The sequence below is a fragment of the Virgibacillus sp. M23 genome, from assembly GCF_034190895.1.
In the GTDB taxonomy this organism is placed as follows: domain Bacteria; phylum Bacillota; class Bacilli; order Bacillales; family Amphibacillaceae; genus Virgibacillus; species Virgibacillus salarius.
The window spans coordinates 1-57,671 of sequence record NZ_JAWDHA010000015.1; the positions used below are offsets into that span (position 1 = coordinate 1).

At 36.1% G+C, this 57,671-nt stretch carries 55 protein-coding genes and 1 other annotated feature (1 of these 56 running past the window's edge); of the genes, 8 read left to right on the plus strand and 47 right to left on the minus strand.

Translation table 11 applies throughout. The annotated features are described in order from the left end of the window. Positions 1 to 185 precede the first annotated feature (185 nt). The 26 genes from ileS to RVS70_RS08245 all read right to left on the minus strand — a co-directional run bounded on the left by ileS (position 186) and on the right by RVS70_RS08245 (position 29,730). Positions 186 to 2,936, minus strand: coding sequence for an isoleucine--tRNA ligase (gene ileS / locus RVS70_RS08120; RefSeq protein ID WP_205388505.1), 2,751 nt, complete (start codon positions 2,934 to 2,936; stop codon positions 186 to 188). 40 nt (positions 2,937 to 2,976) lie between these two features. Beyond that, positions 2,977 to 3,195, minus strand: a binding site (T-box leader). 67 nt (positions 3,196 to 3,262) lie between these two features. Next, positions 3,263 to 3,766 carry a DivIVA domain-containing protein gene (locus tag RVS70_RS08125; protein ID WP_026680818.1) on the minus strand — a complete coding sequence of 168 codons (504 nt, stop codon included), beginning with the start codon at positions 3,764 to 3,766 and terminating at the stop codon, positions 3,263 to 3,265. 99 nt (positions 3,767 to 3,865) lie between these two features. After that, a complete protein-coding gene (locus tag RVS70_RS08130; protein WP_121605056.1) occupies positions 3,866 to 4,642 on the minus strand; it encodes an RNA-binding protein in 777 nt (258 codons plus the stop codon). Between the two features lie 11 nt (positions 4,643 to 4,653). Then, positions 4,654 to 4,920, minus strand: a complete 267-nt coding sequence (locus RVS70_RS08135; RefSeq protein WP_026680816.1) for a YggT family protein — start codon at positions 4,918 to 4,920, stop codon at positions 4,654 to 4,656. Between the two features lie 7 nt (positions 4,921 to 4,927). Beyond that, a complete protein-coding gene (locus RVS70_RS08140; protein ID WP_026680815.1) occupies positions 4,928 to 5,359 on the minus strand; it encodes a cell division protein SepF in 432 nt (143 codons plus the stop codon). Positions 5,360 to 5,368: 9 nt separating this feature from the next. Beyond that, positions 5,369 to 6,037 (minus strand): YggS family pyridoxal phosphate-dependent enzyme, encoded by a 669-nt coding sequence (locus RVS70_RS08145; RefSeq protein WP_026680814.1) that lies wholly within the window; start codon positions 6,035 to 6,037, stop codon positions 5,369 to 5,371. Positions 6,038 to 6,064: 27 nt separating this feature from the next. Further along, the gene (gene pgeF / locus RVS70_RS08150) at positions 6,065 to 6,874 is read right to left on the minus strand and encodes a peptidoglycan editing factor PgeF (protein WP_121605055.1); all 810 of its coding nucleotides are present in this window, start codon (positions 6,872 to 6,874) and stop codon (positions 6,065 to 6,067) included. Positions 6,875 to 6,931: 57 nt separating this feature from the next. Continuing rightward, positions 6,932 to 7,210: a YlmC/YmxH family sporulation protein gene (locus RVS70_RS08155; RefSeq protein ID WP_026680812.1), complete on the minus strand. Its 279-nt coding sequence runs from the start codon at positions 7,208 to 7,210 to the stop codon at positions 6,932 to 6,934. 483 nt (positions 7,211 to 7,693) lie between these two features. Then, complete coding sequence (gene sigG, locus RVS70_RS08160) at positions 7,694 to 8,479, minus strand: RNA polymerase sporulation sigma factor SigG (RefSeq protein ID WP_026680811.1); 786 nt, start codon at positions 8,477 to 8,479, stop codon at positions 7,694 to 7,696. Between the two features lie 124 nt (positions 8,480 to 8,603). Continuing rightward, positions 8,604 to 9,323 carry an RNA polymerase sporulation sigma factor SigE gene (sigE, locus tag RVS70_RS08165; protein WP_026680810.1) on the minus strand — a complete coding sequence of 240 codons (720 nt, stop codon included), beginning with the start codon at positions 9,321 to 9,323 and terminating at the stop codon, positions 8,604 to 8,606. Between the two features lie 13 nt (positions 9,324 to 9,336). Continuing rightward, positions 9,337 to 10,257 (minus strand): sigma-E processing peptidase SpoIIGA, encoded by a 921-nt coding sequence (spoIIGA, locus tag RVS70_RS08170; protein WP_026680809.1) that lies wholly within the window; start codon positions 10,255 to 10,257, stop codon positions 9,337 to 9,339. 644 nt (positions 10,258 to 10,901) lie between these two features. Then, positions 10,902 to 12,056 (minus strand): cell division protein FtsZ, encoded by a 1,155-nt coding sequence (gene ftsZ / locus RVS70_RS08175; RefSeq protein WP_026680808.1) that lies wholly within the window; start codon positions 12,054 to 12,056, stop codon positions 10,902 to 10,904. Positions 12,057 to 12,171: 115 nt separating this feature from the next. Beyond that, positions 12,172 to 13,452: a cell division protein FtsA gene (gene ftsA / locus RVS70_RS08180; RefSeq protein WP_121605054.1), complete on the minus strand. Its 1,281-nt coding sequence runs from the start codon at positions 13,450 to 13,452 to the stop codon at positions 12,172 to 12,174. 301 nt (positions 13,453 to 13,753) lie between these two features. Continuing rightward, positions 13,754 to 14,593, minus strand: a complete 840-nt coding sequence (locus RVS70_RS08185; protein ID WP_121605053.1) for a cell division protein FtsQ/DivIB — start codon at positions 14,591 to 14,593, stop codon at positions 13,754 to 13,756. Positions 14,594 to 14,771: 178 nt separating this feature from the next. Then, the gene (spoVE, locus tag RVS70_RS08190) at positions 14,772 to 15,884 is read right to left on the minus strand and encodes a stage V sporulation protein E (protein WP_026680806.1); all 1,113 of its coding nucleotides are present in this window, start codon (positions 15,882 to 15,884) and stop codon (positions 14,772 to 14,774) included. A gap of 126 nt (positions 15,885 to 16,010) precedes the next feature. Continuing rightward, on the minus strand, positions 16,011 to 17,360 hold the full coding sequence (gene murD, locus RVS70_RS08195) for a UDP-N-acetylmuramoyl-L-alanine--D-glutamate ligase (protein WP_121605052.1): 1,350 nt from the start codon (positions 17,358 to 17,360) through the stop codon (positions 16,011 to 16,013). After that, the gene (gene mraY, locus RVS70_RS08200) at positions 17,357 to 18,343 is read right to left on the minus strand and encodes a phospho-N-acetylmuramoyl-pentapeptide-transferase (RefSeq protein ID WP_026680804.1); all 987 of its coding nucleotides are present in this window, start codon (positions 18,341 to 18,343) and stop codon (positions 17,357 to 17,359) included. Before mraY ends, murD begins: the two co-directional genes overlap by 4 nt. Positions 18,344 to 18,373: 30 nt before the next feature. Further along, a complete protein-coding gene (locus RVS70_RS08205) occupies positions 18,374 to 19,735 on the minus strand; it encodes a UDP-N-acetylmuramoyl-tripeptide--D-alanyl-D-alanine ligase (RefSeq protein ID WP_246484574.1) in 1,362 nt (453 codons plus the stop codon). 5 nt (positions 19,736 to 19,740) lie between these two features. After that, positions 19,741 to 21,207, minus strand: coding sequence for a UDP-N-acetylmuramoyl-L-alanyl-D-glutamate--2,6-diaminopimelate ligase (locus RVS70_RS08210; RefSeq protein WP_321132848.1), 1,467 nt, complete (start codon positions 21,205 to 21,207; stop codon positions 19,741 to 19,743). Between the two features lie 126 nt (positions 21,208 to 21,333). Beyond that, positions 21,334 to 23,265 (minus strand): stage V sporulation protein D, encoded by a 1,932-nt coding sequence (locus RVS70_RS08215; protein WP_026680801.1) that lies wholly within the window; start codon positions 23,263 to 23,265, stop codon positions 21,334 to 21,336. A 100-nt stretch (positions 23,266 to 23,365) separates the two neighbouring features. Next, on the minus strand, positions 23,366 to 25,582 hold the full coding sequence (locus RVS70_RS08220) for a penicillin-binding protein (RefSeq protein WP_121605048.1): 2,217 nt from the start codon (positions 25,580 to 25,582) through the stop codon (positions 23,366 to 23,368). A gap of 19 nt (positions 25,583 to 25,601) precedes the next feature. Continuing rightward, positions 25,602 to 25,976: a cell division protein FtsL gene (gene ftsL, locus RVS70_RS08225; protein ID WP_026680799.1), complete on the minus strand. Its 375-nt coding sequence runs from the start codon at positions 25,974 to 25,976 to the stop codon at positions 25,602 to 25,604. After that, positions 25,976 to 26,953: a 16S rRNA (cytosine(1402)-N(4))-methyltransferase RsmH gene (rsmH, locus tag RVS70_RS08230; protein ID WP_026680798.1), complete on the minus strand. Its 978-nt coding sequence runs from the start codon at positions 26,951 to 26,953 to the stop codon at positions 25,976 to 25,978. The genes ftsL and rsmH overlap by 1 nt, the downstream gene beginning before the upstream one ends. Before the next feature lie 59 nt (positions 26,954 to 27,012). Next, positions 27,013 to 27,444, minus strand: coding sequence for a division/cell wall cluster transcriptional repressor MraZ (gene mraZ, locus RVS70_RS08235; RefSeq protein ID WP_026680797.1), 432 nt, complete (start codon positions 27,442 to 27,444; stop codon positions 27,013 to 27,015). Positions 27,445 to 27,640: 196 nt separating this feature from the next. Then, positions 27,641 to 29,260 (minus strand): bacillithiol biosynthesis cysteine-adding enzyme BshC, encoded by a 1,620-nt coding sequence (bshC, locus tag RVS70_RS08240; RefSeq protein ID WP_321132849.1) that lies wholly within the window; start codon positions 29,258 to 29,260, stop codon positions 27,641 to 27,643. Positions 29,261 to 29,349: 89 nt separating this feature from the next. After that, on the minus strand, positions 29,350 to 29,730 hold the full coding sequence (locus RVS70_RS08245) for a DUF3397 domain-containing protein (RefSeq protein WP_026680795.1): 381 nt from the start codon (positions 29,728 to 29,730) through the stop codon (positions 29,350 to 29,352). Between the two features lie 153 nt (positions 29,731 to 29,883). Between RVS70_RS08245 and RVS70_RS08250 the strand changes: the two genes are divergently transcribed. Continuing rightward, positions 29,884 to 30,366, plus strand: a complete 483-nt coding sequence (locus RVS70_RS08250) for an N-acetyltransferase (protein ID WP_026680794.1) — start codon at positions 29,884 to 29,886, stop codon at positions 30,364 to 30,366. 254 nt (positions 30,367 to 30,620) lie between these two features. On the opposite strand, the gene RVS70_RS08255 is transcribed toward RVS70_RS08250, so the two are convergent. The 3 genes from RVS70_RS08255 to RVS70_RS08265 all read right to left on the minus strand — a co-directional run bounded on the left by RVS70_RS08255 (position 30,621) and on the right by RVS70_RS08265 (position 32,128). Then, positions 30,621 to 31,106, minus strand: a complete 486-nt coding sequence (locus RVS70_RS08255; protein ID WP_026680793.1) for an RsfA family transcriptional regulator — start codon at positions 31,104 to 31,106, stop codon at positions 30,621 to 30,623. A gap of 270 nt (positions 31,107 to 31,376) precedes the next feature. Next, positions 31,377 to 31,550, minus strand: coding sequence for a 50S ribosomal protein L32 (rpmF, locus tag RVS70_RS08260; protein WP_026680792.1), 174 nt, complete (start codon positions 31,548 to 31,550; stop codon positions 31,377 to 31,379). A gap of 47 nt (positions 31,551 to 31,597) precedes the next feature. After that, positions 31,598 to 32,128, minus strand: coding sequence for a YceD family protein (locus RVS70_RS08265; protein WP_026680791.1), 531 nt, complete (start codon positions 32,126 to 32,128; stop codon positions 31,598 to 31,600). Positions 32,129 to 32,477: 349 nt separating this feature from the next. Between RVS70_RS08265 and RVS70_RS08270 the strand changes: the two genes are divergently transcribed. Further along, positions 32,478 to 33,692: a nucleotidyltransferase gene (locus RVS70_RS08270; RefSeq protein WP_166530037.1), complete on the plus strand. Its 1,215-nt coding sequence runs from the start codon at positions 32,478 to 32,480 to the stop codon at positions 33,690 to 33,692. 53 nt (positions 33,693 to 33,745) lie between these two features. Here the strand turns inward: RVS70_RS08270 and RVS70_RS08275 are convergent, their stop codons facing one another. Next, complete coding sequence (locus RVS70_RS08275; protein ID WP_026680789.1) at positions 33,746 to 34,756, minus strand: SepM family pheromone-processing serine protease; 1,011 nt, start codon at positions 34,754 to 34,756, stop codon at positions 33,746 to 33,748. Positions 34,757 to 34,952: 196 nt separating this feature from the next. On the opposite strand from RVS70_RS08275, the gene ylbJ reads away from it, so the two are divergent. Further along, positions 34,953 to 36,170, plus strand: a complete 1,218-nt coding sequence (gene ylbJ, locus RVS70_RS08280) for a sporulation integral membrane protein YlbJ (RefSeq protein ID WP_026680788.1) — start codon at positions 34,953 to 34,955, stop codon at positions 36,168 to 36,170. A 381-nt stretch (positions 36,171 to 36,551) separates the two neighbouring features. On the opposite strand, the gene coaD is transcribed toward ylbJ, so the two are convergent. From coaD to RVS70_RS08315, 7 genes are all read right to left on the minus strand, one after another. Further along, on the minus strand, positions 36,552 to 37,031 hold the full coding sequence (coaD, locus tag RVS70_RS08285; protein ID WP_121605044.1) for a pantetheine-phosphate adenylyltransferase: 480 nt from the start codon (positions 37,029 to 37,031) through the stop codon (positions 36,552 to 36,554). Beyond that, positions 37,024 to 37,602 carry a 16S rRNA (guanine(966)-N(2))-methyltransferase RsmD gene (gene rsmD / locus RVS70_RS08290; protein ID WP_026680786.1) on the minus strand — a complete coding sequence of 193 codons (579 nt, stop codon included), beginning with the start codon at positions 37,600 to 37,602 and terminating at the stop codon, positions 37,024 to 37,026. Before rsmD ends, coaD begins: the two co-directional genes overlap by 8 nt. A 345-nt stretch (positions 37,603 to 37,947) precedes the next feature. Beyond that, positions 37,948 to 38,223 (minus strand): YlbG family protein, encoded by a 276-nt coding sequence (locus tag RVS70_RS08295; protein ID WP_026680785.1) that lies wholly within the window; start codon positions 38,221 to 38,223, stop codon positions 37,948 to 37,950. A 38-nt stretch (positions 38,224 to 38,261) separates the two neighbouring features. Beyond that, positions 38,262 to 38,699 carry a YlbF family regulator gene (locus tag RVS70_RS08300; RefSeq protein WP_026680784.1) on the minus strand — a complete coding sequence of 146 codons (438 nt, stop codon included), beginning with the start codon at positions 38,697 to 38,699 and terminating at the stop codon, positions 38,262 to 38,264. Positions 38,700 to 38,750: 51 nt separating this feature from the next. Then, on the minus strand, positions 38,751 to 38,984 hold the full coding sequence (locus RVS70_RS08305; RefSeq protein ID WP_026680783.1) for a YlbE-like family protein: 234 nt from the start codon (positions 38,982 to 38,984) through the stop codon (positions 38,751 to 38,753). Positions 38,985 to 38,995: 11 nt separating this feature from the next. Further along, positions 38,996 to 39,397 (minus strand): YlbD family protein, encoded by a 402-nt coding sequence (locus tag RVS70_RS08310; protein WP_026680782.1) that lies wholly within the window; start codon positions 39,395 to 39,397, stop codon positions 38,996 to 38,998. Between the two features lie 114 nt (positions 39,398 to 39,511). Beyond that, entirely contained in the window at positions 39,512 to 40,579 is a 1,068-nt protein-coding gene (locus tag RVS70_RS08315) for a CAP domain-containing protein (RefSeq protein ID WP_321132850.1), read from the minus strand. Positions 40,580 to 40,879: 300 nt separating this feature from the next. Between RVS70_RS08315 and RVS70_RS08320 the strand changes: the two genes are divergently transcribed. Continuing rightward, complete coding sequence (locus tag RVS70_RS08320) at positions 40,880 to 41,245, plus strand: YugN family protein (RefSeq protein WP_026680780.1); 366 nt, start codon at positions 40,880 to 40,882, stop codon at positions 41,243 to 41,245. Positions 41,246 to 41,459: 214 nt separating this feature from the next. Further along, on the plus strand, positions 41,460 to 42,518 hold the full coding sequence (ytvI, locus tag RVS70_RS08325; protein WP_205388502.1) for a sporulation integral membrane protein YtvI: 1,059 nt from the start codon (positions 41,460 to 41,462) through the stop codon (positions 42,516 to 42,518). A gap of 33 nt (positions 42,519 to 42,551) precedes the next feature. Here the strand turns inward: ytvI and RVS70_RS08330 are convergent, their stop codons facing one another. The 7 genes from RVS70_RS08330 to cyoE form a co-directional block, all read right to left on the minus strand. Then, positions 42,552 to 43,007: a DUF420 domain-containing protein gene (locus tag RVS70_RS08330; RefSeq protein ID WP_026680778.1), complete on the minus strand. Its 456-nt coding sequence runs from the start codon at positions 43,005 to 43,007 to the stop codon at positions 42,552 to 42,554. 377 nt (positions 43,008 to 43,384) lie between these two features. After that, entirely contained in the window at positions 43,385 to 44,284 is a 900-nt protein-coding gene (gene ctaG, locus RVS70_RS08335) for a cytochrome c oxidase assembly factor CtaG (RefSeq protein WP_121605042.1), read from the minus strand. Between the two features lie 615 nt (positions 44,285 to 44,899). Continuing rightward, a complete protein-coding gene (gene ctaF, locus RVS70_RS08340) occupies positions 44,900 to 45,214 on the minus strand; it encodes a cytochrome c oxidase subunit IVB (protein WP_121605041.1) in 315 nt (104 codons plus the stop codon). Between the two features lie 3 nt (positions 45,215 to 45,217). Then, positions 45,218 to 45,841 carry a cytochrome (ubi)quinol oxidase subunit III gene (locus RVS70_RS08345; RefSeq protein ID WP_026680775.1) on the minus strand — a complete coding sequence of 208 codons (624 nt, stop codon included), beginning with the start codon at positions 45,839 to 45,841 and terminating at the stop codon, positions 45,218 to 45,220. Position 45,842: 1 nt separating this feature from the next. Then, positions 45,843 to 47,696, minus strand: a complete 1,854-nt coding sequence (gene ctaD / locus RVS70_RS08350; protein WP_166530933.1) for a cytochrome c oxidase subunit I — start codon at positions 47,694 to 47,696, stop codon at positions 45,843 to 45,845. Positions 47,697 to 47,737: 41 nt separating this feature from the next. Beyond that, on the minus strand, positions 47,738 to 48,790 hold the full coding sequence (gene coxB / locus RVS70_RS08355) for a cytochrome c oxidase subunit II (protein WP_121605039.1): 1,053 nt from the start codon (positions 48,788 to 48,790) through the stop codon (positions 47,738 to 47,740). Positions 48,791 to 48,851: 61 nt separating this feature from the next. Next, entirely contained in the window at positions 48,852 to 49,796 is a 945-nt protein-coding gene (gene cyoE, locus RVS70_RS08360; RefSeq protein ID WP_026680773.1) for a heme o synthase, read from the minus strand. A gap of 480 nt (positions 49,797 to 50,276) precedes the next feature. On the opposite strand from cyoE, the gene RVS70_RS08365 reads away from it, so the two are divergent. Further along, the gene (locus RVS70_RS08365) at positions 50,277 to 51,224 is read left to right on the plus strand and encodes a COX15/CtaA family protein (protein WP_026680772.1); all 948 of its coding nucleotides are present in this window, start codon (positions 50,277 to 50,279) and stop codon (positions 51,222 to 51,224) included. 163 nt (positions 51,225 to 51,387) lie between these two features. On the opposite strand, the gene pyc is transcribed toward RVS70_RS08365, so the two are convergent. The 3 genes from pyc to RVS70_RS08380 form a co-directional block, all read right to left on the minus strand. Further along, positions 51,388 to 54,834, minus strand: a complete 3,447-nt coding sequence (gene pyc / locus RVS70_RS08370) for a pyruvate carboxylase (protein ID WP_205388501.1) — start codon at positions 54,832 to 54,834, stop codon at positions 51,388 to 51,390. Then, a complete protein-coding gene (ftsW, locus tag RVS70_RS08375; protein ID WP_026680770.1) occupies positions 54,810 to 55,994 on the minus strand; it encodes a putative lipid II flippase FtsW in 1,185 nt (394 codons plus the stop codon). Before ftsW ends, pyc begins: the two co-directional genes overlap by 25 nt. Positions 55,995 to 56,193: 199 nt before the next feature. Next, positions 56,194 to 56,475, minus strand: coding sequence for a YlaN family protein (locus RVS70_RS08380; RefSeq protein WP_026680769.1), 282 nt, complete (start codon positions 56,473 to 56,475; stop codon positions 56,194 to 56,196). Between the two features lie 160 nt (positions 56,476 to 56,635). Here RVS70_RS08380 and RVS70_RS08385 point away from each other — a divergent pair, with 160 nt between their 5' ends. Both RVS70_RS08385 and RVS70_RS08390 read left to right on the plus strand, forming a co-directional pair. Then, positions 56,636 to 57,124 (plus strand): hypothetical protein, encoded by a 489-nt coding sequence (locus RVS70_RS08385; protein ID WP_026680768.1) that lies wholly within the window; start codon positions 56,636 to 56,638, stop codon positions 57,122 to 57,124. A gap of 485 nt (positions 57,125 to 57,609) precedes the next feature. Continuing rightward, positions 57,610 to 57,671, plus strand: the start of a protein-coding gene (locus tag RVS70_RS08390) for a YhcN/YlaJ family sporulation lipoprotein (protein ID WP_026680767.1). 538 nt of this gene lie beyond the right edge of the window; only the first 62 of its 600 coding nucleotides appear in the window; its start codon is at positions 57,610 to 57,612; the stop codon falls past the right edge of the window.

The window sequence follows — 57,671 nt, forward strand, 5'->3', positions numbered from 1 at the left end:
GTTTGGGTGTGATTACTTTAACTTTACCAGAAGGTATCCCTTTTGCGTACATAAATCTCAAAAAAAGTGGTACTTACCAAATTATTGGCGAGTACCACTTTTTATTTTACTGGGTTTTGTCCCAGCCCCGTTTTTGTGTTTCTTATTTACTTTTGTCCAGATTCTTTTTAATGACTAGATTAAATTTATGCGGAATAATGTCTCTTTACGACCTCAGCACAACGTGAACATAAAGCAGGGTGTTCACTATCTTCACCTACTGTTGTAGCAGAAATCCAGCATCGTTCACATTTTTCTCCAGCGTGTTTATCAACTGCAACATGAACATACGAATAAGGCTTAGTTTCTGACGTATCATCACTTACCTCAGCCTCTGAAACAATTAAATATTGATGTAGCTGCTCAATAGACTGTAATACATCTTTCGTTTGCTCATCTTTCGGTACTAACTTTATTTTTGCTTCAAGTGACTTACCAATTATTTTCTCATTTCTAGCTTCTTCTAATGCCTTTAACACATCATCACGAACACGCATGAAGTGATCCCATTTTTCTACAGCAAATTTTGTTATTTCTCTCGACTCAGGAATGTCTGTTAATTGAACACTATCACTTTCTACTCCTGGAATATACTCCCACACTTCTTCAGCTGTATGCGGAATAATCGGTGTTAATAGTTTAACTAGAGACGTTAGAATTTCATAATAGCCTGTTTGAATACTACGTCTTCTATGATTATCCTTTGCTTCAATATATAAAATATCTTTAGCAAAATCCAAATAGAAGGAGCTCAAATCAACTGCACAGAAATTATGAATTTGATGGAATATTGGTGAAAACTCATAGCTTTCATAGCTTACACGCACATCGTTTATTAATCGTTGAAGACGATAGAGCATATATTTGTCGACATCTTCCAATTCTGTATCAGCAACTCGATCTGTTTTCGGATCAAAATCAGCAAGATTAGCAAGCATAAAACGGAATGTGTTACGGATTTTACGATACGCTTCAGAAACCTGTTTTAAGATATCATTTGAAATACGAACATCAGCTTGATAATCTACTGAAGATACCCATAAACGAAGAATATCCGACCCTAGCTGCTTCTGTACTTTCCCAGGTTGAATTACATTGCCCAGCGATTTACTCATCTTTCTACCGTCACCATCAAGTGCAAACCCATGGCTAATAACAGTTTTATAAGGAGCTTTTCCAGTAACAGCTACTGATGTGGATAAGGATGAATTAAACCACCCTCGGTATTGGTCGCTACCTTCTAAATAAATATCTGCTGGACGATAATGATCTTCTCTGCCAAGTAATACCGCTTCATGTGAAGATCCAGAATCAAACCATACATCCATAATATCCGTTTCTTTGGTAAACATATTGTTTGGGCTGTGCTCCGAGGTAAAGCCTTTAGGTAGTAAATCATTTGCTTTCCACTCGAACCAAATATTAGATCCATGCTCCTTAAATAAATCAGACACATGACTAATTGTTTCATCTGTAATGATTGGTGTTTTATCCTCTGCATAAAATACTGGGATTGGCACACCCCATGTTCGCTGACGTGAAATACACCAATCTTCCCTATCTCGCACCATATTATATAATCTTGTTTCTCCCCATTGTGGATACCAATTGATAGCTTTGATTTCATCTAATATCGTATGACGAAAGTCCTTAATCGAAGCAAACCACTGTGACGTTGCACGGAATATCGTTGGTTTCTTCGTACGCCAATCATGTGGATAGGAATGCGTTATAAATGCGAGCTTTAACAATGCACCGGCTTCGTCTAATTTTTCTGTAATTACTTTATTTGCTTTATCATAAAACAGACCTTCAAAGCCAGGAGCTTCATCGGTAAATACACCTTTTTCATCTACTGGGCAAAGTGCATCCATACCGTAACTTCTAGCTACGTAAAAGTCATCTTCACCATGTCCAGGTGCTGTATGAACACAACCTGTACCAGCTTCTGTTGTTACATGTTCTCCAAGCATTACTAATGATTCACGATCATAGAAAGGGTGTTTAGCGACAACCTTATCCGCTTCTTCTCCTTTAAAGGTTTGAATTACTTCTGGATTGTTCCATTCTAACGCCTCTGTCACTGCTTCTAAAAGAGCGTGAGCAATGACAAACTTATCATCATTTACTGCAACTACAGCATATTCTAATTCAGGGTGGATACTTATTCCAAGATTAGCTGGGATCGTCCAAGGTGTTGTCGTCCAGATAATAAATTTGACGTCAGATTCCAATAAGCCTCTACCATCCGTTACTTCAAATGAAACGTAGATGGAAGGAGATCGTTTATCATGGTATTCAATTTCGGCTTCGGCCAAAGCGGATTCTGAAGAAGGAGACCAATACACTGGCTTTAATCCTTTATATATATAGCCTTTCTTCGCCATTTCTCCAAATACTTTTATTTGCGCGGCCTCATAATCCTTTGTCAACGTAATATATGGATTGTCCCAATCGGCACGTACACCTAGCTTTTTAAATTGCTCCCGCTGGTTATCTACTTGTCCAAGTGCGTATTCAGCACAAAGTTTTCGAAATTCAGCAATACTTAATTCTTTACGTTTCACTTTCTTATTTTTTGTCAGTGCTGTTTCAATTGGTAAACCATGTGTATCCCATCCTGGAACATATGGTACATGATATCCTGTCATCGATTTATAACGAGTAATAAAATCCTTTAAAATTTTATTTAATGCGTGACCAATATGCAAATCTCCGTTTGCATATGGAGGGCCATCATGAAGAATAAATAATGGTTTCCCCTTTGTTCTTTCTAAGCTCTTTTTATATAGGTCCTTTTCCTCCCATTCTGACTGGCGAATAGGCTCTTTATTTGGTAAGTTTCCACGCATCGGAAATGCAGTTTTTGGCATTAATAATGTTTCTTTATAGTCCATTTATGCTCCTCCTTCTAAATTAAAAAATCCCCTCTATCCCAAAAGGGACGAGAAGACTCGCGGTACCACCCTTATAAATTTGACTAACTGTCAAATTCACTCGAAATTCGTAACGTGAATGATCCCGTTCATTACTAATTCATTTCATAATGAAAGCTCAAGAGTGATTTTCTAAAAGTATTACTGTGTTGGGCTCCCACCATACCCCAACTCGCTATTCAGTAACTCACCTTTATACTAGCTCTATCCTTGCTTAATTTATTCAACTAATGATTCATAGACCTCTGTGTAAGAATTATATGTAAAATAGCGACTAGCGTCAAGGCTTATGATTCATTCTCTGCTAATTCTAGGTCTTCACCTATTTCCGCATCAAATAACTGTTCCCAATCATCAGTACCTATCATGTCCAACTGAGCTTCAACCAACATTTTTAAACGTGTACGAAAGACTTTGGCCTGTTTTTTTAACTCTTCTACATCCATTGAAATACGACGAGACTTGCTTAGAGCTTCGTTAATAATGCGGTCAGCATTTTTTTCTGCCTCTTTAATTATTAATTTGGATTCTTTTGTAGCATTGCCTTTTAGCTCTTCGGCAGTTTCCTGCGCGATAAGAATTGATTTATTTAGGGTTTCTTCGATATTCGTAAAGTGACCAAGCTTCTCATTTAAGTGATCTACTTGCTCCTTTAAATCCTTTTTCTCACGTATAACCATTTCATAATCTTTAATTACCTGATCAAGAAATTCGTTTACCTCATCTTCATCATATCCGCGAAAACTTCTAGTGAATTCTTTATTATGAATATCCAATGGTGATAATGGCACAACAGCCACCTCCTATTAAAGTTGTTTCACAAAACGTACTATCCCCATCTTACACTTTTATTCGACAAAAGGTAGCTAATTCCTGCATATTTAACAAAATTATTTCAAGATTGCAGTAGTTACCTTAATTTTATCTTTTTTTGTTTTCCCCCTAATTTGTACCACTTTACTCCTTCCCTTACCTCTTAGTGATAATAGATCACCTTCCTGTAAGAGAAACTTTACATCTTCGATGACTTTAAAATTCACCTTGACATGTGACTTATTAATGTAAGATACCGCATCTTTTCTTGAAATCCGGTAGATTTCTTTAACAAGTGTATCAAGTCGTAAGGAGGAGACGGTGCAATCTGATTCCTCCCAGTTCATTTGTTTCCGTTTAAATTCTGATAACGGCATTTCTTCCAACGTTATTTTTGTTGTTTTGATGGATAATAAATTAGTCTTCACATATGAAGCTATTTCATCTGCAACGACGATTTGGATCAGGCCATTGTCCACGTAAATATCTCCAAGCTTTTTTCGTTTAATACCTAAAGATAGAAATGCGCCCATTATGTCGCTGTGTGTCACATTTACAAATTTAGATTGATAACTAGCTTGTAATAATGTTAATTGAAAATCATCAGCTTGTATTGTGTCATAAAAGGGGGCAATTACTACCCGTTTCCGCTCCACATATGGATTTCCTCCATGATAGGCTAGTTTTACTTCATCGCCTTTGGAACCAATAAGCATGTCCATGATCTGCTGTTCACGAGGGTCAAGAAAATCTGTTAACCGTTGCTGAAAGGATCGCTCCACTTGTTCCTTCCATGACATGACCTGATCAATAAAGGGCTCCTCATCTTTCCTAAAATGCTGGTAGATCTCCATTGTTTAACCCTTTAAAAAACAAACATCTGGAAGAATTGTAATAACCCCATTCTTGCTAAATACAAGACAAAAATGGCGACGATTGGTGATAGGTCGATCATGCCGATCGGAGGAATAAACTTACGAAATTGCTCTAAATACGGTTCACATACTTTTGCTAATATTTGTCCGAATGAAGATTCCCTTGCACCTGGAAACCACGACATAAAAATATATATAATTAACGCATAACTGTATATAACAAAAGCAGTATCTAATAATCGATAAAGTCCAAACATTTATTTGCTACCATCCTTTTTCATATTCATCTTCCATAAAAGCGTCTGTAATCGTACCAGACACATTGACATTATCAGGTGTACAGAGGAATGTTTGTGCACCCAGCTTTTGTATATCGCCATTTACAGCATATACTGTCCCACTTAAAAAGTCGACGATGCGTTTCGCCTGATGATTGTCCACGCGTTGTAGATTAATAACGACTGCTCGGCGATTAACGATATTGTCGGCTATTTCCTGGGCTTCATTGTATGTCCTAGGTTCACATAGTACAACTTTAGAAGTTGGATTTTGCATACTAGTAAGATTAACGACATTTTGATTTTTATCTTTCGGTTGTGGTCTAGGATCATTTTCTAGTTCATCAACATCAACATATTCATATTCATACTCATCTTCCATTGTGAAATAGTTTTTAATTTTGTTCTTTAAGCTCATTTTGTCACCTCACCCTACTAATTTTGTACCAATTCGGATATGTGTTGCACCCTCTTCAATTGCTATTTCATAATCATTACTCATGCCCATAGAAAGATACTGACAAGGCGCATGCGTATAATTTTCACGTTGTACGTTTGACCTTATATCAGCTAATCTACGGAAAATCATTCGTAGTTTTTCTTTATCATCAATGTGAGGAGCCATTGTCATCAAACCAACTACATACACGTTAGGATAGTTTGCTAAGTCCTCTATAAATGGAATAACTTGGTCTGGATCAATACCATGTTTCGATTCTTCGCCGCTTACATTTACTTGAATAAAGCAGTTCACTGGATCAGTTGCACGTTTATTTATTTCTTTCGCTAACGATAATCTATCCAGCGAATGCAAAAAATCAACTTGATTAATAATTTCTTTTACTTTCCTAGATTGCAGTGTACCAATAAAGTGCCAGGTCCCTTTGTCTTTTAAAAGATTATACTTCTCTTGGAAGCCCTCAAGTCGATTTTCACCGATATTCGTGATGCCAGCTAGTATCGTTTCCTCTGTTCGCTCTATTGTAACATATTTCGTCACACCAATTATGGTGATGTCCTCCAGATTTCGATTACGCTTCAAACATGCTTGTCTTATTTTTTGCTGTATTGCTGTTAAATTTTGTGCTACATCCATTATTTCCAATTCTCCTCCCTCGTATAATCATGATGAAAAGCCAATAAAGCCTAACATTCTACCAGTTCTCCCATGATCTCTGCGGTGTGAGAAAAATAAGTCATTCTCTCGAAACGTGCAATAATTTGTTACATCTATATTATTACGTAATACCCCAGCTTGTAAAAGAATATCTATATTTAATTGTTTTAAATCAAGTAAATATCGATTTATACCAGTTGGTAGAACTGAACTTTGTCTATGTGATAATGGAATCCTATCGATAACCTTTTGCTCTACTTCGTAAAACTGCTTTGTTATGCAAGGGCCGATAGCCACTAACAAGTCGCTCACATTTACCCCATGATTGGCTAGGGTATTGACCATATCATCAGCTATCCCACTAACAGTACCTTTCCACCCTGCGTGTGCAATACCAATATAAGAAGTAATTGGGTCGAAGAAAAATAATGGAACACAATCTGCAAAAAATCCAGTACATAAAATCCCTGAAGTATTTGTAATTAATCCGTCTGTATCTTTAATTGCCGTATCATATTCGGTTGCACCTTTACCTTTGTCATTTTCAGTGACAGCATGTATGCGTGTTTGATGGATTTGCTCTCCACTAACCCAATTATTTAATGGAATCCTTACATGATTAGCAATTATTTCTCTATTTTTTATTACATTTTCTGTACTATCATTAACATGTAACCCACCATTTAAGGATGCGTATGGTTGCCTACTTACTCCACCATGTTTTGTGGTAAATCCAACTTTTAATTTTTCATTTCGTTTTTGCCATTTTTCGATATGTAATATGGAATCATTGTGCTTGATAAAGGGCTCTGACAATCTAACTACCTCCCACGTTCACTGCTTGTTTCATTTTACCACAAAATCTGCTGTTTTTTATTTTCTTTCCTGAATAAATGGTTCATTATATAATTTCGGCTTTTCGACATCTTTTACGAGGATAACATCCGATCCAATTCGAACAATTTGATTCCAATGGATAACAAGTTCTTCTGCCTTACCAAATAATCCACTTTTCTTATCCCTCGGAATGATTACAATTGCAAGAATTCTACCATTTGTTGTATCAATTTCTAAGTCATTGATATGTCCCAGTTTTCGACCATTGTCAATAATGATTACTTCTTTAATTTGTAGTTCAGATAATTTTATCACTTTTATTCACCTCACCCTTACTCTATATATATGCATAACTTTTGTGATCTTTCATGGAACAATAAATTTACAAGATATCTTTGCGATTAGTTATACAAGAATGCTTGCGTTGGAAGTTATAGATACTTATGACACGAACTCGTCAAAATTTGCAGGAGATTCGTTGTTTACTTCAAACAGGTTCGTAGCGACTAGAGCGAGTCAACGGAGATAAAGGAATCACTGTGAGCTTGTGAGCCGATGATGACTTAGATTAGGGTGATTCATGAAGTCGCATCGTTCCCTGGGCACTGAAGCTGGAAGCGGCTCAACACGCCCATATTTATCCAGATTGGCTAACACTTATAATTTCCTTAAATTACCAGAATAAAAAAGCTTGTAGACATTCTCTACAAGCTGAAAGTGTAGAAACACCTATAGCGTTTCTACACTCTGAGGGAACAGATCCGTAATCTTCCCTTGACTATCTTAATAGCCTTTCATTTATTCAAACATCTGTTTATTCATTTGTTTAATCGCTGCTTTTTCCAAACGAGAAACCTGCGCCTGGGAAATTCCAATTTCATCTGCAACTTCCATCTGTGTTTTTCCTTGGAAGAATCGTTTGTTTAGTATCATTTTTTCACGATCGTTTAATTGATGCATCCCCTCTTTTAAAGATAATTTATCAAGCCAGGTAGAATCCTTATCCTTATCATCACTTATTTGATCCATTACATAGATCGGATCACCGCCATCATTGTAAATTGGTTCGAATAAGGAAACCGGATCCTGTATAGCATCCAATGCAAAAACAATATCTGAATGGGGAATACCCATTTCTTCTGCAATTTCCATTGGGGTTGGTTCCTTTGATGTTTTGTTGATTAATTTTTCTCTTACTTGTAGTGCTTTATAAGCAATATCGCGTAATGATCTAGAAACTCTAATTGGATTATTATCTCGCAAGTATCTTCTGATTTCCCCAATGATCATAGGAACAGCATAGGTAGAAAACCTCACATTATGGGATAAATCAAAATTATCTATGGATTTCATTAATCCGATGCAGCCAACCTGAAACAAGTCATCAACGTATTCTCCACGATTATTAAATCGTTGAATAACACTTAAGACAAGTCGCAGATTTCCGTTAACCAGCTCCTCCCGTGCAGATAAGTCTCCATCTCCTTGTTGCATTCTCTTAAATAATTCTCGCATTTCTTCATTCTTTAGTACAGGTAGCTTCGATGTATCAACACCACATATTTCAACCTTATGTCTTGTCATCTGCGTTCAACCCTCCCAGTTGGTGATGCTGTTCATGGACAGTATCTCCGACTGAGAAGATTTTTATGCAGACACTAGCATGAAGAAATACTCATAAAAACCTTCTTTACTTACAGCGACAAGGCTAGACCATTTTATTAAATTCTTTTTTTAATCGGCGAATAATTTTTTTCTCTAATCGGGAAATATATGACTGAGAAATACCTAACATATCCGCTACATCCTTTTGTGTTTTTTCTTCTTCTCCAATTAAACCAAATCTCAGCTCCATGATTTGTTTTTCACGGGCATTTAACTGTGACAGAGCATTCTTCAATAAGCTTTTATCAACGCTGGACTCTAGATTTCTTGTAATTATATCTTCATCTGTTCCTAAAACATCAGAGAGTAGTAACTCATTTCCATCCCAATCGATATTTAGCGGTTCATCAAAGGATACCTCTGATTTAAGCTTATTATTTCTTCTTAAATACATTAAAATTTCATTTTCTATACAACGAGATGCATATGTGGCAAGTTTAATTTTTTTCTCAGGATTAAAGGTATTCACCGCTTTAATAAGTCCGATTGTTCCAATACTAATTAAATCTTCAATATTTATTCCTGTGTTTTCAAATTTACGAGCAATATAAACAACCAATCGTAAATTTCGTTCGATTAAAATGGCTCTGGCGGATTTATCTCCCTTTGGAAGTAAGACTAATAATTCCTGTTCTTCTTGCTTAGAAAGTGGTGGTGGTAAAGCTTCACTCCCACCAATATAATATATTTCATCTGATTTGAGTCCTAATTTAATTAAAATTTTGTACCACCATAAACGAAGGCGTAATTTTGTTGATCTCAAAGCAATCTCTCCTTTATGCAGAATGAATTGTCGCTAATTTTATAATTTGTGGATGTAATAAACAATGATAGCTTTCATCTTTTGTTAGATTGGAAAACTGAAGCCCTACCAATACTTTACTCGTTACAATCTTTTGTTCACCATAATAGATAACTAATGTATCTGGTCGAATCGTAAAGAGAAATGTACTATTACCTTGAACACCTTGATAAGGTACTAACTGCAAATATTTCTCCCACTCCGTTGGCAAACTATCCAAATCTAGTGATTCACTGCACTTACGAACTCGTTTCCATTCTTCTTCCGTAAACCAATTCTTCAAGAAAGGTTCGTCGCATAAGATTACCGGTTTTTTTGTAAGCGGATCGATTAATTGATTACCACTATCAATGTACCCTGTAGTAGAATAGCTCTTTCCCTTAATTTGTATAGTTACTGGGCACAATTGATCATAGCGTATTTTTTCTGCAGCATGCTTGTCCATACGGGATTTTGTAAATACCCAAACCAATGGAAACCCGATTACAACAAATAGCCAGCTTACTGGATCTCCAAAGCCGCTGTTAAAGGTCAGAAATCCATTGCTGTCTAAACCAAATGGACGCTGAAATAAATAGTGAATACCTATTAATCCACCTCCAATAGAGAAGGTAATAAAATAAAATAGCAGCAATAATTTTATCCAACGGTAAAAATTATGATAACCAAATGTAGTTAAGATAATGAAGCACGAGAACAAGAGTTTTCCTATTACACTGGTAAAAAAAGTATCAGGAAAATAGAGAGAGATAGGAACGAGTAAAGATGCAACAAATCCCCCAATTACTATGCGGATAATCCGTGTACTATCTCTTGCTAAAGCTTGTGTGAGCATTAAAAGCATGATATCTAATAAAAAATTTAATGCCCAAACAGCATCCAGATAAATAGTCACACCTTTCCTTCCTTTCACGTATTCTGTCATATGAAAGATTTTAAATTATTAACTTCATAATGATTAAAGTATATCGAAGAGAAAAGGAAAAGTCTGTCATTTCCTGTATGGTTCGTATGACTAATTTTAACGAGTTGTTGGAATGTTTGTCGGTAATTATAGCCAAGTTAAAAATTGGACTTAAATGACCTATGCATGAAATTGGTTGATCCAATTTAAAAGAAAAGAGGATATACATAATGCTTAAACTTGATAATTTGGCCAATTTTTGTGTGGTGGGTGTAATAGTGAAGAAAATCGAGAGAGGAACTGGAAAACAGAATTTATAGTAATAAAGTACCAGTGACCAGTCCAATTGTTACTCATGTTCTAAATTCATTCATAGGATGGTTCTTTTCCTTATAATGAACAAATTGACAAAGAATAAAAGCGCAATCGCTCGATTAGAAACGTAGCGACTAGAGCGAATCAACAGAGATAAAGGAATAACGGTGAACTTGCGAACTGATGATGACTTATCGTAGGGCGTTTACGCTCGACGCGGCTCAACACGCTCCTATGTATCCACATGGACTAATTTTATAATTTCTTTGACAATAAAAAAGGCCAATGCACGTAATAGTAGCATTGCCTTCTTTTTATCATTAACGATTTCGATTACGGTTTCGATTTCTTAAGAAAGTTGGAATATCTAAACCATCTTCCTCTTGTCTTGGTCTTTGCTGTTGAACAGGTTCACTCTCTCTTTCTCTACTAGGTGGTTCTTCATTTACTCTAGTAGCAGCATGCTGATGATGATTAATTACCGGTCGATGCTGTTTTGGTTGCTGCTCCATTTTCTTAGTAGATTCATCAAAGCCTGTCGCTATAACCGTGACAACAATTTCATCTTTTAAGTTTTCATTAATAACCGATCCAAAGATTACATTGACTTCATTATCGGCAGCAGAAGTAACTAAATCAGCAGCTTCTTGAACTTCATACAGACTTAAGTTAGTACCCCCAGTTATATTCATCAAGATGCCGTGCGCGCCATCTATTGAGGTTTCTAATAGTGGTGAAGAGATTGCTTTTTTAGCAGCCTCAGTAGCCCTTGTTTCACCAGTAGCTACACCAATCCCCATTAGGGCAGAGCCCTTATCAAACATAATGGTTTTAACATCGGCAAAGTCAACATTGATTAGCCCTGGTTTTGCAATTAAATCTGAAATGCCTTGTACACCCTGACGCAATACATTATCAGCTTCGCGGAAAGCTTCTAACATTGGTGTATTTTTATCTACTATCTCTAGAAGACGATCATTTGGTATAACAATTAATGTGTCCACACTACCTTTTAATGACTCAATTCCAGAAATTGCTTGCGTGGATCTTCTTCGGCCTTCAAAAGAGAATGGACGCGTTACTACTCCTACTGTAAGGGCACCAAGATCTTTTGCGATCTGTGCAATAACTGGAGCAGCACCAGTACCAGTACCTCCACCCATTCCAGCAGTTACAAATATCATATCTGCTCCTTGCAGTACTTCCTCAAGCTGTTCTTTACTTTCTTCTGCGGCTTTTTTGCCTACTTCAGGATTAGCTCCAGCACCTAATCCTCTAGTTAATTTTCCACCAATTTGTATTTTCAATTCTGCTTTTGATAGATTTAAAGCTTGAGCATCTGTATTTACAGCGATAAACTCTACACCTTCAACGCCGTGTTCGATCATACGGTTAACAGCATTATTACCGCCACCGCCAACTCCAATTACTTTTATTGTGGCTAATTCTTCCATGTTTGTATCAAACTCCAACATATCTCGTTCCTCCTAATATGCAAAATTACAAGCGTTTCTAGAAGCTAATTAATTAGAGGTCACCTTAAAGTATACAGTAAAAAATACTGCTTTTTAAGTCGATGGAAATAATTGTCTAATCAAAAAAATACTTAAACAAATTAGCTATTCCAGATTCTTTTTTATTATTTTCTTTTGCTTCATTTGATTTTGACTGTTTTTTTACTCGCTTTGGTTGTATTTCTTGTTTCTGTTCGATAACAGATGGAAACAATTCTTTTCCTTGTATTTTCGCATTACGGTAGGCAAATTGCAAGATTCCAACCCCCGCAGTAAACTGTGGTTCTCTGACACCTATATAATCTGGAATCGCTATACGAATATTGGATTGATATATATCCTCCGCAAGCTCCAGAACACCCGGCATAGCCATCGTACCTCCAGTCAGTACATATCCACCAGGTAATCTATGATAGCCCATCTTTCTAATTTCTCTTTCAGCAAACGCAAAAATTTCTTCCATTCTAGCTTCTATCATATCTGAGATTTCCAATTGATTATACGTTTGCTTTGTATTACTTCCTATTATGGAAACATCGAATACTTCTTCCTCTAAAGCATGATCATAAAAGGCATGTCCATAATTTAGTTTAACATCTTCAGCCTCCTCTGTAGACGTTCGTAACCCAATCGACAGATCCTTTGTAATATTGTCACCGCCCAATTGAACGACACTTGTTGAGACAAGATGATCACCTTCAAAAATAGATACAGTTGAGCAACCACCACCAACATCAATCAATGCGACACCCATGTTCTTTTCATCCTTTGATAAGGCGGTCGTACCAGCTGCAAGTGGTTGAAGACAAATATCAGCAACCTGGAGATTTGCTCGCTCCACACATTTTAAGATGTTATGTAAAACCGTCTTAGAGCAAGTGATAATCGTACCTTCCATTTCTAATCGTACGCCAATCATTCCTCGTGGATCATTAATCTCGTCTAACCCATCAACAATAAATTGTTTAGGTATGACATCGATAATCTCACGTTCTGGAGGAATGGACATAACTTGGGCTCCATCAATCACTCTCGTAATATCATCATCACTTATCTCACGGTTTTCACTTTGAACCGCTACTACTCCGTGACAAGGTTGTAATTGAATGTGATTTCCATTCACGCCGACTACAACACTATCAATTTGCATGCCTACCATACGTTCTGCTTGTTCAACAGCATTTCTAATGGACTGGACTGTCTGATCAATGTCTATAATAGCACCTTTCTTCATGCCATTTGATTTAGCAGAACCAACTCCAATGATGTTTAATGAATCGTTTAAAACCTCACCTATTATAACTTTGATTTTTGATGTACCTATATCAAGACTTACTAATACTTCACTGTTGTTCAAGTAAGGCACCCCCCAGTTCAGAAGCTGCATAACTAAGCAAACTTCTTATACCAAATTCTGTAATTATCCTAATAATGTAATAGTTTAAAACATTTCCTAAAAATAAAATATATATAGGTTATTCCACATAAAATATAGGATTCCTTTTATTTTTCGGTAATTTTTTTAAAAAAATTAAGCAGATTTTACAATTAATACAATGTGATCATTAATTATTTAGGAAAAAGAAACCATACCTCTTATATTAAACTATTTCGTAAAGAGAGCTGGAATTATGACTTTCATAAGAAATTAAATTCTTTTACTCACGATTTTCAGATGTTGCCTCCTGATTTATAGTATCTTCTACTGATTCTTCAGATTCAGTGGTTTCATCTTGCTGGCTCTCTTCTTTTTCATTAAAAGACTCAAAATAGGCTCCTACTCCAATATGAACAATTCCTTCACTGTCTGCATCCAATTGAGCAACAATAGATGGGTATACTTCCATTCTAGCTGCAAAATCCCGAATCGTTGCATCAACCGTTAATCCATCATTCATATATAGGCGAATTTTGTTTTTATTATCATCCGTTGGAGCCCAATGAATCTCAGAAATTAACTTCAATATACTTTTGGGAAGTTTTTCTAGTTCTGCTGTCATCCTATGTATATATTCTTTTTCGGTAAAATTGGATATTAATGGAGCATCTCCAGTAAAGGTATGCTGTTCCAAACTATTGAGCACAGTACCGTTCCCTAGAATTGGATAATATTTTGTTTCCTTTTGTACATAACCAACACGCTCATATTCTTCCACTTGAATAGTGATTGTCCACGGTAATTTTCTATCTACACTTGCGGATGAAATAATCGGATTATTCTCTACTGCTTTCACACTCGCTGATTTATCAATTGTCCATATATTCATATCTTCCGCTAAATTACTTATGCTTATTACTTCTTTATCCGATAAAAAGGTATTTCCTTCTACCTCGATATATCGGATATGACTTAATGAAGATTGCAGATAGACGATAATAGAAATTAATAAGAAAAAAATAGAAAGATAAAATATTAACCGTCGATTTGCCTTTTTTTTCCTAGCCTGCTTCAATTTCGGTATCCTATCTTCTATTGAAACAACTTTCTTTTTTGCCATCTCCATTTCTTCCTTTATCATAAATTAACAATAGAAATGGCAAATAAATACCATTTCCTTATGTTAATTTAAAGTATATCACATTATCCCTTTAAAGTTGTAGTGTACATAGATGGAAAATAAAGTTTTTAAGCTCTTTGCAATATCTCTGCAAACTATGGTTTTATAGTAAGTAATTTTAGATTTTCGTATATCTACTAATATTTAGCAAAATACCTACAGAACATAGTATTAATGTTAATGATGATCCTCCATAGCTTAAAAAAGGCAAGGTAATTCCAGTTACAGGAATTAAACCAATAACGACACTAATATTTATCATTGCTTGAATCGCAAGCATGGAAACTATCCCAAGTGCTAAGAAACGAGAGAATAGATCAGGTGCCTCCAGGGATACTTTTATCCCACGCCATAGTAAGAGTAGAAACAGCAATAAAACGATAGTACCTCCAATAAAGCCAAGCTCTTCTCCTAAAATAGCAAAGATAAAATCAGTTTGTGGTTCAGGTAAATAAAAATACTTCTGTAGACTATTCCCAAATCCTAACCCCATTAAACCTCCTGGACCAATTGCATATAGTGATTGTATAATTTGGAATCCATCGCCAAGTGGGTCTTCCCACGGATTTAAGAATGCAGTAATTCTACTAATACGATACGGTGCAGATGCAATCAGACCTACAAAGCCTATCAGCCCAAGTAGAGCTAGTCCAAAAAAATGTGAAAGTCTAGCACCAGCAGCAAATACTAAAATCATACACGTTAATACTAATACCATACCAGTACCTAAATCTGGTTGAAGCATAATTAAGCCAAACGCAGTAAATATCAGCATAATGGATGGAAGAAAACCTTGCTTCAATGAGGTAATATACTTCTGCTTCGTTGCTAAAAATGCAGATAGAAAAATAATTAAACCTAACTTCATAAATTCCGATGGTTGAATACTGAATGCCCCTATTCCAATCCAGCTTTGTGCTCCTCCACGTACCATTCCAATTCCTGGTATTAATACTAAAAATAAAAGTATGAAGCAAGCTAACAAAATCACTCTCGCGTATTTTTTCCACGTACTATAGGGAATTTTCATCACAAAAAGCATTGCTGCTACGCCGACGCCAGCAAATAATACTTGTCTTTTTACATAATACCACGCATCACCAAATTTATATTCTGCCCAAACATAGGAGGAGCTGTAGACCATAATGACTCCAATAAGTAACAAACTTATGATAACGCCCAATAAGATATAATCGGGTGAAGTATGTGATCTCGCTTTATTCTGGAACAAAAATAACACCCCTCTTTAGATTGAAATCGGGGTGTTGTTTAAAGCTATTTACTTCACGATGTTTTTTCTACTCGGTTCAAAAAGAAGGTGAGACATACTTCTTGAACAAGTTCTTTAAACAAGCCCCTATACTATCGTATGCACGGCTTGTATAAACATGTCTCCTCTTTCTTCAAACGTCGCATATTGGTCCCAACTTGCACAAGCTGGAGAAAGCAGAATGGTGTCACCTTCTTCTGAAAAATCAAAAGCAGTTTGTACCGCTGTTTCCACATTATCTGTTAATTTTATCTGGGGAACGCCTGCATGTTCGCCAACTGCCTTCAATTTTTCTGCAGTTTCTCCAAATAACACCATCGCTTTAACATGTTCTAAGTAAGGGATTAGTTCACTAAATTCATTCCCTCGATCTAACCCACCAGCCAACAAGATTACCGGTTTTTCAAAAGCTGATAACGCCTTTTGTGTTGCCAGAATATTCGTTGCCTTTGAATCATTATAAAACATCCTACCAAGATGTTTTCCGACAAATTGTAAACGGTGCTTTACCCCTGTAAAAGCAGATAGGGCAGTTTGAATCCCGTGATTCGTAGCACCGCTAAGCTTAGCAGCAGCTATTGAGGCAAGTATGTTCTCATAATTATGCTCTCCCATTAAGGCGATATTTGATCGATCCATAATCTTTTCATCTCTAAAATAAATCGATGTTTCATCCATCCAAGCACCATCTTCTAAACGCTCCTTAACAGAAAAAGGAACTTTATGAGCTTTGCTGTTTTCTACTGCATCAATCAAGCTACGATCGTTGGCATTATAGACGAGAAAATCTTCTTCCGTTTGATTCTTAAAGATATTAAATTTTGCCTGTTTATAATTATCAAGTGTTTTATGATAATCTAAATGCGCCTCGAAAATATTTAATAAAACTGCAATCCTAGGCTTGAATTTATCTATCCCCATTAACTGAAAAGAAGATAGTTCTAAAACTAAATTCTCGTTATTATCTATTGTTTGTGCTACTTCAGTTGCAACTATTCCAATATTTCCAGCTATCTTAACAGGTTGGTCACTCTGTGTAAGCATTTGAGCAGTCATCGTGGTTGTCGTTGTTTTACCATTTGAACCTGTGATACCAATGATTGTTGCATCTGTTAACTGCGCAGCTATTTCTATTTCAGTAATAATTGGAATTTCTTTTTTTATAGCCTCGGCAACAATTGGATTCTCATAGGAAATTCCTGGGTTTTTTACGATTATGTCGATATCATTTAACACAGAAAGAGGATGGGAACCAACAATTATCTCTGCACCCATCTCCCTTAATCGAATTACCTCTTCATCTGAAGCAGTTGCTTTTTTATCGTTTATACGTACCTTTTTCCCATCTTTCATTAATACCTCAGCAGCAGCTGTACCACTCTTAGCTAAACCTAATACAAGTACATGTGAATAGGGAAAATCATTTAGCTTTCTCAATTTATGCCCACCTCAATGTATATACCTAAAGCTGCAAAAATTAAGCCTACTAACCAGAAGGTTGTTACGACACGCCATTCAGACCAACCTAATAATTCATAATGATGATGTAGTGGGCTCATTTTAAACACCCTTTTTCCAGTTGTTTTAAAAGATATAACCTGAATAATGACAGATAACGTTTCAATAACAAAAACTCCACCGATAATAACTAAAATAATCTCTAATTTAGTTAAAATGGCAATAGCAGCGATGGCTCCACCTAACGCTAATGAGCCTGTGTCACCCATAAATACCTTAGCAGGATGTGCATTAAATACAAGGAAACCAAGCAGTGCACCAACTACAGCTAATGAAAAAATAGTGACTTCATTTTGTGGAATTCCATACCAAGCTAGAATTCCGAATGCACCAAATGCAATAGCAGCGGTACCTGCAAGTAATCCATCCAAGCCATCTGTAAGATTAACGGCGTTAGAAGCACCAACAAGCATAAAAATAATTAAAAGTGCATAACCCCAGCCCAATTCCCATTGAATAGATGTACCTGGAATTGAAATGTAGGTCGGAAAGCCTTGATCTCTCAATATAAAATATACAACAAGTGCAATAATCAGCTGACCAAACATCTTTTGTTTTGAAGTCAAACCAAGGTTCCTCTTCATTGCGACTTTAATAAAATCATCTAAGAATCCTAATAATCCGTACCCTACTAACACAAAAATGAGTAACCAAAGTTCATAGCCAATGCCATCTGAATTTGTTTTCAAGGCCATAATTATTGATGTGATTATAACACTTAGAACAATCATTAATCCACCCATTGTAGGCGTACCTGTTTTCTTTTTATGTGATTTTGGCCCTTCTTCTCTTATGCTTTGTCCAAACTTTAATCGTCTTAAAAATGGAATAATAATAGGAGACATAAGGACGGTGATTAAAAATGCTATAGCAATCGTTATGACTAATACGAATATATTCATTGTTTCTCCTCCTTGTTAGAAACCGTCCATCTATTGTAAATAACTAACTTCTTTTATCATTAATTCAAATTTCAATCCTCTAGATGCTTTAAACAAAATTACAGTGTCTTTATTCAAATAAGGTTGAAGTGCCTCAATGAGCGCTTGTTTATCCCTAAAATGCGTTGAGGGAATTAGAGAATGTTTTTCTTTCATTGCTTTAGTAATGTATTTAGCATCCTCGCCAAATGTGAAAACTTCTGTCACAGGTTCTGATATAACTTCAGCTACAGACCGATGTAACATTTCTGAATGATTTCCTAATTCTAGTATATCACCTAGTACTAGTACTTTATCCTTAAAATCATGTAATTGTTTTACAACTTTTATTGCAGCCTTCATCGATGTCGCAGAAGCATTATAGGCATCATTAATAATGGCTACACCATTATTACCTGTTAGCCATTCAAATCGCATTCCTGTCTTTTCCATTTGCAAAAATGATTGCTGTATTAATGCGCCGCTAATATTTAACAATTCTCCAAGTGCTATTGCAAATGTTGCATTTTTAGCATGATGCTCTCCTAAAAAAGGTATGCTATATTCCTCATCTTTACCTAGCTGAAAAAGTGTCTGTGCATGTTTTAACTCGACCGATATGATTCGTTTATCGTTCGTATGATTAAATCCACATGTACGAACATTAGCTTTTTTATGCATATGATAAAGCAATTCCTCATCACCATCGATAATTAAATAACCATCTGACTTTAGTCCGGAAGTGATCTCAAGTTTAGCTTTGGCAATACCTTCGCGTGAACCTAAATATTCAATATGTGATTCGCCAATATTGGTAATTATGGCATAATCTGGCCTTGCAATTTCGGATAATTGTTCAATTTCTCCAAAGTTGCTCATTCCCATTTCTAAAACCAATGCTTCCGTATCAATCGGCATAGATAAAATAGTTAATGGTAATCCGATATGGTTATTATAATTTCCATCTGTATAATGTGTTCGATATACAGCTTTCAGCATAGCTGCCACGATATCTTTCGTAGAAGTCTTACCATTTGAACCTGTAATACCTACTACGATTGGATCAATCTTTTTCCGATAATGAAAAGCCATTTCCTGTAAGGCAGTAATCGTATTGTCAACAAAGAAAATCGGAAGGTCATCGGGAACCTGCTGTGGTAGAGCCTTCGCCTGATCCCAAAATACAGCAATTGCTCCATTATGAATTGCCTGTTCCACATAAGCATGACCATCAAAGTTCTCCCCAATAATCGGAATAAACAAGGAATTTGGCTTTTGCTGCCTACTGTCTGTATGAACATGTTCTATTGATTTTCCGTGGATATCCCCCGTAAAGTCTGGAAAAAATCCCGAAAGCCAATTTAAACTAAACATAATCTCTACTCCTTAGCTAAAATAGCTTGGCGAGCTATTTCTCGATCATCAAAATCATATTTAACATTGCCGATTTGTTGATATGTTTCATGCCCTTTACCTGCTATTAGAATAACATCACCAGCTTTAGCATGTTCTACAGCATACTGTATTGCCAATCTTCGATCTACGATAACTTGATAATCTTCGTTAGCATGCAAACCATTTGTCATATCATCCAAAATTTCTTGGGGATCCTCCGTTCTCGGATTATCAGATGTGAAAATAGCATGATCTGCATATTTTAATGCAATTTCCGCCATAAGTGGCCGCTTCGTACGATCACGATCACCACCACAGCCTACTACTACAAACACACGATTTTCTGCAAATTCTTTCACCGTCTGTAAAACATTATCTAATGAATCCGGTGTATGTGCATAGTCAACAATAACTGCAAAGGACTGCCCTTCATTCACAGGTTCAAATCGACCATTTACACCCTCCATTTTTTCTAAAGCCGTTTTAATGTGGGCAATCGGAATATCACTCACAATTGCTACAGCACTGGCCGCCAACATATTATATACATTAAACATACCAATAAGCTTGCTTTGGATTGTTAACTCTCCAACAGGTGTCGTTAATTGGAAAGTTGTACCTGCTGCACCAAGTATAATATTACTTGCCATTACTTGAGCAGAATTTTCGATTCCGTACGTAATCACATGTTGAGCTGTACTTTCTTTTAATAGTGTACTTGACGCATCATCTTCATTAATTACGGCATATTTATCTTCACCGCTATAACTATTGCCTAGCTGCGCAAACAAGAGGCTCTTGGCTCTTAGATAGTCATCAATATCTTTATGATAATCTAAGTGATCCTGAGATAGATTTGTAAAAACCGCTATATCATAATCACAACCATAAACCCTTCCCTGCACAAGCGCATGCGAAGAAACTTCCATAATTGCTTGGTCTACATCTTGATCTAGCATCTTTTTGAACGACTTCTGAAGTAGTAACGCATCTGGAGTCGTATTGGCAACCGGATATGTTTCATTTCCTATTTTCATATGAATCGTTCCAATAACACCTGTCTTTTTCTTATATTCATTAAATATCGTTTCAAGCAGATACGTCACCGTAGTCTTACCATTTGTTCCAGTGATACCGATTAAAGGTAGCTTAACAGTAGGGTTATTATAATATTTCACACCAAGCATCGATAATGCTCTGCTTGTATTAGCGACTTTAATTATTGGTACGCTTGAATGTACTTCTTGATCGACAATAACGGCACTGGCTCCATTTTGAACCGCCTGCTCTACGTAGTCATGTCCATCAACTGTAAAGCCTTTGATGCAGACAAAAAGATTACCGGATTCTACTTTTCGCGAATCCATTTCAATACCAGTTACCTCTATATGAGCTATATCATCATTTGTTTCATAAAAAGGTATACATCCTAACAAATCAATTAATTTCATGTTTAACATCCCAATCTAAAATAATGTCCCACATATGTATTCTCGTAGATTACAATTTTTAAGAGGGTGACAGCACCCTCTTTTATTCTTTTTCCACCTAAATCATTATAGCAAATTTATCCCTGTTTAACGATTATTTTCCGATAAATAAATGCGGATTTTTGATCCTTGCTCTACTTTTGTTCCAGGACTAGGTGCTTGATCAATAATATAATCACCCTTTCCACTAGTTTCGATGGATAGGTTTGTCATGTATTCCGTTAATTCTTCTTTATCTAGTCCCACTAAGTCAGGAACTTCTACTTTCGGTTCTTCTGGCCACTGATATTCTTTGTCCAGTCCACCCTTACGAGGTTCGACTTCCATTGCCCTTAGGCTATCACCAATAATTGTACCAACAATTGGTGCTGCTACCACACCACCAAACTGGACCGTATCTTTCGGATTATCAACAGCTACATACACAACGATTTCAGGATCATCTGCTGGAGCAAAACCAATAAAGGATACCACATAGTTATTTTCCATATATCTACCATCTGGTCCAACTTTTTGTGCTGTACCTGTTTTCCCGCCAACTCGATAGCCATCAACATATGCAGGTCGTCCTGTTCCTTGTGCAACAACACTTTCTAAAGCATGACGTATCTCCTTGGAAGTCGATTCGGAAATAACTTTCTTTTTCATGGTAGGTTCCACTTTTTCGGTTGTCTTTTTTGTTTTAGGATCAATCCACTCTTCTGCAATATATGGTTCGTATAAATAGCCACCATTAACTGCAGCTGCTACCGCCATTACTTGCTGAATTGGAGTAACAGATACACCTTGTCCAAAAGCTGTAGTAGCCAATTCAACTGGTCCTACATTTTCTGGTTTAAACAGAATTCCATTCCCTTCTCCCTGCAAGTCAATTCCTGTCTTTTTACCGAATCCAAAACTATTGATATATGAAAATAGCTTCTCCTTTCCTAACATTTGACCAAGGCTTACAAAGCCAGGGTTACAAGAATTCTGGACAACTTCCAAATAACTTTGATGCCCATGACCACCGCTCTTCCAACAATGTAATTCGGTTCCTCCAACAGAGATGTCACCATCATCGTGAAAGTGATCATTTTCTAAATCTACGACTTTTTCCTCAAGAGCAGCAGCTAATGTAATAATTTTGAATGTGGAACCTGGTTCATACGTACTCCAGATCGGCAGGTTTCGATCAAACACATCGGAGTCTACTTCTTGATAATTCTCGGGATGAAAGTTTGGACGTGACGTCATACCAAGAATTCCCCCAGTTTTAGGATTTACGGCAATCGCAACTGCACCATCTGGATGATATTTGGACTCAGCTAGATCAAGTTCACGCTCCATAATAGTTTGTACTTTTGTGTTAATAGTTGTTTTGAGGTCTAGTCCATCCTTGGGAGGGCTGTATTCATCTGCTAATCTATCTAGACGTCTACCTTTCGCATCTGAGTAAAAGGAGAGACTGCCTTTATCTCCACTTAATTTATCATCATAAAATAACTCAAGACCCATTAATCCTTGATTATCAATGCCTGCAAATCCGAGCACGTGGGAAAGGTCATCTCCGTATGGATAATGTCGCTTAGAATCTTTAGATAAATAGACACCATCCATATTCAATGTTCGAATAGCGGTTTCTTGTTTTTCATCTATTTTCCTGCCATCTGGATGTATGTTCACACTCGATGCATTTCGTGTAACATATTCATAAGCCTTATCATATGAAATGTCTAGAATATTGGACAAATTCTTTGCCGTTTCCTCAGGCTTATCAACTTGCCTCGGTACAACTACAACGGATGGAGCTGTTACATTTTCAGCAAGTACTTCACCATTACTGTCCAATATATTTCCTCTTTCAGGTTCAAATTCAATATCCCTTGTCCATAATTCATTGGCTTGTCCCATTAATTTATCGCCTATTACAAATTGCACATACCCTAAACGAATATCAATAACTGTAAATATTAATAAACCAATAAGAAAAACAGCGACTATCCGTTTTTTTGTCGTCACAGCAGATACACGTTTCATACTACATCTCCTTTTTATAGACATGCTTGTATCCACTATATGAACAATAAAATTGGATTAGAACACTGTTTCTCATCGCCACAAAATTATATTACTTGTGTTATTCCCCTGTATCTTCTTGATCTGATGAAGTGTTTTCCTGCTTTTCTTGATTCGGAGGTACTAATTCAATACCTAAATAGTCTTTAGGCTTTACAGGTGTACCTTCCTTTATATTCTGAGTAACAACATAGCCATTACCAAAGGTCTCTGTTTTCAATTCCAATAGATTTGCTAACTGTAATGCATCACGTAGCGACCAGCCCACGATGTTAGGCATCTTTGGTTTTTCAGTTATTAATAAAACATGATCATTTGGTAACACTTTTTCACCTTCTCTGACATTACTAGCTACAATTTCCCCTTGACCAGCTACCGTAACTTTCAACCCATGCTTTTTAAGCTCTTTCTCCATTTTACTAGCATCTTTTCCTACTAAGGTAGGGATGCTTACTTGTTTAACCTTGTTGGTCTTCTCTTTATCAGGATTAATATTCAAATAGTGAAGCCCATTCTCCATTACATTTTTAAAAATAAAAGATACTGGTGTCGAACCTGATTCCGTTGGCTCTAACTTGGGCTGCTTAACAGATACATACATCATTAACTCCGGATCATCGATGGGTGCCATGCCTAAGAAGGAAAAAACATGATTTTCTTTACCAGATAAATATCCTCCTTCAGGATTAGGAATCTGCGCTGTCCCTGTTTTACCTCCAACTGTATAATCATCCAGTTTATACTTTTTACCCGTCCCATCTTCTCCATTTACAACAGATTTCAAAAGCTCTAAAACTTGTTCAGCTGTCGCTTTAGAAATTGGTTTGCCAACTACATTTGGTGACTTCTCTTCGATTATTTCTCCAGAATTAGCGTCAACAATTTTTTTGATCACATAAGGCTGTAGCATTTTTCCATCATTTGCAATAGCTGTTGCAGCTTTCATTTGTTGAATTGGTGTTAGCGTACTACCTTGACCGAAAGAAGTACTTAACTTCTCACGCGGCCAATTATATAAAATTTCACCAGCTACCTCATTGGGTAAATCAATTTCCGTTTTTTTATCAAATTGAAAGGCCTTTAAGTATTCTAGATATTTGTCGGTACCAATTTTTTCCCATACAAGCTTAGAAGCTGCTACATTGGATGATCGTTGGAATCCCTTATCAAATGAGATTTTCCCCCAACCGTTACCTCCATTATGGTCACGCACAGGCTTTATTTGCTCATTGGGTTGGTAGCTACCTGACATATAAGGTTCACTACCATTATATACATTCTCTTCTATCGCTGCTGCCCAAGTAAACATTTTAACCGTTGAACCCGGTTCAAACGGTGTAGAAACAACGTCATTAAACCAATTTTCTACTTTTGGATCATTCGGATTATAGCTTGGTCGATTACTCATCGCCACAATTTCACCCGTTTTAGGATTCATTACAACAGCAGAAATGCGCTCAGGCTCATACTTTTCATCTGCCTGTGTAAGTGTATCCTCCAGTAAGGTTTGAATTTTCTGTTCGATCGTTAAATAAACATCATCTCCATCCTCAGGTTCAGTAACAACTTCTTCTGGATGCAAGAGCTTTTTATTATATTGATCACGCTGATAAGATATGCGCCCATCTTTACCGCTTAATAAATCATTCATTTCATGTTCAATGCCAGCTACACCTTTGATTTCTTGTTTCGTACCAGTTTTGTCTTTCTTATCAACTTCTGTTTCTCTTGCAAACCCAATAATTTGTGAAGCAAACATTCCATTTGGATAATAGCGAATTGCTTCTTCCTTGAAATTAATTCCAGGCAAATCTAAAGCTGCAATTTCATCTTTTTTCTGCTGAGATAATTCTTTACCGTTATTTCCAAACTCAACCTGAAATTTATTTTTTTCGATGCCAGCATTTAACTGTTCAAGCACTTCACTTTCTTTCATATCTAATAAAGGAGCCAGCAATTCCGCAGTTTTCTCCGGATCTTTTACATGCTTTGGCTCCTCTAAATCTTCGGAATAGGATTCATCTACAATGGCGTATAATCTATATGTAGGTCGATCATAAGCCAGCGTCATTCCATTACTATCGTATATTTTTCCTCTTTCTGCGGGTAATGTATAAGATGATGTTCGTTGTTTATCTGCCCATTCCTCCAATGATACTCCGTTTATTTCCTTTGTGGCTTGAATGTAGAGAAACCGTCCTGACAATGTAAGAAATGCACCTACGAAAAGGATTATAAAAATGCCTGCCATGAAGTGAGTCGCTTTATTTTTCCTCATAACCATGTTCCCCTTGATTCTAATTATTCATTTTCTGAGCTTGTTTCACTTTGGTATCTTGAATTTTTAGACCATTCTTTTCAGCTATATTTATAATTCTTTCCGGCCTACTCAACTCTTTCAACTCATAGCTAAGTTGATCATTAACAGCTTGTTGTAACTTGACTTTGCTTTCTAATTGTTGTAATTCTCGATTAACCGTATCCGTTGATGAAGAAAAAGAAACCATATACAATCCTGCTACAATTATACATACCCCAATTATGGAATAAATTAATTTTTCTCCTTTTGTAATCCAACCCTGCTTCTGCACTTTAACAGGTATGGATTGCTCCTTCTTCGGTGTCTGCTGCGGTCTAATTTGTTCCCATGATCTAGCATGATTTACACTCATTATTTTCTCCACCCTTCTTCATACCTAAAATGTGGTTTCCAATCAGATATTTTTTCAATAATACGCAGCTTAGCAGATCGTGATCTTCGGTTAACCTCCAACTCATGCTCATTAGCAATAATTGGTTTTCGGTTAACTAGCCGAAAAGGTGCTTCATTAGCTTCCGGTAAAATAGGCAAGTTTCTTGGTGTAGCCTTTGGTGTACTCCATTTTTTAAAAGCTTGTTTACAAAGTCTATCCTCTAATGAATGGAAGGTAATTACTGCAATTCTTCCACTAATGCCTACAACTCTTGCAGCTTGATGTAAGGCATCGTTAAACACACCTAACTCATCATTTACCGCAATTCGTAAGGCTTGAAATATCCTTTTAGCAGGATGTCCCCCTTTACGTCTAGCGGGTGCAGGAATACCTTCTTTAATAATTCCCACTAATTCATGTGTCGTGTCTATCGTTTTAGTTTTCCGATAGGCTTCTATTTTTCTGGCAATTTGTTTGGCGAATTTTTCTTCACCATATTTAAAGAAAATTTTCACCAAATCATTATACGACCAGTTATTTACGATCTCATAAGCGTTCAGATCTTTTGTTTGATCCATTCTCATATCAAGTATTGCATCATGCTGATAGCTAAAGCCTCTTTCTCCCCTGTCCAATTGAGGAGAAGATACACCTAAATCGAATAAAATCCCATCTACTTGGTCAATTTGATGCTCTTCTAGAGCTTCTTCTAGCCTGCTAAAATTAGAATGAACAAATAATATTCGATCTTTATATTCCGCTAATCGTTCTTTTGCAGCCTGTAATGCATCTAAATCTTGATCAAAAGCTATTAGTAATCCGTTTTCGCTTAATCTTGAGGCAATTTGCTCAGAATGCCCTCCACCCCCTACTGTACAATCAACATACGTACCAGTTGGCTTGATCTCCATTCCTTCAATTGTCTCTGTTCTTAAAACACTATAATGTTCAAACATTGAAACACCCATTTCTATCGTTTGCCGCCTTCATGATGTCAAATGTCCTCTCTAGTTGATTAGATATCGAAGTCCATTAGGTTCTCTGCAATTTCTGCAAAGGATTCTTCTGAGTCTGTCACGTACTCTTCCCAATTCTCATTCGCCCAGATTTCAATGCGATTTGAAACACCAATCACGACACATTCCTTTTCCAATGCAGCGTAACTGCGTAAATTCTGCGGAATATTTATTCTTCCCTGTTTATCAACTTCGCATTCAATTGCACCAGAAAAGAAAAATCGCGTGAATGCTCTGGCGTCCTTCTTAGTAAGTGGGAGTTTTTTTAACTTTTCCTCCAATAGTTTCCATTCGTCCATTGGATAAGCAAATAAACATTTATCTAGTCCACGGGTCACAACAAAGCTTTCCCCAAGCCCCTCACGAAACTTAGATGGAACAATCATTCTTCCTTTAGTATCAATGTTATGTTGGAATTCACCCATGAACATATAGTCCACCCCACCTTTGTATATCCAATATTACCACATTCCCCCACTATTCACCACTCATATTTAAAAAAACATAAAAAAAAAGCTGTTTATACAGCTAAAAGCTAACGGTAATAACAACGGAAAAAGCTGTCATATCAATATATGACAGCTTTTTTATACGATGGTGGTAATTAGTGGGAGAATAATTGCCTTTTTATACATAAATAATATAATGATCAGTTGTAAATTGATAGGAATGATTCATTAATTCACTTATAAAGCCTAAACCATACTTATTAATCCAAGGTAATACATTCCAAACACGCTCTTGTAAACCATTTTCTGGATGTAATACTATATTCATCAAATCAAATGCTTTTAATTCTTCCTCATGTTTTGATCGTAGTGCATTTATTAACTTACTCTCCAAAAAGGATACATCTGCTTTTAAAAATTGCAGATTCTTATTAGCTAAATCACCTAAATCGCTTTGCATATCAATCGCAACTTCCCTCAAAGGCAAATGCGCCCTTTCAACATCTTTTTTTACTTGTTCAGCAATTTCTTCAATAGCTGGCTGATTCTTCTGAGCGAACCAATGTTCTTTAAGGTGAACAGTGCCATGATTTATTGCGTCTTCAGCTGAAATTTGAAACTTGTGCATTGTTTTCTCTATATGACGTTCTACAATCGTTAAAGATAGCCTTGGTAAGACAGGTGGCATCTTTAACTGAACCGAATGAAAGGCAGATTTTAAAGAAGCCCAATAACCTATTTCTCCTGGTCCTCCGATAAATGCCAAGCTAGGAAATAAAAACTCTTGCATTAATGGACGAGTAACTACGTTGTTACTTAATAGATTTGGATTTTGATTAGCAATGTATACTAGCTCGTCAGTAGTAAGCACTACCTCATTTTGTTTCCCTTGCCAGTCACCATTTTCCATACGGCGTAATAAAATTCGCTCTCCATTTCTGTGAAAAAACAAGTGACCATCCGATTCTTCCACATCAAGAGATAGAGAATAATTTAATTCATTCAATTCCTTAATCGTTGCATGTACACCCTTACTGATCTCGGGCTGTTGTTTAATCATTTGCACAAAGTACTCTTTTTCCAGTTCACGTACGCGATCATCACCCGAGTCAATGAGTACGACACCTTCATTTGGAAAAAGGGCAAAAATTATTTGTGCAAAAAAATCAACATAGCTAGCAGAATCATTCAAGCAATGCTTCATTTGCTCATATAATTCTTTTGTATAGTTTGTTTCTTTTAGATCTTTAAATAACTGCTGTAACCAAATTGCACTTTGCTCTTTATTAATCTGCAAATCAGATAATGAAATTTTGTCCCAAACCTTATGTTGCACCTTATATTTTTGTAAATGCTGTTGTTGAGGAAGGTAAATATGATTTACTTCATCAAAATCATGGTCTTCTCCGGCGATCCAAAAAATAGGAATAACTGGAACACCGAGAATTTTTTCTTGTTCCCTAGCAAACTGTATAATTGAAATAATCTTATTTATCGTATACATTGGACCCGTCATTAATCCTGCTTGTTGTCCCCCAATTACAACCACACTGTCATCCGCTACTAACCGTTCTATATTTTCCAATGTAGATGGAGGAGCGTTCCAGCCTTGGTTCAATTCATGCAATACCTCACATAAACTTTCTCGTTGAAAAGAACGTTCCATTAGTTCATCATATCTTTTATCAAAACTGCCAAATGGAGCATAATCAAAAAAAGATTGAATTTGCTCGTCGTTATTTCTATAATCCTGTATTAATTTATTCCGTTTCTTCAAAACGATCGGGTCAATCCGCATAGATCCCATGCTCCTTTATATGTAATGTCCTTTTTGTATTGTACATAAAAAGAGCGTAAATTTCATGCGATCTGTTTTGCAAGGTACAGTTAGAAAAAAATTCGCTGAATAACTCCTAGTAAAACAAGTAAGGCATATAAAAAACCGAAAATCAAAAATGAAATCCGTAACATAATTTTAAAAGCCCTCGCAAAATTAACCTCCGTTTGCATACGCCACTGTAAAACAATAATGGTAGTGATGAGTACAAGCAAAAATGTAATTATAATGCCAATAACATTGAAATTAAAAATAATTGACCCTATTACACATACAGATAGGATGTAAAATATTGTTGTCCAATGAACTGCAACATGTAAAGCCTTTAAGGGGTGTATACCTGAAGAACGAGCAATGTAATACAATATCCCAGTAGCAAATAGTGGAACTGTTACTAACAATGCAATGAAATAGCTAAGTACATTAATCATTTATTACCATTTCCCCCGAACTGTTCATCGTTAAAAACGCTAAATAATTCTTTTATTTTCATATTGTTCCTTTTATATTATAATAAATATATAGAAAATCCAAAATAATTGTAACAAAGTAAATGACAGCAACGATATAGAGGGGGAACTTTTATGGAATCCGTGAAAGTGGAAAAACTCATGATCAATTACAAAACACTTGAAAAATTTAAACATTTCAAGGAATATGGCAATCAAGAATTATCAATGCTGGAAGACCTAGAAAATAATATGATCGAAAATCAAAATGACTCGCCATTCTACGGGATTTATGTTGGGGATAGTTTAATCGCCAGAATGAGCCTTTATAAAGTAAAGAAAAAATACGACTTTTATTTCGAACCACCTCAAGACTATCTAACACTCTGGAAGTTAGAAGTTTTACCTGAATATCAGGGAAAAGGGTATGGTAAAGTACTTGTTAATTTCGCTAAAAGTTATCAATTACCTATTAAAACGAATCCTCGTATTAACTCCCACGGCTTTTGGGAAAAAATGGGATTCCAAAAAGCGCATTATGAAATGGAAAGAGACTTAGGCGAAAATCCTTTAATATGGATGCCTGAAGGGGTAAAAGAGCAAGAAAGTTCAAATTAAATTGAAGCTAAAGACATGAATGTAAAATTGCATTCATGTCTTTTTATCTCGCATATAACTGGCATTAATACCCCCACTTCAAGCAATAAAGTAAAACCAATATGGTAAGTGCGGGATAAACAAAAACCCCCACTGATTGAAGTTTCACTTTATCTGAATTTGGCTTTTGTTTACATTATATAAAACATAAAAAAGGCTTTAAATTATCTACTTATGCGCTAGACAAATCAAGCGCAATGAGTTATCTGTTTTTATTACTTATCCTGTGAATCCGTTTTTACCCAACTCCATAATTTACCCATTTCTTCCCAAGCATTTTCATATCGCGTAAGTTTCTCTTTTAGATGCGCATTTTCCTTCTCTAAATGCTCCGCATATTCTTTATCATTCTTGATATCTTCTGTTTTTTGTGTTGAAAAATTGGATCTCATCTTTTCTAATAGCAGAATCGCAGTTTCTATCGTATCTCTTTCTTGAATTTTAGGCTCAGTAAAGCTCCATATATCCTTTCTATTGCCAAGCTTTCGTTCCTCTTTCGCTGTTTGAATTGCATCCTGATATTGTTTACGAATTGTCGCATTCCAACGAAATCCACATGCAGCTGAAGTTCTTGATAATTTTTTAGCTACCTCTTTAAAAGCTTCTAATTGTGTTTTTCCATCTCGTATATAGCGCAGGACCGTTTCTGCTAACAACACATCCTCATCTTTAGTCCATGCATCTTGTCGAGTTGCATTCATAACATCCCTCCTTATACATTTGCTATCAATGTATGCAAAAAATAGGAGTGATAGAATAAAGTATTATGTATTTTTAACAGTTTTTTTAATTATTGTACAAATAAAAGTAAAAATAGAGGGTGCGCTTATCTAGTGAAATCCTTTCCTATATAACAGGTTCCAGCTAACTTGGAGTGAAAATAGACAACCATAGATTCCATAACTACCTGTTGATTATATAAAAAACAGATCACAATTTGTGATCTGTTTGTAAGCTATGATTATACTTTATTAGTTACTTACTACTTCTTTCCCGTCATAATGTCCGCATGATTTACAAACATAATGTGGTTTTGTTAATTCACCACAATTTGAACATTCTACCATGCCAGGTACGTGTAATTTTTTATGAGTACGACGTTGATTTTTAACTTTTTTAGAAGTTCTTCTTTTAGGTACTGCCATGACTTACACCTCCTTCATAGAAGATAAGAAAACCGAGTAGAATGATGTTAGTCTTTCTTCTCGTCATCTTTCAACAATGATTCCAATTTCTTAAAACGCTTATCTATCGTCTTTTCTTTTTTTTCTTCTGAAATAAACTCCCAACCTTTCCCTTCTGTAGGGGACTTCATTTGGTCATTTGTTTCATCTGAAAATACTCGATACGGAACCTCTAATAGAATATTTTCCTTTATAAGCGGGGTTAAGTCAAGTACTTCCCCATCAATCGGATGTATTTCTTCTTCCGCTTCATCTTCAGTAACGTATGGTGCAGTAGTAAATACTTCATCTGCATGAATATCAAACGGATACGGGACATCTACTAGTGTTCGCGCACAAGGAAGTATCATCTCTCCACTAATCTCCAATGAAAAAATGATTTGGTCTCCTTGAAAAAAACACTGTCCATGAACACGAACTGGTTCAATTTGACGAATATCGTTATTCATTGTCTCCAGTTCAGAAACATTTACTTTTTCATCAAAAGTGAATGGTTCATTATAAGCACTTTTCTTTAATTGAGCTAATGCAAATTTCAATATAATCACCTCAAGGCAACAAGAGTAATTTTAAAAGAAAAAAAGACTTTTGTCAACATATTTTCTTTACAGAATACAAAACTAATTGATTAGCTATATCCTTTATATAGAGTGTTCCCGATCACTCCTATCACTAGTCATCATAACAGTAGACCAAATGCGAAATAATCTATTTTTTGATACAATAAAGTGACACTTTATTCAAAAGTGTACTACTTCTGAATGTTAGTTGAACCAATCGGGCTTCTACGGGCAATTTCCTCTACGTGTTATTACTTTTTCATCTAGATTTACTGCCCAGGTTACCGGTAATAAAGTGAAACTTTATTTGAACTAGGAGATGATGAAAATGGAAGCATGTGGGCTAGTAGTTGAATATAATCCATTTCATAACGGGCATGTATATCATATACAGGAAGCTCGAAAAATAAGTCAGGCAGAATGTATGATAGCCGTGATGAGTGGGTCCTTCCTACAAAGAGGAGAACCAGCAATTATGGATAAATTTTATCGTGCAAGAGCGGCCCTAAGCAAGGGAATTGATTTAGTAGTTGAGTTACCATATCCATTCGCTGTGCAAAGCAGTGATTTATTTGCTAAGGGAGCAGTTTTAACCTTAAGCGAATTAGGTGTATCTAGCTTATGCTTTGGTAGTGAATCAGGCAATATTGACAATTTTATAAACAGTTATCACAGATTAAAAACAAATCAACAAGACTATCAAAACGTTCTTAGAGACCAGTTAAATTCCGGAATATCTTTTCCAGAAGCTAGTAAAGCAGCATACCGTCATATTAGCTTATCTACTGATGAAATGGATTTAACCAAACCAAATAATATTCTAGGGTTTAGTTATGTAAAAACCATTATGGATCATAATCTCCCGATTAGACCATTAACTGTCCAACGCTCCCAAAGTGGTTACCATGATGAAACAATTTCAGGATCAATTGCCAGTGCAACCAGTATACGAAAAACTCTAACAGAAAGAAACACGATCACACATGAAATTAGTAACTCTATTCCTGATACAACAAAAATGGAATTAGAAAATTATAATCAACGCGCTGGAACTTGGCATGTTTGGGAAAATTATTTTCCATTTCTACACTATCGTGTAACAACTATGTCGCTACAGGAACTTTCTATGATTCAAGGTGTAGATGAAGGGCTTGAACATCGATTAAAAAAAGCTGCTAGGAGTGTTCATTCATTTGGAGAATGGATGCAGACGCTAAAAACAAAGCGTTACACATGGACACGATTACAACGTATGTTCGTACATATATTGACGAATACCAAAAAGAAAGAAATCGACATCTTATGTAATCCATCCAAGATGGCTTACGTTCGTGTACTTGGATTTAATAAAACGGGGCAAGCTTATATTCATCAACAGAAGAAGAAAATAGATGTTCCTCTTATTCAGAAGTTGGGTCGTACCATGCATCCGATGTTAGAAATGGAAGAAAGAGCAAGTGATGCCTATTATAGTATTCTTGCTCCAGATGTAAAATTAGCTCTACGTAATCAAGAAATCCAACCACCGATTAAAATATTATAATAGCATTAAAAAACAAGACCTATCCTCTAAAAAATCTAGGTCTTGTTTTTTATTTACTTCAACTGCTGTAAATAATCAAGCGCATCTTCAAATGTATCAACAGGGACTATTTTCATATCTGTTTCTATTTCCGCTGCCTTTTTACGTGCGATTTCATAATTTGTCTCACCATTACCTGCCTCGTTTGGAGCAAAAAAGATATCCGCACCTTCTTTATCAGCAGCAACCACTTTTTTATCGATTCCCCCGATTCGATGTACGTTACCGTCATAGTCTATTTCGCCCGTACCTGCGATTTCATAACCCTTCGTCAAATCCTCTTCCGTTAATTGATCATAAATTTCCAAAGAGAACATGAGTCCTGCACTAGGACCACCTATCTTCCCGCTAGAAAAATGTACTTGAGGGTTTACTGAAACCGCACGATCAGTTACTAATCGAATACCTATTCCAGGCTTATTACCTAAATCAGCTAATGATTCGAGTGTAATCTTTACAGACATCTCTTTTTCGTCACGAACGAAATCTACAGTAATTGTTTCGTTAGCCTTTTTTTCTTCTACGTAATGAATTAAATCATTCGCTTCTTTAATCTCCTCTCCATCAATTCCAATAATTCGATCTCCCATTTGTAATTTCCCATCAGCAGGCATATTTTCAACAATTGAAACAACGTATACGCCATTGTAATCGATTGATATATCTTGATGTGCAGCTTTATATGCAACTACAGTCGATGCTTCTTGTGAATTTTCCATCATTTGCAATTGAGCATGCATATACTCATCATCTGTTATACCATCGGGGAAAACTTCTTCAATAGGAACTATTTGATGATGAGGTAGCACCTTTGCCAATATGTATTGTACTGGTGTAGCTTGTCCGCCACTAACTGTAACAAGATGCATATCTCCCTTACTTTCATAACCTTCTTCTACTTCAACAATTGGATTGAGCGCATCTGCACCACCAGGCTTATAAATATAAAATGGAAGCTGATATGCCGCTAAAAAATAAACAGCAACTATCATTAGAAGTAAGCTAGCCAAGTATTTTTTTGTCATTTCTTTACCCTCCACTATGTTCCACTAACACCATCTGTTTTAAAAGTGTATGGCATAAATTCGCTAGGTATGTGCGTATATTTATATAGACTTGTACATCGCATTAGGAGAACGCGCTTTCTCCTAATGATATTCCAATTCTACTACTATCATACGAATAAGTACAGAGCAAGGCTAACAATTAGGAGGCGCAACATTGTCACAAATAGTTAAAACAATCCTTCTTTCTGGGACAACGGCATTTATCGCATTTTCACTAATACAATTTTCAGATCAAACATTTGAAGCCAGTATCCGTGGCTTAAGTATTTGGTGGGAAGTGGTATTCCCATCACTATTACCTTTTTTTATAACTGCTGAACTACTAATCAGTTTTGGTGTCGTGAAATTTATTGGCGTACTATTTGAACCAATCATGCGCCCTTTATTTAATATTCCAGGTGTTGGAAGCTTTGGATGGATTATGGGGATGGCAAGTGGTTATCCTACTGGCGCCAAAATCGCAAGTAGACTAAGAGAAGAAAAACAATTAACACAAATTGAAGCTGAAAGATTAGTTTCATTTACTAATGCCTCCAGCCCATTATTTATTTTTGCAGCAGTATCTGTTGGTTTTTTCCACGATACAAAACTAGGAATATTACTAGCTGCTTGTCATTATATTAGTAATGCATTTGTTGGTATTTGTATGCGATTCTATGGAAAAAACAAAGAAAAACAAGATATGATGAGAAGGGAAGTTCGTGGGAGAGTATCAATCGTTAAAGCATTTAAAGATATGCATGAAACAAGATTAATGGACAATCGACCATTAGGAGAAATTCTCGGAGATGCTGTCCTTCATTCTGTTAAAACACTAGTAATGGTTGGTGGATTTATCATTTTATTTTCTGTGCTTACAAAGTTATTCTTTTTAACTGGTATATCCACATTCATATCTGTATTTTTCCAACATATTTTACAATTATTTTCTATGTCTCCCGAATTTGGTTTACCTCTATTATCTGGACTTTTCGAGATAACAATTGGTGCGCAGAGCATTTCAGGAATAACAAGTGATACGCTTCTAACAAAAGCTATCTTAGTAAGTTTTATTTTAGGTTTTAATGGTTTGTCGGTTCAAGCACAAGTTGCGAGCATACTTGCAAAAACAGATATTCGTTTTGCGCCTTATTTTTTTGCTAGAATTCTTCATGGAATGATTGCTGCCATCCTTACTATCGTCCTTTATAAACCGTTATATTTGAATAAACAAGCATTTGATTCCGATCATATCGCTGTATCGCAAGCCGTTCATGAAAATATTTGGAATAAGGTATTGGAGAAAATAATAACATATGGTCCAATCATTACCATCATTTCCCTAGGAATTTCTATTATTATAATTGCTATTCGACTAAATGCTGCAAAATAAAGCGATGGTTAGCTGTATAAATAAAAGCGCAAGCGCTCGATTAGAAACGCAGCGACTGGAGCGAGTCAACGGAGATAGAGGATTCACGCCGATGATGACTTAGATTAGGGCGATTCATGGGCGCTCAAAATACGAATAATCATGTTATCAATAGAAGTATCATCGCCACACCGTGAAACTATACGCGCTTTCCGCGGGAACGGTCTCAGCTAACTTGGTAAAGAAAAACAAGTTACTAAGTGGATCTTCGGACTCGTGCTGTTCCCGCCGGAGTCTCGCTTATTTCAGGTGCTAAATGAATAATTCTAATCAAAAAACGAACGATAATTAATTTCAACTAATTATTGTTCGTTTTTTATTGCTTCTTCATTCTTTTGTCCATTAATTATACTTTTGCTCTAATGCTGCTTCTACAACATTAGGAACTAGATCACTAACATTCGCTTTATACTTCGCAACTTCTTTCACGATACTTGAGCTTAAAAATGAATATTGGTTATTTGTCATCATAAAAAAAGTCTCGATATCTTCATTTAATTTCCGGTTCATCGAAGTAATTTGCATCTCATACTCAAAATCACTTACAGCTCGAAGACCACGAATAATTGCCTGCGCATTTTTTGACCTTGCATAATCCATTAATAGACCATTTGATGAATCAATAGATACATTTGGTAAATCTGCTGTACATTGTTCCAATAAGTTGATACGTTCTTCTACATTAAATAAAGGGGCCTTTGATTGATTATTGAATACGGCTACAATAACCTGATCAAAGATCTTTGCTCCTCGTTGTATGATATCTAAGTGTCCATACGTCACAGGATCGAAACTGCCCGGACATATCGCCAATCTAGTCAAGATAAGCGCTCCCTTCCTCATTCATTTTATAAATGGTGATTCCTATCGTACCACCATAATGGGTTTGTTTTACTACGTTTAAATATGGGTGATCCGATGGCAGTTTTTCAGACATGTCATGCTCACAATATATCCAAGCACCTTGTTTTATAAGCCGAAGTTGAATCATTTCGTTGATTAACTCTTCATAGTTTACCTTTCCATAAGGAGGATCGAGTAAAACGAGTTGAAAATCCAGTTCACGTTTAGCTGCGGCGTGAATTGCACGAAATGCATCTGCGCGGAAAATTTCCACTCTATTTTCCAACTTCAGTTGTTTACTATTTTCATTAATGGTATGTACTGCCTTTGGGTGTTTGTCTACGAATACAACCTTCTCCACACCGCGGCTTAATGCTTCAAATCCAAGCGAGCCGCTACCTGCAAAGAGATCTAATGCATTCCCACCCTGAAAAAATGGACCAATCACTTGAAAAACTGCTTCCTTTACTTTATCAGTTGTTGGCCTAGTTGTCTTCCCTGGTACAGCTTTTAGCTGCCTTCCCTTATACTCACCAGCTATTATACGCATTATTCCACCTCGATTTTACCCTATTCGACATTTATCCTACCACAAAAGTATGAAAACGAAAACAAGAATTCATTGAAAAAATTTTTTAGCTAGGTGTATATTATCCTTATGATCGACCATACTAACATAATGAGACAGCTAAAGGTTAGCTTGGTTGTTTCAAAACACGGAGAAGACTTACTCTTCCCCATAAGTTCTTCTTCCGGTTTCTCCTCTCCCTTTGCCTTTTTGTTTTCTAACAAGAAAACAAAGGGACCTGTAGAATCATTTCTGCAGGTTTTTTCTTTTGTATAAGAGAATTGTTTCAAACGAAAAGCTGCGAACAATCAATTCGCAGCTTTTCCGTCATATCCCCATTTTATAATCATATTGTTTAGCCTTATCTGGTTTCGCATTTTCAAAATCAATTCGAACAAAAGGCTTGTAGGAGCGCTCAACCTTAGAAACAAAAGAAAGCCTTAATAATTTTTCTTCTACTTTTTCTATTTCCTCTTGATCGACATATAATACAGCATATTTCATTTTCTTTGAACTGTATAAAAAATGACCATGGCGCTTAATTTGCTTTAGATTCTTCATATGTTGAAACCAGACCACAATTCCTTGACGTTTTGTTCGCATAAGTTACCTCGCTAAAAATAATATACTTTTTCCATCATTTAAGATGCACATCCACATCCGCCACCGCTACCACAACCACATCCACTATCGGATAATGCAGCACCATCTTGTGGGGCTTTGACTTGCTCACTTACACTATGAGCAACATAATTACTAATTTCATCCAGCAATTTTTGTAGATTACGTTCAGCTATCTTAAAGGAAGCAACTTTATCATTCATGTCCATCTCCCTTTTTACTCTTCGAACTTCTTTCATAATCGCATTATAATCTGGATGATATCTACCGAAACGTTGAACATCTTCATAATGACTTTTTATATCTATAAATGCTTGTATAAGCCGTTGTGCATGTTGGTCCTCATCAAGTTCCTGCTGAGATCGATTATAGGCTTCCATAACGTCTGAGTCTAAAATCATTCTACCAAGCTGCTCAGACCGATCTAGAATATCTACATATTCCATTGTCGCAATCATCCTATCCACCTCCATCCTTATCTTATCACTTTTCCTGCTTTCTGAAAATAATTAATCCTTCATCGCTCCAGCAAACTGCATTAACATTCCCACCATTTGAATGTGATTATTTACTTTCTCTACCTGCTGAGGAAATGTTTTTCCATAGAAGCGTTTGGACTCCTTTCTCATGTCTTCGATAAGATTAGGATCTCGTGATAAATATCGATACCAGATAGGATTAAGTCTAACAAATCGTAATAATTCAGGATTTTGTCGTAAGTAGTTATAGGAATTCGGATCCATATTTTCACTCCTTAGTCGCGAAACCATCCCATTCTTTCATTTGGTTGTTGTGAAGAAGTGCTTTTATTTTGTTGAAATTGTCCAATAAGTTCTTGTATCGTCGTAATGGAGTCACTAAACTGTTCAATTTGCTTTTGAATTTTTTCTAGATCCATTGATTCTGTCATTTTCATTAACTGACTGAATAGCTCTGAATTTTTTTCCTTTTTTGCTTTTTCTTTTTGGGTTTTTGTTTGCGATTTATCACCCTTATATTTTTCCCAAAAAGGGTCATCTTCACCTAGTAATACCCATTTTTCATATGTTTCCTGCCATGGTCTACCACTTTTTCTTATATGCTCAATCAGCTTGGGATGTTCGTTGATAAATTGCTTAAATTCAAGGACTGAAGGGTGTAGTTTCTGGTCACTCATCCTCATCACCTCTTTTAATACATAGTCATATGCACTATTTATTCTATGCATAGGCATGATAGATGTGATTCAAAATCAGCAAGCGAAGCATTATAAATCTTCGCTTGCTTACAATTAGAACGCTTTTGCTAAGAAATTTTGTGTATAATATAAGCGGTAAACGCCTACCCCTAGGTGGGTATAATCATCACTCAGCAATGCCTTTCGATGCCCTTCACTATTCAACCATCCTTCCATAGCAGCTGCAGCATCTGGATATTGCGCGGCAATGTTCTCACCTGCTGATACGAATGAAACCTTCCCTTCATCTAACCGATCTTTTAAACCTCTTCCATCTAAACTAGAATGGGAAAAATAATTATTATCTGACATATCTTTACTATGCAGAAATGCTACTTCACCTACAGATTTTTCCCATTTTAACGTTGTTTTCCCTTGCTTATGTCGCATCACATTTGTTATATCAAAAATCTGTTGTTCCATACCTTCCTCTACCTTTGCCCATTGTTCGTTTGTTAAATCGGGCTGCTCAGGCAAATTCCCTCGGTACTGAAGCTCATAAGGCTGATGCTTTAATAACGTTTCCGCTTCTAACACTCGTACAGAGGATAATGTATTCGTAAATGTATCGAAATAGAGTTGCATAAAGACAGAATCGGATAATTTTACGAGTGGCCGCATTTTTTTATCTTCATCTTTAAGCATAAACGTATATGAAGTTAATCCATTTCGATAAGTTACTTCATCTGAAAAATTAAACTGTTTGCTTATGTTTTCATAAGACTCGCCCAGTGTAACAGGCTTTATGTTAATATTATTTCCAGTTGCATAGATTGTTTGAATTTTATCATCTGCCACCCCAAATTGCACATAGGTTTCTTTTTGATCCGTATAAACCCACCAAGTGTATCCGTAAGCACTTGGATCTTTTCTAGTAGGTTTTCCCATGCTTTGAATTAATGCATCGGTTGATTTACCAAACCATTGAAAAAGTTCACCTGCTAATGGAATTTCTTCCTTTTTCTCAGGTACAACTTTTGTTTTAAGTAATTGTTGCTTTTCTTTTACCGAATCATTAATTGATTCTATTGTTGCTTCCGGAGACATATCATTTTGCTCCAAGAAATAGAATCCTACTACCGCTAATAGAGATAAAAGTATGATGCTTTTAATAAATCGCATTATATAGTCTCCTTTTACGTTTTATGGTATATATATGATTCTAATATATAAATCATGCTATCTTCTCTATTATTTTAATGGTAATCATATAAAAAAATGCCAAGTTCGGCAAATAATTTCACTTTCAAAATACGCAAATAGAACCCATTACAACAATTTCAGTCCTGCGAATATCCAATAGTTATATTAGCAGTCATCCTGTAGGAATTTATCCTATTTTTCAATATGTCTTTTCAATTGCAAGTTCTTGCAATTCATACTAATATAGTATAGTGAGGACTATTAGGTGAGGTGGATAAAATGAGATTAGAAAATACAGGACTGGAAGACTTGGTTATTGATTTAAAGCCACTGGATCATTTAACTGCTAAACATGCTTTTATTCGTGCAGGTCAATGGGATTATGAACGTGTCACTTATGATTACCGAATGGATTCCAAAGAAAAGAATATTACATACTACATTCGAATTCAAGGCTATGCTGTTGAAGGTGATGTCGATCGTGGAAACGCCGTCATCAAACTAATGACACCTTTATTAGGAAAGCACTATTACCCGCATGGGGTTGAATATGGAGAGGAAGAAGGCTTTCCAGAAAATTTAGTTGAACGTGCAAATAACTTAGTTAGTAAAGTGAAATCTGAAATTGAACAATTCAACCAATAAATAACTAGCAGCCGACTACTCCTAAGTATGAGAGTAGCCGGTTTTTTTACACATTCCATGTATATATGTAACATAACATTTAGATATAAAAAGTATATAAGCCGTTGTGCATGGAAGTTTTTAGAAATATTATTCTGTTCAAATTCAAAAATAAATGCTATATTTTTTATATATTTGTAACTGTTTTTTCTAGGAAAGGAGCCATCGTAATAAGTTGTTTCGAAATATGACAAAACGCCATTGGACACTCATTTTTTTAGGTATATTCATCATTTTAGTTGCGATTTTTATTTTGCCCATATCAATACCTTTGATTGTAGCATTTGTTTCTGCCCTTTTCCTAAATCCAGTAATTCGACTAATTCAAAGAAGATTAAAAGTCAACAGAAAAATCTCAGTGACTATCGTTTTCTTACTGTTTTTAATCGTACTTGGAGTAGCAGGGACCTTTACTGTTACAAGGGCTGTCACACAAGTAGTTAATTTTGTTGAAGATGTGCCTTCTCATTTCAATGAATTGAACCAAATCTATAGGGAATGGGAAACAGAAGTTCAGCAATATACAGATGATTTACCATCTGAATTTGTTAATCAGGTATCATCTAGCATCGAAGCCAATTTGAATGCACTAAGTGAAACTGCTAAAGAGAAATTCACGCTTGATCGAATTGCACAAGTATTTGCAACGGTTCCTCAATACTTAATTAGTTTCATTGTCTATTTAATTGCTTTATTTTTATTTATGGTTGAACTACCATTGCTAAAGGCCAAAATGTATCACGTAATGACGAAAGAAACAGCAGAAAAAGTATCGTTTATGAACGCAAGGCTGACGAGTGTATTTTTGGGTTTCTTCAAAGCTCAGTTTCTTGTGAGCCTTATTATTCTAGCTGTAACATTGATTGGATTATTTTTCATAGCACCTGAAGTAGCGATTATTATGTCATTAATCATTTGGGTGATTGACTTAATTCCAATCATTGGTTCAATTGCCATCCTTGGACCTTGGTCGATATTTATGTTCCTAGCTGGCGATACTGGGATGGGGATTCAACTCGCCGTGCTTGCTGTTATCCTACTTGCTATCCGTCGAACAGTTGAGCCAAAAGTGATGGGACAGCATATAGGATTGTCACCATTAGCCACCTTAATATCCATGTTCATTGGACTAAAACTCCTAGGTCTATTCGGATTTATACTCGGTCCACTACTAGTAATCGCGTTTAATTCAGCAAAAGAGGCAGGTATTATTAACTGGAATATAAAAATATAAAAAGAGTTAGAGGCTTAAGCCTCTAACTCTTTTCTATGTTCCTAAAATTGCTTTTATTAAACTAGTTGTTTCTCCACCCTCATAGAGTATATATAGTAAAAGATAAACAATTACTCCGGTAGACGCGCTTAAAAACCAAATTATACTCGTAATCGGACCTATTTTTCTATGTACGCTGATCTTACGCTTAAATGCCAATACCAACGTTGTAATACCAAAAACAGCCCCCGTTGTAGCTAAGGTAATGTGAAAAATCAAGAAAATCGTATAATATATTTCAAGATCCTCTGGTCCTCCAAAGCTCGTATTACCAATAAAAATAGTTCTTGATATATAAATAATAAAAAACAGCAATGCACTAATTGCAGCGGCAATCATCGTTTTCTTGTGGCTTTTCGCCTCTCCTTTAACAATAAATCGCCAGCCAAAAGCGACTAATACTGCACTAAGAACAATAAAAAACGTACTAATAGTGGGCAATAAAGGCATAGAAAATATGTGCTCCCTTCTAAAAATGCATAAGTAACTCAGCAAACCTCAAGATTATGCTTTTATATTTTATCATATTTTGTTAAAGGCTAAAATCACGACGTCCTGATAAAGTCATTATGGACGAATCAGTTTTAGCTTATGCTTAAAAATACGGTTTCCATTTAAAATAGACTTACTGATACTATTTTTACAACATAATGTCATATTATTAGTATTTCAATTTTACACCAGTATAAAAAAATTCCTAAACACAACAAAGCCCCCACCTAATTACCAAGTAACTAGATAAAAGAGGTGAGGCTTAGGACTAAAATTGCAATCAAGTAAAGTGCTGAAAACAATATTAGTAATCTTTCTATAGGAATAAATCTTTGTTAATTTCTTATATCTGCTGGTATTGGATCGACTCTCAAGCTCTCTTGATTAAACCACTTAAAGAAAATTCTACCTAACAGAATACCATAGGTGATTTCCTGCATGATTTTCATAATAATCCCACCTAATTGCTGATCCTCAACGGTACTCATTGGGGAGAACATTTCAGGTCCAGAAATGGAAAAAGATATTCCCTCTAGTACCTCTCCCGGAACGCATAAAGCAAGCGCCTGTAACCAGGCTCCATCTTGACTATATGCAGCAAATAAAGGATGGTCTGCAAATATGATCAACACACATGCTGGAGTGATTAACACACCATTAGCAAAAATATACCCTATTTTCACTAGTGGTCGCATTGTATCCATTTCTTTAATTGGTGATAAGATTGGCCACCAAACAATGAAAGCTGCTGCAAGTATTACAAGCGAAATAGTTGTATGTGCAATCGGATTGGATTTAGCAAAGTCAAAGATTACAGGAATGTGATAGATGGAAAATAGTGCATTAAACAGGAGCAGTGAAATTAACGGTTTAGTTAATAAGTTAAAAAGCGGTTTAATAATTGGTGCTCCAATTACTTTTTTCCAAATCCAAGTTGGAATTCCCTTTATTACGAGTATAGGAAATACTAAGTAGTAAATTGCCATCTGTACCATGTGAGCAGTTAGCATAATATGTGAAAGCAAATCTATCGGTGCTCCCTTAACTACGTAAAGTAAAAAGATTGCGATATAGAACATAACTTGCTGTTTACCCGTCGGTTTATCAGTTCCACCAAATTTATGACGATATGGACCTGTAACTAAAAAGTAAGCGACACCCAATCCGATTACAAATAATAGAAAATACGGACTCCATAAGGCACGAAATCCGAAGATCTGTAATTCTAGCCACATTATTATTCACCTCTATAAAAGGATTGTCCTCACTATTATAACTGAATATGAATATTAACACACACTTATAATGTGACGACTTTTAGAAAACACTAGCATAAAGCAAGAACAAAAGCGTAGCGCCGAATAGAAACGTAGCGACTGAAGCAAGTCAACCGCGATAAAAGAATCACGGTGAGCTCGCGAGCCGATGATGGCTTAGATTAGGACGATTCATGAAGTAGCCTCGTTTCTGGGAGCTGGAACTGGACGTGACTTAACACGCGCCTATTTATCCACATGGGCTAATTTTATAATTTCCTAGACTAAGAAAAAGAGGCTGAGACAAAACACAACTTCTTTACTCAACATACGAATAATCATGTTATCAATAGGAGTATCATCGCCGCACCGCAAAAACATACTCGCTTTCCACGGACACAGCCTCAGCTAACTTGGTAAAGAAAAACACGTTACCAAGTGGACCTTCGGACTCGTGCTGTTCCCGCCGGAATCTCGCTTATTTCAGGTGCTAAATGAATTATTTTGATCAAAAAACGAACGATAATTATTTTCAACTAATCATCGTTCGTTTTTTTATTGTTTCTTCAATCTATTGTCTCAGCCTCTTTTATCCTACCACCAAACAATGGCTACTAATGCTGCTACCGTTAATATAGCAGCCCATATACCACCATAAATCATCATGGATGGAAACTCATGTCCCTTATCCTTCATATGCATAAAATAATAGAACTGAAATGCTACTTGAACTACTGCTAAAATTAGCAGTAGAGGAATAGCGAACATTTTATCCATTGCTTCAGTTGCAACAATAGCAAAAGCTATAATGGTAAATCCAATCATAAGAGCAAAAGTAATAAGTTGCTTCTTCATTTCTTCTTTATTCTTTTGCTTTTGGAACGAATTGATATTGGTGTTATCCGTCATGAATTAACCCACCTTTCCCATTAGGTATACAACCGTAAAGATAAATACCCATACGACATCAATAAAGTGCCAATACAAGCTGAATGTGTAATATTTTGGTGCATTATATAGGTTTAAACCACGCTTCGCATTTCGAACCATAATGGCAATTAACCAACTAAGCCCAAACGCTACGTGCCCTCCATGGAAACCTACTAACGTATAGAACGCTGAACCAAAAGCAGACGATCTAAACGTAAAATGATACTCGTGAATATAATGATAAAACTCATATATTTCACAAGCTAGGAATCCAATACCAAGAAATGCAGTGATCCCTAACCATAATTGCATTTTCTTAAAGTCATTGTTCTTCATATGATACATCGCATACACACTAGTAAGTGAACTAGTTAATAAAAGCATTGTCATTAGAAAAACAAGCTCTAAGCCAAAAATTTCTTCACCAGCAGGACCGTCTGCAGTTGAATTTCTCAATGCTAAGAAAGTCCCAAACAGACTGGCGAATAAAACTGTCTCACCGCCTAAGAAGAACCATAGCCCAAGGAATTTATTTTTACCTTCAAGGGTAGCCTTTTCTGGTTCCTGAGGCATCGTTTCTGGATTTAAGGAATGATCGTGACTCATATTAGTCAGCCTCCCTTTCAAGTTCTTCTTTGGTAATATGAAAGCCATGGTAATCTTTCAAAGAGCGAATAAGCATACAAGCTAGCGCAATACCCATACCGGCAAACACAGCTACTAACCATGCTTTTTGATCCACCTGATAAATAAATCCAAACCCTGCAATAAAGAAACCTAATGACATGATGAAAGGTAAAATAGATCCATCAGGCATATGAATGTCCCCAAGTGGCTCGGCGGCAGTCATTTCACCCTTACCTTCCGTTTTCTCAATCCATAGTGGATCAAGCCCACGTACAAGTGGTGTTTGCTTAAAGTTATAGAACGGTGGTGGAGAAGGAATAGCCCATTCTAACGTACGACCGTCCCAAGGATCCGCTGGAGCTTTTTCTCCTTTAACAGATGTATAGATGATGTTAATAACAAATAAAAGACCTCCAACACCCATTAACAGTGCTCCTATAGTACTAACTAGGTTACCTATATCCAAGCCTTGATCCTCTAAGAATACCCAATAGCGTCGAGGCATACCCATTAGACCTAAAAAGTGTTGAATAAAGAAAGTTAAATGGAAGCCGATAAAGAATAACCAGAACGATAATTTACCTAAGGCTTCATTTAGAATTTTTCCAAACATCTTCGGCCACCAATAATGTAAGGCTGCCAAAATACCAAATACTACTCCACCTACAATAACATAGTGGAAGTGAGCTACAACAAAATAAGAATCGTGATATTGATAGTCTGCAACAGCTGAGGCAAGCATTACCCCTGTCATTCCACCGATTGTAAATGATGGAATAAATGCTAATGACCAAAGCATTGCGGAATTAATCGTAATGCTACCGCCCCACATTGTTGCCAACCAGTTAAAGATCTTAATACCAGTAGGTACGGCGATCGCCATCGTAGCAATCGCAAAAATAGCATTAGCAACAGGTCCAAGACCCACGGTAAACATATGGTGTGCCCAAACCATAAAACCTAAGAATGCGATCAGTATTGTAGCAAATACCATGGCAGTATAACCGAATAATCGCTTCTTAGAGAAGGTTGCGAATATATCACTAAACACACCAAATGCTGGAAGTATTAAAATGTAAACCTCTGGATGACCAAATATCCAAAATAGATGCTGCCAGATAACTGCATTTCCTCCAAGCGAAACTTCAAAGAACGCAGATCCGAACATACGGTCAAACATTAATAAAAACAGTCCAACTGTTAAAGCTGGAAAGGCAAATAAAATGAGCACGCTTGTTACAAATGTCGTCCAAGTGAAGAGCGGCATACGCATATATGTCATGCCTGGTGCACGCATTGTAACTATTGTTACTAAAAAGTTAATACCACCCATTAATGTCCCTGCACCCGAAATCTGGAGACCTAGGATATAAAAGTCCACTCCATGACCAGGAGACGTGGTTGATAATGGTGTGTAGGCAGTCCAACCTGCATCAGGAGCGCCTCCGAGGAACCAGCTACAGTTTAAAAGAACCCCACCAAACATAAATAGCCAAAACCCAAGTGAATTTAAAAATGGAAAGGCTACATCTCGTGCCCCAATCTGTAAGGGCATAATAGCGTTCATTATTCCTAGCAATAATGGCATAGCTGCAAGGAATATCATAGTCGTACCATGCATCGTTATCATTTCATTATATAAACCTGCACTTAAAAAATCATTCTCAGGTTTAATCAGTTGTATACGAATAAACAATGCTTCAAGTCCGCCAAGTAGGAAAAAGAAGCCACCGCCGAATAAATACAAATGCGCAATTTTCTTATGATCGACTGTGGTTAAATAATCCCAAATAACAGCACCGAAGCCTTTCTTTTGAGCAGCTGCAATACTCAAATTTTAAACCTCCCTTTTACTTCTTCCACCCTTTAGTTTAATTAGTTTCCTGCACTCTCTGGAGTTATCTCAGATGGCTGCAATTGCAGCAAATACTCTGCGATATTACTTGCTTCTTCTTTAGATAGTTCAGGGTAATTATTCGTCATTTTGTTCCCTGGTTTTATGGATTCAGGATCCATAATCCAATTAACTAACTTCTCTTTTGTTGGTTCCAAAATACCAGCTATTCTAGAGCGATCACCAAAGTTGGTTAAGTTTGGACCTACCGCATTTGGCGAAGAACCAATAGCGTGACAGCTCATACAGTTATTTTCCTCAAATGCTGCCTTACCATCTTGAGCCACTGCATCTTGAGGCTGCGCTTCTGGATCAACACCTTGCATGTCTTCAACCCATTGATCATATTCTTCTGGACTAACAGCAATAACTTTAAAATCCATCAAGGAATGTGAAGGTCCGCATAGCTCTGCACATTTGCCCCAGTAAACCCCTTCTTCTTTTGCTTCAATATACATGGTGTTGACATTTTCAGGGTTAACATCCATCTTACCAGAGATACTTGGTACCCATAATGAATGGATTACATCTGATGATTGCATATTTAGATATACTTTTTCTCCTGTTGGAATGTATAAATCCTGACTTGTTTGAATTTCTTCACCAGCATAACTAAAGTGCCACCAGTATTGATTACCAGTAACATCAATGTTGATACCATCTTTTGATTTGGATGTATCTGCCAAATCAAATGTAGCAGCAACGGTTGGTACTGCAAGCACAAGCACTAAAATAATTGGAATAACTGTCCATACTGTTTCCAAGGTTTTGTTGCCCTCTACTTGCTTTGGTATGAAATTTTCCTGTCCCTTCTTTTTGCGAAAACGGACAAGTGTAATTACATAAACCAAAAATACGATAACAAACACAAATAACATAATAATTGATGATAGAATAATTAAATTCATGGAAGACTCTGCTCCATACCCTTTTGGTACAAGGGCAGTTAAGTTTTCTTTCCCACACCCAGCAAGGACAAGTGCAAGTAAACTTAAAAGGAATACAGATTTGAATTTTCCCATCCAACCTTTCATGTATCCATACCTCTCTTTCTTTTCTTGATGCTCCTTATATATAAATTAAATTAAGGACGAATTAACTAAATGGAGAGTTCCATGTTACTAGAACCATCATTAAAAATAAGATAGTTAAATAATTCAATGAATAAATAAAAATGATGTTTGCCCATTTCAGATCATTTTTCATAAAGAATCCACTGATACCAATTGCTAGCCATCCAACATTAAGTAAAGTAGCAATAACCATGAACGTTGTTCCCAACGAAGCTAGGTAAAACGGTAATGGTAATAAACATGCAATGTAAATTACAATTTGACGTTTCGTGAATTCAAAACCATGTACTACTGGTAGCATTGGTATACCTGCTGCTTTATATTCTTTACTTTTTCTCATTGCTAATGCAAGAAAATGTGGAGTCTGCCAAATAAACATAATTAAAAACAGAATAAATGGAACAATATGAAAATTCGGTTCTACTGCCGCCCAGCCAATTAAAGGTGGTGCTGCCCCAGAAAAACTACCAATTGCTGTATTCAGCGTATACTTTCTTTTAGACCACATCGTATAGAGAACAACGTATACAAACCAACCAATAAACGCAAATAATACCGCTTCAATAGTTGTAAACAGGAGTAGTCCAAATCCTATTAATGTGGTAACGATACCAAGTGTAAGAACAGCTTGAAGTGAAATGGTTCCGGTTACGGTTGGGCGTAATTTCGTTCTTGTCATAATTGGATCAATATCAGCATCGTACCAATTATTTAACATACACCCTCCGGCAATCACTAGTGCACTTCCTACCATTGTTAATATAAATGTTCCAATATAATCTGTAAAAGAAGATCCGGTAAAATATAGCGCTAACCAGAAACCTGCAAATACAGTGATTAAATTGGAATTAATGATTCCAACTTTGATCAATGACTTAATATCTGCAAGTAACGTGTTGGAACGTTTATCGTCGGAAACACCAGCATTGCTTACAACCGTTGATGTAGGTGTCTCTGCTTTATCCATTCATATCCCCCCTTCAAGCGCCTACCAAAAGGCATAATGAGACAAGGTATACTTTAGTGGAAAATCCAATAAAAACAAAGTATCCCCAAAAATTAATTGTATCATGGAATTGTTTTACAATCTAATAACTACCTAGTAATTATTTTACTGTAATTCACTCATGTTTTTGTGACGATTTTGTGAATCATTTTAAAACAATAAAGAATTGGCTATGTAGGATGGTAGTTATTTTCGCGTAATGATGGTAAGTATATCAAACTCCCCTACACTATTTCTAGCAAACAACAGACAACAATGCAAGCGTTTTTTATATTTTCTATAGTGAAAAGAAAAACAAAACATGATACTATTACAATTGTGTGTCAACACAATCCATTTTTGAGGCAAACCATTGCTTTTTCTCAGGTATTAATATTATGATAAATCTATCGGATTTGTAAACATACTATTTTTTAAATTACATAAAGTGAGGATTTACTAATGATCAAAATCTTAAAGTGGTTATCTGTCGTGGCAACCATTGGTATGATGTTCGTTTTATTAGGTGGTGCACTTGTAACGAAAACAGGATCAGCTGACGGATGTGGAGATAGTTGGCCATTATGTGAAGGAGAAATAATACCAACTACGATTACACCAGAGTTAATAATTGAATTAAGTCACCGTATGGTCACAGGTATTGTTGGTTTTGCAGTATTGGGCTTGGCAGTATTAGCTTGGAGACATATTGGCCATATTCGTGAAGTGAAGTTCTTGTCATTTCTTTCATTATTTTTTTTAATTCTTCAAGCACTTATTGGGGCTGCAGCAGTGAAATGGGGGCAATCTGACTTTGTATTAGCTGCACACTTTGGCATTTCGCTAATTTCCTTTGCTTCCGTCTTTTTGCTTATGCTTCTCGTTTTTGAGGTTGACAAAAAATTCGATGCTAAATCTCTATTTATTAAGAGGTTTCATCGTATCGAAATATATGCATTAACGATATACACTATGTTGGTTGTTTATACTGGCGCCCTTGTGCGCCATACTGAATCTAATCTGGTGTGTGGTGGATGGCCATTCTGTAATAATAATGCTCCATTTGCTTTCTCAGAATATACTATACCTCAATGGATTCAAATGGGACATCGATTAGCTGCGGCAATATTATTTATATGGACAGTAATAGCTTTTATACAAATGATTAAAAATTATCGTTCCAACCATATTATGTATTGGGGTTGGATCATAACATTATCATTTATCTCCTTACAAGTATTCTTTGGAGCAATGATAATCTTTACTCGACTCCATCTAGGTACGGCACTTTTACATGCACTCGTAATTTCTCTTTATTTTGGCATGCTGAGCTATTTTGTTTTGCTAGCAACAAGAAGTGGCAAGTATGAAAAGCAAACGCAAGATAAGCCCAATATTTCATCAACTTAATATGGAAACTGTTTATGTCAATTATTTGCATAAAAAAATCTCAAGGAAATTTTTTTCCTTGAGATTTTTTATTTCAGGTACACTTTTGGCACAGCTATTCACATAGTAACAAGCTACGTCAAGTAGCGCTGACCAACACCCTATTAATCAAGTGGTATCCCATTTAATCAAATTCGATGAGCAAATCTCCTACTTCGATCGTATCGGCGTCACTAACGTATATATTCTTAATTGTACCTGTAAAAGGTGCTTGAACAGTTGTTTCCATTTTCATAGCTTCGGTTATTAAAATATGATCACCTTTATCTACTTTTTCACCAACATTTCTTAAAACCTTAATAACCGTACCAGGCATTGTTGCTCCGATATGCTTATCATTTCCTTTATCCGCCTTTGGCTTTATTTCTAATTCTGACTGGATATTTTCATCCTTAACGACAATTTCACGTGTTTGTCCATTTAACTCAAAATAGATAACCCTAGTACCATCTGCCCTTGCTTCAGATATCGATACAAGCTTTACAATTAGCGTCTTTCCTTGTTCGATTTCTACTTCTATCTCTTCACCTAGATTCATACCATAGAAGAAAGTTGGTGTATCTAAAACCGACATATCTCCATATGTATCGTAGAATTTATTGTAATCCATAAATACCTTTGGATATAATGCATGTGATATCAAATCAAAACTAGTAACCTGACGATCTAGTGTCTTAAATAACGTTTCTTTTAATTGGGTAAAATCGATCGGATCTAGTAGTTCGCCTGGACGTACCTTAATTGGTTCCTTACCCTTTAGAATAATGCGTTGCAATTCTTGAGGAAACCCTTGATATGGTTGTCCAATATAGCCTTGAGCAAATTCTATTACCGAATCAGGGAAGTCGATAGATTCCCCTCGTTCATAAATATCATCTTCTGTTAAATTATTTTGTACCATGAATAATGTCATGTCACCAATAACTTTTGAGGAAGGAGTTACCTTAATAATATCGCCAAACATATCATTTACTTGCCTAAACATTGCTTTTACTTCATTCCATCTGTCTTCTAAACCGACTGCCTTGGCTTGCTGTTTTAGATTACTATATTGTCCACCAGGCATTTCATGCATATATATTTCTGTATGCGGTGATTTCATACCACTTTCAAAGTCACGATAATAGTCTCGAATCCCTTCCCAATAATGCGAAAGTTTTTCATAAGCAGAAACATTTACCTTTGGCTGTCTCGAATGGGATTCTAACGCATGATATAGTGTTTGTGCGCTTGGCTGTGATGTTAACCCAGCCATTGGCCCAGCAGCAACGTCTACAACATCAACACCTGCATCTATTGCTCGAGCGTATAAATAAATTCCATTTCCACTTGTATCATGCGTGTGCAAATGAATTGGTAAATCAACAGTCTCTTTTAAGGTTGAAATCAATTGATATGCTGCTTCCGGTTTTAATAATCCAGCCATATCTTTAATACCTAGTATGTGGGCACCAGAATCCTCTAATGATTTAGCAAGTTTTTTATAATATTCTATGTCATATTTAGAACGGCCAATATCTAATATATCTCCAGTGTAACACATTGTGGCTTCAGCAATTTTGTTATTTTCGCGAACGGACTCGATTGCTAATTGCATTCCTTCAACCCAATTCAAGCTATCAAAAATTCGGAAAACATCTATTCCTGCAGTAGCACTTTTTTCAACAAATTCTTTAATTAAATTATCTGGATAATTTTTATACCCTACCGCGTTACTTGCACGTAGCAACATTTGAAAAAGTACGTTTGGCATTTTTTCTCGAAGCTTTAACAGACGTTCCCATGGATCTTCTTTTAGGAAACGATAAGCAACATCAAAGGTCGCTCCACCCCACATTTCTACGGAGAATAAATTTGGTAATAATCGTGCTGTCGGCTCAGCAATTTGATACAAATCCTTTGTTCTAACCCTCGTTGCTAATAAAGATTGATGGGCATCACGGAATGTCGTATCAGTTAATAAGACTTCCTTTTGCTCTTTCAACCAATTTGCAAGTCCTTCAGGTCCTTGCTGATCAAGAATTTGTTTTGTGCCATCAGGGATTTTCTCTGCTGAGTCAAATTTAGGAATTTGTAATTTTGAAAAAGATGGTTTTGCCTTCTTCCCTGATGCATCTAACCCATTAATAGTCGTATGACCAATATAGGTTAACATCTTTGTACCTCGGTCCTTTCGTTTCGGAAAAACGAATAGCTCCGGTGTTTGGTCGATAAAGGTCGTATTATAAACACCTGAAAGAAAATTCTCATGTAAGATGACATTTTCTAAAAAAGGAATATTTGTTTTAATTCCACGTATCCGGAATTCTTTTAAGTTTCTGACCATTTTTTGTACAGCTTGCTCAAATGTTAGTGCCCAAGTAGATACCTTTACTAAGAGTGAGTCGTAATGAGGTGAGATGACTGCTCCTTGAAACCCATTACCTGCATCTAATCGAACTCCAAATCCCCCACCAGTTCGATATGCCATGATTCTTCCTGTGTCAGGCATAAAATTATTTAAGGGATCTTCTGTAGTTACCCGAGATTGAATAGCAAAACCATTTGTAACCAATTTATCTTGTTCCGGTATGCCAATAGAAGTATCATGTAAGTTTCTTCCTTCAGCTACCTTAATTTGTGTCTGAACAATATCCACACCCGTAATCATTTCAGTTATCGTATGCTCTACTTGAACACGTGGATTTACTTCTATAAAGTAAAATTCATTTTCTGTTACAAGAAATTCTACTGTTCCAGCATTAACATATTGAACATTGTCCATTAGGTGTACTGCTGCACTACATATTTCCATCCGTAATTTGTCAGGCAATGATGTACTAGGTGCTACTTCTACTACCTTTTGGTGTCTTCGCTGGACAGAGCAATCTCTTTCAAACAGGTGAATTGTATTACCAGCATGGTCACCAATTATTTGCACCTCAATATGCTTTGGATTCTCAATTAATTTTTCAACATAGATCTCATCATTTCCGAAAGCAGCCCTTGCTTCAGATTTCGCACGGTCATACGCTTCTGCAAGTCCTTGTTCACTGCGTACGATGCGCATACCTCGACCGCCACCACCAAGTGATGCCTTTATTATAATTGGAAAGCCATGCTGCGTAGTGAATTCTTCTACTTCTTCTAAAGAAGTAACTGGCCCATCGCTTCCTGGTATAATAGGAATTCCTGCATTAATCGCTTGTGTTCGTGCTTTTACCTTATCCCCAAACATATCGAGATGCTTACTTGTGGGACCAATAAAAATGATTCCTTCTTCTTCACAACGTTTCGCAAATAAAATATTCTCCGAAAGAAAACCATACCCAGGGTGAATCGCATCCACACCAACTTTTTTTGCGAGCTTAATAATGCCTTCAATATCAAGGTAAGCCTCAATTGGCTTCTTTCCTTCACCGATAAGATACGCTTCATCCGCTTTATACCGATGGTAAGAGCTAGAATCCTCCTTAGAATAAATAGCAACTGTCCGGATGTTTAATTCAGTACAAGCCCGAAAAACACGTATTGCTATCTCTCCTCGGTTTGCAACTAATATTTTGTTTATCTGCTTAAGTTGTTCTTCCATGTTTTTCCTCCTCGATTAGTATAAAGTACTTTACTATCATTATTCTGTTGTTCGGTTGCTGGTTCTTGTTCTCTCTTCTTTACTTGCATTGCTATATTATTTAAAACCCCCATCGATATCATTAATACCAATAGAGACGAACCACCATAGCTTACAAACGGAAGTGGAACTCCTGTGATAGGAAGTAAACCACTAATTGCTCCTAAATTAATAATAGCCTGCAAACCTACCATTGACGATATACCTATAGCTAATAATGCTCCAAAGCTGTCTTTTGTTTTTCGCGAGATAAAAATTCCGCGTAAAACAATAATGGCTAACATTCCTATAACGATAACCACCCCTAAAAAACCAAGCTCTTCAGCAACAATTGCCATAATAAAATCAGTATGAGCCTCGGTTAAATAGCCGAGCTTTTGAACACTTTGCCCGAGCCCTTCTCCCAAAATACCACCATTACCTATCGCCAGATAGGACTGAATTAATTGATAGCCATGAGAATCGGGTGTTTGAAAGGGCTGATATGCTCCTGTAAAACGGGAAAGCCTTTCGTCTGTTATCATATATGGTATTGCAAATAATAATAATGCAACACCAATACCTATTAATATCAGCAAGTGTTTTAATCGAATTCCTGAACTAAAAATTACGGAACATGCAATCAAAAAGATAATTGATGCTGTTCCAATATCAGGCTGAAGGACGACTAAGCCTAAAATTATGCCTGTTAGTATAAGCGGTGGAAGTACTCCTTTACTAAACTGATCAATATATTCTTGTTTTTTCGAATAAACAGAAGCTAGGTACATAATTAGTGCAAGTTTAGCAAACTCAGCAGGCTGTATTCCAAATATCCATGACTGAGCATTGTTTACATTTGAACCAAACAATAACACAGCTATTAATAATAAAATGATACCTAATATGATTGGTTTTATTAATTTTTGGTAATACTTATAAGGGAAAATACAGCAAACTATAAATGCTCCTAATCCCATTGCAAATCTAACAGATTGTAAGCCCAAATAATGCGTAGGTTTATACTCATTTACTACTGCGAATACCATACTCGCACTATAAATCATTACTAATCCAAATGCAGCTAAGAGGATTGGGGTAATCATTAAAGTAAAATCATAATTTTTTAATTTCTGTACCATTTTCCTTCTCCCTACTTTTATGTATTACAAGCGGTATTGTTTTCTATAAATTCTATATTTATTATGTCTTATCGCAGGGTATGAAGCTACTCACTTACCTATTTACATTGTGTTTAAACAAAAAAACCTTGCCGTTTTAGTTTGTAGGCAAAGTTTTTGCATCTTCGTTCAACCCGCAACTAATCTCGTGACGTTACTATCACACGGATTTCTGCGCTGCTTCATGCAGAATATTTAACTGCCTCTCCAAATTTTCAAGGAGTGCTTTACCTTCATCTTCGCTGATTAAGTTCAAACGAACAGCAAAATCAATTTCCCTGGAAAGCCCAAACATTTGTGTATCGAGAACTTCTTCGTATAAAGGACATTGTGGCATTGTTAGGTTATCTATTTGAACTTCTATTAGTCGCAAAATTTTGTCAGCATCAGCCTTAAGAAGGGCATGGGCTTTTTCGCGATGATTTACTGTCACCTCATGAATCAAATCTATCCCCTCCAAAAATAAGCTTCCTTCTCTATATTATATTATCGTTAGCATCAATAAAATGCAAATAAAATTAAAGAAAATCATAATCTTAGAAGTGAAAAATTAGTATAGGTCTGCTATCCTTAAGAAGGACAACTTTTAAGAGGTGATAAATATGATCGTACCAATAAACGGGAAAGTAGCGTATCCCATTACATTAGATCCAACAGTGTGGATATTCGATGACAGAAAAATAGAACTAGAGAAAGCTTTTACAGAAAAACCAGTTGATACCAATGATCAAGACGAATTAGAACGTGCTTCTCAAAGATGGAGCCAAGAGGTCTATCAACAAAATATAAAACCACCCGTAAATAGAAGTATTAAAAAATACGAGCGCGAAAAAATCTTGGAAAGCTCTTACGTGATGCCAATAGGTCATTTTCTTGATAATGCAGAAATTAGCAAGGATGCATCGGGTGCAATTTTAGTTACTGATAGTAAAGAAATCCCTATTTCCATTGATGATTTATACCATAGTTATTTTCTATTCGCTCGGGATGGAAAACCTCTTAAAGAAGACGGACCGGTTCATTTATATTATCAAGACGGTTCCAACAAGGATAATCCTATTAAACATATTACTGCTATAAAAATAAAGTAACACTAACTTAGACATCTTCTTCTTTCTATTTGACCATAGAACAACGGAAAGAAATAATGGGAAAGCAGTGATGAAAAACTTTATTAAAAAGTTACCGAATGATTTTGAAGGTTGTGCACATTGTTGCGACAACCTTTTTTTTATAAGCAGGGAAATTATAAATTTTCCCATGTGAATAAATCTTGGCGTGTTGAGCCGCGTCCAGCACCAGCCTTCAGAAACGAGGCGACTTCATGAATCGCCCTAATCTAAGTCATCATCGGCTCACAAGCACACCGTAATCCTTTATCTTCGTTGACTCGCTCCAGTTACTACGTTTCTATTCGGGCGTTTGCGCTTTTGTTCTTTGCCGAAGTAATTTTTTCTAATACTATCTTTATCATAGTTTTCGTAAATAACCCTCAATATCTTACCGTTTTGTATAATTTATATTATTTCATCCAAAATAACAGTAATCGTTTTTATTATGGATGGAGGAATTTCTAATGAGATGGCGAATAGGTTTAATATTACTTGCTAATATATTTATATTGGCAGCATGTCAGCA

Bases quoted from the DNA above. Each gene is read 5' to 3' on its own strand.
- ileS (WP_205388505.1), bottom strand. From the start codon at position 2,936: ATGGACTATAAAGAAACATTATTAATGCCAAAAACTGCATTTCCGATG.
- RVS70_RS08130 (WP_121605056.1), bottom strand. From the start codon at position 4,642: ATGGAGATCTACCAGCATTTTAGGAAAGATGAGGAGCCCTTTATTGAT.
- RVS70_RS08135 (WP_026680816.1), bottom strand. From the start codon at position 4,920: ATGTTTGGACTTTATCGATTATTAGATACTGCTTTTGTTATATACAGT.
- RVS70_RS08140 (WP_026680815.1), bottom strand. From the start codon at position 5,359: ATGAGCTTAAAGAACAAAATTAAAAACTATTTCACAATGGAAGATGAG.
- RVS70_RS08145 (WP_026680814.1), bottom strand. From the start codon at position 6,037: ATGGATGTAGCACAAAATTTAACAGCAATACAGCAAAAAATAAGACAA.
- sigG (WP_026680811.1), bottom strand. From the start codon at position 8,479: ATGACAAGACATAAGGTTGAAATATGTGGTGTTGATACATCGAAGCTA.
- ftsZ (WP_026680808.1), bottom strand. From the start codon at position 12,056: ATGTTGGAGTTTGATACAAACATGGAAGAATTAGCCACAATAAAAGTA.
- RVS70_RS08185 (WP_121605053.1), bottom strand. From the start codon at position 14,593: ATGGCAAAAAAGAAAGTTGTTTCAATAGAAGATAGGATACCGAAATTG.
- mraY (WP_026680804.1), bottom strand. From the start codon at position 18,343: ATGAATATATTCGTATTAGTCATAACGATTGCTATAGCATTTTTAATC.
- RVS70_RS08205 (WP_246484574.1), bottom strand. From the start codon at position 19,735: ATGTTTAGTTTAAATTGGCTTTCGGGATTTTTTCCAGACTTTACGGGG.
- RVS70_RS08210 (WP_321132848.1), bottom strand. From the start codon at position 21,207: ATGAAATTAATTGATTTGTTAGGATGTATACCTTTTTATGAAACAAAT.
- RVS70_RS08215 (WP_026680801.1), bottom strand. From the start codon at position 23,265: ATGAAACGTGTATCTGCTGTGACGACAAAAAAACGGATAGTCGCTGTT.
- RVS70_RS08220 (WP_121605048.1), bottom strand. From the start codon at position 25,582: ATGAGGAAAAATAAAGCGACTCACTTCATGGCAGGCATTTTTATAATC.
- ftsL (WP_026680799.1), bottom strand. From the start codon at position 25,976: ATGAGTGTAAATCATGCTAGATCATGGGAACAAATTAGACCGCAGCAG.
- rsmH (WP_026680798.1), bottom strand. From the start codon at position 26,953: ATGTTTGAACATTATAGTGTTTTAAGAACAGAGACAATTGAAGGAATG.
- mraZ (WP_026680797.1), bottom strand. From the start codon at position 27,444: ATGTTCATGGGTGAATTCCAACATAACATTGATACTAAAGGAAGAATG.
- bshC (WP_321132849.1), bottom strand. From the start codon at position 29,260: ATGCGGATTGACCCGATCGTTTTGAAGAAACGGAATAAATTAATACAG.
- RVS70_RS08245 (WP_026680795.1), bottom strand. From the start codon at position 29,730: ATGATTAATGTACTTAGCTATTTCATTGCATTGTTAGTAACAGTTCCA.
- RVS70_RS08250 (WP_026680794.1), top strand. From the start codon at position 29,884: ATGGAATCCGTGAAAGTGGAAAAACTCATGATCAATTACAAAACACTT.
- RVS70_RS08255 (WP_026680793.1), bottom strand. From the start codon at position 31,106: ATGAATGCAACTCGACAAGATGCATGGACTAAAGATGAGGATGTGTTG.
- rpmF (WP_026680792.1), bottom strand. From the start codon at position 31,550: ATGGCAGTACCTAAAAGAAGAACTTCTAAAAAAGTTAAAAATCAACGT.
- RVS70_RS08270 (WP_166530037.1), top strand. From the start codon at position 32,478: ATGGAAGCATGTGGGCTAGTAGTTGAATATAATCCATTTCATAACGGG.
- RVS70_RS08275 (WP_026680789.1), bottom strand. From the start codon at position 34,756: ATGACAAAAAAATACTTGGCTAGCTTACTTCTAATGATAGTTGCTGTT.
- rsmD (WP_026680786.1), bottom strand. From the start codon at position 37,602: ATGCGTATAATAGCTGGTGAGTATAAGGGAAGGCAGCTAAAAGCTGTA.
- RVS70_RS08295 (WP_026680785.1), bottom strand. From the start codon at position 38,223: ATGCGAACAAAACGTCAAGGAATTGTGGTCTGGTTTCAACATATGAAG.
- RVS70_RS08300 (WP_026680784.1), bottom strand. From the start codon at position 38,699: ATGATTGCGACAATGGAATATGTAGATATTCTAGATCGGTCTGAGCAG.
- RVS70_RS08305 (WP_026680783.1), bottom strand. From the start codon at position 38,984: ATGGATCCGAATTCCTATAACTACTTACGACAAAATCCTGAATTATTA.
- RVS70_RS08310 (WP_026680782.1), bottom strand. From the start codon at position 39,397: ATGAGTGACCAGAAACTACACCCTTCAGTCCTTGAATTTAAGCAATTT.
- RVS70_RS08315 (WP_321132850.1), bottom strand. From the start codon at position 40,579: ATGCGATTTATTAAAAGCATCATACTTTTATCTCTATTAGCGGTAGTA.
- RVS70_RS08320 (WP_026680780.1), top strand. From the start codon at position 40,880: ATGAGATTAGAAAATACAGGACTGGAAGACTTGGTTATTGATTTAAAG.
- RVS70_RS08330 (WP_026680778.1), bottom strand. From the start codon at position 43,007: ATGCCTTTATTGCCCACTATTAGTACGTTTTTTATTGTTCTTAGTGCA.
- ctaG (WP_121605042.1), bottom strand. From the start codon at position 44,284: ATGTGGCTAGAATTACAGATCTTCGGATTTCGTGCCTTATGGAGTCCG.
- ctaF (WP_121605041.1), bottom strand. From the start codon at position 45,214: ATGACGGATAACACCAATATCAATTCGTTCCAAAAGCAAAAGAATAAA.
- RVS70_RS08345 (WP_026680775.1), bottom strand. From the start codon at position 45,841: ATGAGTCACGATCATTCCTTAAATCCAGAAACGATGCCTCAGGAACCA.
- coxB (WP_121605039.1), bottom strand. From the start codon at position 48,790: ATGAAAGGTTGGATGGGAAAATTCAAATCTGTATTCCTTTTAAGTTTA.
- cyoE (WP_026680773.1), bottom strand. From the start codon at position 49,796: ATGGATAAAGCAGAGACACCTACATCAACGGTTGTAAGCAATGCTGGT.
- RVS70_RS08365 (WP_026680772.1), top strand. From the start codon at position 50,277: ATGATCAAAATCTTAAAGTGGTTATCTGTCGTGGCAACCATTGGTATG.
- pyc (WP_205388501.1), bottom strand. From the start codon at position 54,834: ATGGAAGAACAACTTAAGCAGATAAACAAAATATTAGTTGCAAACCGA.
- ftsW (WP_026680770.1), bottom strand. From the start codon at position 55,994: ATGGTACAGAAATTAAAAAATTATGATTTTACTTTAATGATTACCCCA.
- RVS70_RS08385 (WP_026680768.1), top strand. From the start codon at position 56,636: ATGATCGTACCAATAAACGGGAAAGTAGCGTATCCCATTACATTAGAT.